We start from the raw sequence: 57,671 nt of genomic DNA on the forward strand, positions 1-57,671 counted from the left end.
GGGAACTATCTCGTATTTTTTAGTATGGTGTTAGATGGAATGGTCGGATGCTTACGTTGTAATAATTACCATTATTACCAGTAATATAAAGCCATTTCTCCCCCACTTCTCGACCAATAAATACATCCTTTTGACGTTTAGCACCGTCATATATCAATAGTAAATGGCAATGTAGGCTTTTATCTATCCCTTGCTCTAATGCCCAAGCATATCCTTGCAAGTGTTCAAAGCAGGTTTGCTTGTTAGATATCAACTCACGTAACTTAGTTATGTGTTCGTAAAAATCATCTAGCTTTACATTCGCTAGATTATCCACAAGATAACTTAAATCGACACGTACAAATAACAGTCGTGAATAGTGATTCAGCAACTGATTCACATACTTAATTAATTCATACTGATTGTCCATCTCTTGAGATCGCTGTAAGGCGATACTCGTCATCACTCTATCTCGATAGGCATGAAGCATCATTAAAAATTGACAGGCTAACTGCTTATTCCAATTTACTTTATTAGGAAGAAACTCACCTACGATTGCTTTAGTTGAACCAAGGAATGCTCTAACACTTTCGCTATAATCATATTCATCATCGTAGGCAAGACAGAATGGTAAATAGAGTTGGTTGAGATTATCCGCTACCCATTCAGGGGTAGCTGGATGGTTCATTAAGATTCTAATGAAGCTGTCTATCTTTTGAAAAATGTTGATATTTAAGAGATTGATTGAAGACATGGTTACTAACTCCTCTTGGTTATTGTCATAACTAAAAGTCAAGTTAGTAATTTTTTAAATCCAGATGGGTGAATAGGCTTTAATCATCCACTTATCAAAAAATAAATGCACTAGAAATATTTAATAACATATATATCCAACTAACAAGAGTCTGTCTAGCCCAATTAATCTAGATATCTACCCCTATAAAAACAAACATACATCGATATATTTAAAACAATGAAGTTACCTATCCAACGATGTTACTCTTAGTATTATCCAATATTTTATCTTTTATCTTATAAATATTGTTTCTTAGTAATTAAGGTTCGATATTAAAACTTTTTATAAATCTTATAGATTTCATTTCAATCTAAATTATTTTTTCTTAAAAAACTCAACAACAAAGGCTCATTATATTCATCAATCAAGTATTATCTAAAAAGTAATTAATTTATTTCAATTTAGCATTCTCCTATTTATAATTAGCTGAAAAACTCTATAATCGTTTATTTTACGAGAATCTAAATACTAAATTTTTACTAAAAAATTATGAAAATCTAACGAGTTTAATTTTATTTTTCATTAATTTTTTAATAAAATATAAGGGAATACAGTATTTATTCGATAATAAATATATTAGAATACTTGTTAATTATACAAATATATTTAATATTTACTAAATATATAATCCATCTATAAAGGTCAATAAATGATTGAATATTTAAGCTTCACTAAAAACTTAAATAAAAGGAAAACTTCATACATTTTATCTCTATTAAAGAGAATAGATTTTCGAATAGTAATCCAGTCCGATTTGGATTACTTGATGTCACAGCTACAGAAATTAAAAGTATCGGTTGATGAACTAAAGACTTTAAAAAAAATAATGGACAATTTTTTAGTTTCTGATGAAGTGATATATGGCGACAATAGTTTGCCCTACAAAATTTTTTGTTACAATATGGCTACAAGATTCTATAGCTATAAGCAGATAGCTCTTTCTAGAAATACCTTGCCGGATTTTTTTGATGACTTAGTTTTAGATATTGATACCGGCTATAACGTAATGTACATTCAACATTTTATGAGTATACCCTCCTCTGTTACAGCATATAATGCTTGGCAAATGCCTACAAACAACCAAGGTTATGCACAGGCTGCTCCATCTACATTTCAAATGCCGATACCGCCACAATATTCAGCGTCACAACCACCTATACCTCCCAACTTGGATGGCTTAGATAGTACATTTCAAACAACAAATTTTAATGAACTTGCTAACAAAGAACCTGAAAATAGGTTTGAGCCTATTTATAATGAGTTCAACACATCTCTCTTCCTCGAATCAAAGATGGGGTTCTATTCAACTACCAAGGAAAACTATATCTCCACTCGTTCCACAATGGTTGCTTTGGATTGGCTGAAAATTAATAATGAAGAGCAATTGAATTGGGCTGTTGAATACTTGAATAAGGCGAATCTAATTGTATATCCACGGCTATTTCTCCCAAAGAGCAATCAGGATATATACGATTCGATAGTCGTATGCATTACATGTATGGGTTTTTATAGCCCTATGACTTTTTCAAAAATAAATGTTGATAATTTTATTAAGAAGATGCGTCAAGCTTGGTATCAGAAACGATATCGTGATAACAAGGATGGGGAAACCGCTTTGCAATATTTGTTATCGAAAAGCTATCTTAAGAAGCTAGATAAGCTCGCTGAAGAGTACGGTGTTCCACCCTTAGAAATGTTACAGAACTTAATCACCCAAGAGTACGATAGAAAATAAGGTGTTATTTCTCTTAATGCTAATTTATTTAACCAATTTATTTGGTGTACACTGATACGTACACAGATTAAATACCAAGATATTTTTTGTCTGTTAAATCAATGACTTGAATTTAATAAATGGTGCGCTCGGCGGGACTCGAACCCACGCCACAGGCTTCGGAGACCTGTACTCTATCCAGTTGAGCTACGAACGCTTTGATTGGGATTGAAAAAAAGCAGTGGGCTATTTTAGCAAACTTTTCGTACAATAAGCAAATCATCAAAATTACTGCCAAAAACTGCTCGGCAAAGTTGATAGCACATATCAAATAAGCATAGCTTTTTCAGATAATTTTCCCTTATAATAGTATGGAAAATAAATCTGTGTAACATTTATCGCATCAATATTGCATCAACGGATACAATCGAGCAACCTAATGGCTCATATTATCCGTTTTAAAAGTATTACGATAATTTAATTCACCTGTTTGAGAGAACGTGACGAATGAAAAAAGTAGTGATGTTATCAGCGGTTACTATGCTAAGTCTTGCTGGTATCGCTGTCAGCCAAGCTGAGGATAAAGCCAGTGCCCCCGCAGCGGCATCAGCTACCGCTAGCGCTTCAAGTACCGCGACTGCCTCAAGTACTGCAACTGCTTCAGCCCCTGCATCCGCTCCCGCAAAAAAGGAAGCAGAAAAAGCACCTGAAGATCCACCTCAAGTTGCAAAATTGGTTGCATTATACCCAAATCTAATCGCACGTATTGCCCCCCAAGGTAAAGTTTGTTTTGAAGGTAAAGAATGTGATATCACTATTGCCGCTGCATTAGGCGCCGCTGATCCAAACAAACCGCGTGAAGGCAAAGTGATTTTTGAAGGTGTGTGCCATACTTGTCATACTGCAGGTCTGTTAGGTGCACCAAAGTTTGGTGACAAAGGCGCCTGGGGTCCCCGTATCGCTAAAGGTACCGCTACCCTTCACCAACATGCGCTACAAGGCTTTAACGCCATGCCAGCCAAAGGTGGTAACGCTGATTTGCTAGATGTGGAAGTGACCAACGCGGTTGATTATATGGTGTCTCAAGCCAAATAGTCATTTTTAGCCCAGATGAAGCCTATCAACTGATAGGCTTTTTTAATTGTATTATTGATATAATTTAGCTTAACCACTATAAACTTAGTTCACTCAAATCTTTAAACTGTCCAACCCATCCCCATTAAGGTCTCACCTTTAACCAGAACTTGCATTGCTATGGCAAACTTTGACACTACCATCCCTGCTCTAAAAATCACCCAGCTTACCAAAACCTACCCAAATGGTTTTGCCGCGCTCAAAGGCATTGATTTGACCGTACCCCAAGGTGGATTTTTTGCCCTACTTGGACCCAATGGTGCGGGTAAATCCACCACCATTGGTATTATCAGCTCGCTATTTAAACCCACCTCAGGCTCGGTAGAAATTTTTGGGGTAGATTTGCTTAAACAGCCTGCCAAAGCCAAGCAGTTCTTAGGCGTGGTGCCGCAAGAATTTAACTTTATGCAGTTTGAGAAAATCGAAGATATTTTGATTACCCAAGCGGGCTATTTTGGCATACCTACCAAGGAATCTCGCCCGCGTGCCGAAAAACTCCTTAAAGCATTAGGGCTTTGGGAAAAACGCGACGACAAAGCGCGTATGCTCTCTGGCGGCATGAAACGCCGTTTGATGATTGCGCGTGCTTTAATGCACCATCCCAAACTGCTGATTTTGGATGAGCCGACTGCGGGAGTGGATATTGAACTGCGCCGCTCGATGTGGGATTTTATGCAGCAAATTAACACGGAAGAAGGTACGACCATTATTTTAACCACCCATTATTTAGAAGAAGCTGAGCAGCTGTGTAAAAACATTGCTATCCTTGACCAAGGTGAAATTCGTATCAATACTGATATGAAAAGTTTGCTTACCAGCCTTGATGTAGAAAGCTTTGTGTTTGATTTGGCGCAACCTTATACCGCACCCATTGCTTTAACCAATGTGGTAAAAACCAAGCAGCCAGACCCGTTGACCCTTGAAGTCACACTCAAAAAAGGCGACAGTTTAAATGATGTCTTTGCCCAGTTAAATGCTCAAAATATTCAGGTAGCGAGTATGCGTAATAAAGCCAATCGCCTTGAAGAGCTGTTTTTGGGGATTGTTGAAAATAATTTGACTGAAAAATTGGAGAATTAACATGGATTTTCAGCGCCAGTTGGTTGCATTTAACACCTTGTTAGTCAAAGAAATCCGCCGAATTCTTCGCATTTGGCCGCAAACGCTATTACCCCCTGCCATCACCATGAGTTTGTATTTTATCATCTTTGGTAAAATGATTGGCGCGCGCGTTGGCGATATGGGCGGTGTCTCCTACATGCAGTTTATCGTGCCTGGCTTGATTATGATGTCGGTGATTACCAATAGCTACTCCAATGTGGTATCGAGTTTTTTTGCCACCAAGTTTCATGGTAATATCGAAGAGATGCTGGTCAGCCCGATTTCTAAACATACCATTTTACTAGGCTTTATCGCAGGCGGTTTGTTTCGAGGGTTGACCATTGGCGCGATTGTGACGGTGCTCGCGTTGTTTTTTACTCAGTTATCACTGGTGCATGCGTTTGTCACGATTTTTACCGTGGTGATGACCTCGGCATTGTTTTCGCTGGGCGGTATGATTAATGCAGTATTTGCCCGCTCGTTTGATGATATTTCCATCGTACCCAGTTTTGTGTTGACACCTTTGACATATTTGGGCGGTGTGTTTTATTCACTTAAAGATTTATCGGGATTTTGGCAAAACATATCGCTACTAAACCCCATTGTTTATATGGTCAATGCTTTTCGCTATGGTATTTTAGGTCATTCAGATGTCAATGTATGGTCATCTTTAGTGGCGATTGGGATTTTTACCGCGATATTTTATGGCATTGCGTATTATCTTTTAGCAGATGGCTCACGCGTTCGTTTATAACTTAGATAACTTAGTTAAATTAAAAAAATATGAAACCACTTGAAACTCACGGTATTTTGGGTCAATCCACCAGCTACCCAAAAACCTACGCCCCCGATATGCTCTACCCTATTCCCCGCGCATTAGGTCGGGCAAAGCTGGCGCTGCCTGCTGACGCCTTAAGTATTGGCATGGACTGGTGGCAGGTTTTTGAAATGTCTTGGCTTAACTTGCACGGCATATCACAGGTGGCAATGGCGCGCCTTGCCATCCCTGCCACATCGGACTATATTGTCGAATCAAAATCGCTCAAACTTTATTTTAATAGCCTAAATTTCACTGAATTTGACAATCAACAAGCTGTTAAAGCAGCGGTGGAAAAAGATTTATCGGCTTGTCTAAAAACCGATGTGACTATTGAGATTTTTGAGGTAAACATCGCAAATAGCTTACCCATCAGCGCGCCACAGGGTGACTGTATTGATAACGCATTAGATAGTAGCGATAAAAAAATCGCCATTGTCAGTGATGTCGATCCTTCAAGCTTGACCGTTGCCAACCAAGTTGCCTCAGATAGCCAGTTACAAATTTTGCATTCGCATCTGCTGCGTTCAAACTGCCCTGTCACCAATCAGCCAGATTGGGGAACACTGGAGATTCAGATAGATAGCCAACCGATTGACCGAGCAGGACTGCTTGAATATATTCTGAGCTTTCGTCAGCATAATGGCTTTCATGAACAATGCGTGGAGCAAATTTTTAGTGATTTAACCCAAGCCTTTGCGCCAAAAACGCTCATGGTACGCGCATGGTACACACGCCGTGGCGGGATTGATATCAATCCTTGTCGGGTGAGTGATATCAGTTTGTTGCCACCACCGTCACGGCTTAACCGTCAGTAATATCCGCTAATAATAATCGCCAGTCAGCTAGTCGCATTTTTATCAAAAAAAGCGTATGCTATGTTTTTTCAAAATTTTTCTGCCGCCAACTATATCTAACAGTTGGCGGCAAGCAATACCCAGAAGGATTACCGCATGCAAGCAGTCGGTCAACTCATGCTCGATATTGAAGGCACAGCGCTTAGCCTAGCAGATGAAGCACTGCTAAGCCAACCGGAAGTTGGCGGCGTGATTTTGTTTGGACGCAATGTAGAAAGCCCTGAACAAGTACGCGAACTGACCGATAGTATGCGTGCCATCAAACCCAATATTTTAATTGCCGTTGACCAAGAAGGTGGACGTGTCGCTCGCTTGCGCGCGGGTTTCTCACCGCTACCTGCAATGGGTAAACTCGGTGAAAGGTTTGAGCATGACCCGATCACTGCGCTTGATCTTGCTTATTGTGCGGGCTATTTGATGGCAAGCGAAGTCCTAGCGGTTGGGATTGATTTTAGTTTTGCGCCTGTACTTGATATCAATGGGGTGAGCCGCGTGATTGGTGATCGCGCGTTTCACGCCCATCCCATTGCAATCACCGCTTTATCTGCTGAATTCATGCGTGGGATGAAGCTTGCCGGAATGGCAACCACGGGCAAGCATTTTCCCGGTCACGGCTCAGTTGCACCGGATTCTCATGTGGATGATGCCACCGATGAGCGCAGTTATGATGAGATTCGCCAATACGATATGCAGCCATTTATTCGCAACAAGCCGCTACTGGATGCACTCATGCCCGCTCATGTGGTATTTAGCACAGTTGATAACAAACCTGCAGGGTTTTCATCGATTTGGCTACAACAGATTATTCGTGGCAAACTAGGGTTTAATGGGGTATTGTTCTCCGATGACCTGTCGATGAAAGCGGCACATGTTGCAGGTGATGCAGGTGACCGTATTGCGGCTGCCTTAACGGCAGGTTGCGATATGGGATTATTGTGTAATGACCGCCCTGCTGCCTTGGTTGCGCTTGAGCGTTTGCAAAAACAGCCGACACTGCTCAATACCACCAGCCAACATCGGTTATCTAGCATGAAAGGCAATATCAAAGGCTGGCGGGGCTCACTGACCGACTCAGCCAAAGACTGGTCACACTGGCAAAGCAGTCAACGTAAGGTGCTAGAAAATTTCTTTGCATGAATTTGCTTAAAACAAGAAAATTTGAAAAAATCAAATTCGAAAAAACAAATTCGAAAAAAAAGCAACTTTCAAAAAAAGCAACGCAGCAACGTTGCTTTTTTTATGGCTACTTTCTTGTCGCTAATTTTTATAGCTACTTTTTGATTCATCAATTGACATAGCGTAATTGGCCAATCATTTTTTGCAGATGCTCACTACTTAATTGACTCCAGATGTTATAAAAACAGCCATTGTTCAGCACTATATAAGCCAGCATTTTACCCTGTGGGTTACTGCCCTCTTGCCCAAGCGTCACATAACTGCCATCGGCATAGTTTTTACGATAGGCCCAGCCCTCATACAAGTCACGTTTAGACGTCGTACCTGCATTGGCTACGCCATAAGCACTGCGTAAAGGCCTGCCTTTATAGTTCTTCAAATCATACGCCACCGCAAAGCCACCTGAAAAATTGGCAGCGCGTGATTGCGCAGTTTTGATATTGACTGATGAATGATTAGCAATGGCTAAAATTGGGCAATATTTATAATCAGATTGTCGCCATTGCTGGTGGTAAATTGGGCTAACTTGGCTACTTTTGAGTGATGCATGCGATTGCCAAGGGGATTTTGGCAGCCTAGTAGCCGCTTGGGTCGTATTAACAACTATGCAGCCACTTATCGCAATACAGGTCATAGCAAGTTGATAAAACATCGTTGTACTTCGTATCATATTACGGGCCTCACGCGATTTTATTTTAGGTTTGTTATCAGGTAAAGTTACGCTATTGCCAATTTACCTTTACCAGCTTATTTTTTAGTACACTATATGACCCTAGTATATAAAGTAGATAATTGTTCATCATAAAAAGGTGTGGTAAAACCGTTGTTTTTGTATAACAAATTTGCAAATGAAAGAAATAAATCAGGCATAAAAAAGCCCCTAATTCATTGAATTAGGGGCTTTTTTAGAATATGGGGCGAATGATGGGACTCGAACCCACGACAACCGAGATCACAACCCGGGGCTCTACCAACTGAGCTACATCCGCCATAAGGTAGGTTTTACAGACTAGCAAAATGCGCGCCTGACAGGATTCGAACCTGTGACCACCCACTTAGAAGGCGGGTGCTCTATCCAACTGAGCTACAGGCGCATAAAAAAAGCCTGCTCGGCTCTTGATTCATCTTTTCAACTTGGGTAAGTTTAAAGAATGAATGGTCGGAGTGAAAGGATTCGAACCTTCGACCCCCTGGTCCCAAACCAGGTGCACTACCAAGCTGTGCTACACTCCGATTGCCTAACTAGGCTTTAATTGTTACTTCAACACCTTAGCAATGGTAAGCTTAAAGGCTATCATCGCTAAGTGGTGCGTATATTAAAGCAAGTTAGTTAGGCTGTCAACGACTTTTTTCAATATTTTAAAAACAGACGATGGTTATTAGCGCCTATCTTTTGAGCGTGGCGCCAAACGCGAGCATTCGATCTAGGGGTTTTTTGGCTTGTTCGATTAGCTGCGCATCAACAAAAATCTCGTGTGGTACCGCGTCAGGCGTGCCTACTTTCTCCAATGCATGGATGATTTGGTCTAAATCATTCATCGCCATCCACGGACAGTGCGCACATGAACGACAGGTTGCACCTTCGCCACGCGTCGGCGCTTCGATAAACACCTTATCTGGCGCCGCTTGCTGCATTTTGTAAAAAATCCCACGATCGGTCGCGACGATGAACATCTTGTGCGGTAGGGTTTGCGCCGCTTTAATCAGCTGACTGGTGCTACCGACGGCATCTGCCATTTGGGTCATCTCAATCGGTGATTCTGGGTGTACCAACACGGCGGCATCGGGGTACATCTCTTTCATGGTTTTTAGGCTGCGGCTACGGAACTCTTCATGCACGATGCAAGCGCCATCCCACAGCAGCATATCTGCGCCCACTTTTTGCTGAATATAACGTCCCAAATGCTGGTCAGGTGCCCAAATGATTTTTTCACCTTGGCTGTCTAGATGGTCAATGAGTTCAACCGCGATACTCGATGTCACCACCCAATCTGCCCGCGCTTTAACAGCCGCTGAGGTGTTGGCATACACCACCACAGTACGGTCAGGATGTTGGTCACAAAACGCGCTAAAGTCTTCAATCGGACAACCCAAATCTAGTGAGCAAGTGGCTTCTAGCGTTGGCATTAATACCGTTTTTGCAGGACTTAGGATTTTGGCGGTTTCACCCATGAATTTGACGCCTGCAACAATCAGCACATCAGCATCACTATCACGCCCAAACCTTGCCATCTCTAAACTATCCGACACGATACCGCCTGTGGCTTCGGCAATTGCTTGGATTTTTGGGTCGGTATAATAGTGAGCAATTAAGGTGGCATTATGCTGTTTTAACAAATCAGCAATGCGCTGTTTTTTTTCTGCAAATTCGGCATCATCAATCTCAATATCTTGGGGTATGCCAAGCTTATCGAGATGTTGTTTGACAATGTCTTTGGCAGACACTGCTATCAGTTGCTCATTATTTGCTAATAGAGGATTGGCTGGCTGGGTAGTTGCTTGTGGCGTACTTGATTGTTGCATGAAAAACTCCTTCTCATGAGATGACTTACCCATGTCTATCACAGGTAAGTAGCAATTCATTGATTCTCCTGCTATTACTATAGCAAACTTTTTTGCGCAAGATGAATCAATTGCGACTAGTAACTGATATAAGGATAATTTGGCTAAATTAAATACTGGGACCAATTAAAATATTATTAAGGCTCAATCATGACGCTTTTGCCTTTACCAAACGTTTTAACAGCGCGCGCTCGCTATAGCCGATTAAGCCAATATAGACCAGTAATAAGATATTGGATAACCAAAAATTCATTTGAAAAGCACTGACGATTATCACACTAAACAGCATCAGCGTGCCCAAAAAGAAAACGATTTTTTTGGTTTGGTAAGGTATCGGATAAAAATGCTGTCCAAGCGCGTACGATACTATCATCATGAGGAAGTAAACAAAAAGCGTCACCCACGCCGACACCATAAAGCCGTATTGTTTTAAAAATAGCATATGGAGCAAAATAGTCAGTCCCGCCCCAAGCCATGAGATGGCTGAGCCAATCCCAGTACGGTCAGTTACCTTATACCAAGTTGATAGGTTGTAATAAATCCCAAAACATAGGTTCGCAATGACGATAATCGGTACGATATTAATCGCTGTCCAATAACTGGCATCAGTGATAAATAACCGTTTGAGCCATGAAATATTGGCAATAATTCCAAGCGCCACCACCGATGCAAATAAAGCAAAGTACTCTGTCATCATCGCATAAGTATGTTTCGCATTGGCGTGGTGCATTTGTTTGAATAAAAACGGCTCAATCCCCATCCGATACGCGGTCACAAACAAAGTCATTAATACCGCCAATTTATAGCAGCCACCGTATGCCCCCGCATCGCCTTTATCAATCATATAATATTGAATGATTTTATCGAAGTTTTCATTCACCATAAATGCCAACCCTGCCAGCATGACCGGATAAGAATAGCGAATCATACGTTTGAACAAGGCTTTATCAAAATGTAAGCGTACTTTTTTGATAATCGGAAACAGCATCATAAAAGTGGCGAGACTGGCAACTAAATTGGCAAAGAACGGATACGCCACTTGCTCAGTCAAACCGAAACTTTTGGCAGCCTCAATGGGCACAAAGCGAAACAGCGCAATAACTACCACAGTTTGTATCAAAATCGACACCACGCGCACCACCGAATACTTCACAGGCTGGTTGTGATAACGTAGCCAAGCAAACGGAATGGTACAAATCGCATCAAAAAACGCAATCCAAGCAAACCAACGCAAAAATTCAGGATGATTGCCATAATCCATCAGCATTGATAACGGATTGCTAAACAGTAGCACCATGACCAAAAAACCGCCTGCCAACATGGCAATAAACCAAAACGCCGTGCTAAACACATTTTTTTCGGCGGCGCCTGTTTTATCTTCTCCTGAAAAGCGAAAATACGATGTTTCAAAACCAAAAGTGAGCACAATATTGATAAAAGCAATCCAGGCATATAGGCTGGTAAAGATAGCAAAGGCTTCTTTATCGATGTAATTGATATACAACGGATTGAGTAAAAAGGTAATGACACGGGGTAAAATCGCACCGATACCATAGATAATGGTTTCACCTAACAGTCGTTTGATATTCACAGGCTATCCAAAGTTAATGTCGCTTGATGGGTTTTAAGGTTGGCTAATAATAGGCTTTTGGCGTTGTAGTGCTAACAAAGCGTGTTGCACTTCTTGCACTTTTTTCTCGGTCAATAAATTGCTGATATTAATCCAAATCCAGTGAAAGCCATACCCGCCGTCCTGCATTTCGATTTTGGCATGTTCAATCGTCCAGTTTTGTACCAAAATGCGATACATAGCAACGGTAATACCCGTGCGATCTGAGCCATGATAACAATGCACGAGCACCTTGTCGCCACGCGCTTGGTGCCACAAAATATCATACAAAATTTCAGCAAGTTGCTGCGGCTTGATCGCCCAAGTCATCAATGGGTGATTGATAAAGGTCAGCGGTAAGTTGGCTAAATTTTCTTCGTTATCATCGCGATCAAAAAATCGTAAATTGATAAGCGTATTGATGCCGTATTGCTGGATAATACCGATATCATCGGGCGTCAGCTGCTCACTACGAAACAGCTGCTCATCGATTTGATAAAGATTGGCATGTTGACACCGTAATTTTGCCCAAGTAGCGGGACGAAAATGCTGTGCAAATGGCATGTCATTGACCTAGTAGTATGATGAATTTATGCGACATAATAGCCCAAAGTGGACAAAAACGCACCGAAATTTAGCTGTAAAAAAACCCAATCAACATTGGGTTTTTTGGTGTAATTAACAGCAAGTCTCAGCTAAAAAAGGTTTATGCTTAAACATCTAGGTAATCTAGGATACCTTTAGCGGCCTCGCGACCTTCCCAAATCGCGGTTACCACCAAGTCTGAACCCCTCACCATATCGCCACCTGCGAAGATTTTTGGATTCTTAGTTTGGTACTTATAGGTTTGTAACTCAGGTGCAATGACCCGTCCGCTATTATCCATCTCAATGCCTTGAGTGGTAAACCAATCGGCCGGGCTAGTACGGAAACCAAATGCCATAATCACCGCATCGGCTGGCAAGATTTCTTCTGAATTGGGAATAGGCTCTGGGCTACGACGACCACGGTTATCAGGTTCGCCAAGTTTAGTGGTCACTACTTTAACACCGGTTACTTTACCGTTTAAACCGATAATTTCAATCGGCTGACGGTTAAATAAAAACTGCACACCTTCTTCACGCGCGTTACGCACTTCACGGCGTGAGCCTGGCATATTCTCTTCATCACGGCGGTAGGCACAAGTCACAGAAGTTGCACCTTGACGGATACTGGTACGGTTACAGTCCATCGCGGTATCACCACCGCCAAGGACGACCACTTTTTTACCTTGTAAGTCGATGTATTCTTGTGGGTTCGTTTCCCAACCTTGGCAGCGGTTGACATTTGCGATTAAAAAATCTAACGCATCATACACGCCAGATAACTCTTCGCCGGCATAACCGCCACGCATATAGGTATAGGTACCCATGCCCATAAACACCGCGTCATACTCACTAAGTAATTCATCAATGGTGACATCTTTACCAATCTCGGTATTTAAACGAAATTCAATGCCCATGCTTTCGAAGACTTCGCGGCGACGACGCATGACATTTTTTTCCATTTTAAATTCTGGAATACCAAAGGTCAGTAGTCCGCCAATTTCAGGGCGTTTGTCAAATACCACAGGTTTGACGCCATTACGTACCAGTATGTCAGCACAGCCAAGGCCCGCAGGACCTGCGCCAATCACCGCAACTTTTTTATCCGTCCAAGTTACACCGCTCATATCTGGACGCCAGCCTAGCGCAAACGCAGTATCGGTGATGTATTTTTCCACATTACCAATGGTGACCGCCCCAAAGCCGTCATTGAGGGTACAAGCCCCTTCACAAAGACGGTCTTGGGGACATACTCGCCCACAGACTTCTGGCAACGTGTTGGTTTGGTGACATAAATCTGCCGCTTGGAAAATATGACCTTCGGTAGCCAGTTTTAACCAGTTTGGAATGTAGTTGTGAACGGGACATTTCCATTCACAGTAAGGGTTACCACATTCAAGACAACGGTGCGCTTGGTCAGTTACCTTGTCTTGCTCAAATGGATAGTAAATCTCAACAAACTCGTGAGTACGGGTATTAATGTCTTTTTTTGAAGGGTCGACACGTGCGACGTCTAAAAACTGAAAATCGTTGTGTAATCGTTTTGCCATGCCACAATGCTCCTAAGTGAGTGGTATCCAGCGATTCACTGTATACCGACCTGCTTGACAGCGAACTTTTAAAATTTAAGTTAAAGGTAGAGCGCTGGTCACGCGCTACCTTTAGCAATCCAATATCATCAAATTATGCTACACAATCGCTTATTGTGGGTCTGCCATGGTCGTTTTTAGTAGCGAAGTAATGTTCGCGGCTTTTGGTTTGACCAAATAGAACTTACGAACATAATGCTCAAAGTCGTCAAGGATGGTTTGACCCCATTGGCTACCTGTTTTTGCCACGTGAGTTTTGATAATCGACATCAAGTTGATACGGTGATTTTCTGTTTGCTCACTTGAAATACGATGCATATCGATAAGCTCATGGTTACAACGGTCAAAGAAATCGCCATCTAAGTCAAGCACGTAAGCAAAACCGCCTGTCATACCGGCACCGAAGTTTAGCCCGGTTTTACCCAAAACCGTCACCACACCGCCCGTCATGTATTCACAGCAGTGGTCGCCAGTACCTTCAACCACCGCAAAACAACCTGAATTACGAACCGCAAAACGTTCACCTGCCGTACCTGCTGCATATAGATGACCGCTTGTGGCACCATACAAACAAGTGTTACCAATGATAGCGGTTTGCTGGCTGGCAAACGTCGAGCCTTTTGGTGGGTAAATCACGATTTCACCCCCTGCCATGCCTTTACCGACGTAGTCGTTGGCATCCCCTTCAAGCTTAATGTTTAAACCGCCTGCATTCCAGACACCTAAACTTTGACCTGCAGTGCCGGTTAAGTGTAAGTTAATTGGCGCGCTTGCCATACCATTGTTGCCATGCAGCGCAGCAATCTCCCCTGAGATACGCGCACCGATAGAACGGTCACAGTTGCCAATACGATAGCTAAAGTCACCGCCTTTGGCTGATTTGATGGTATCCATCATATCCATAACCATTTGTTCAGCGAGCAAGCCTTTGTCAAATGGCTCATTGCGCTCAACTTGGCAGGTTTGTGGTTTGCCATCGCCTTTGCTATGGGTAAATAGTAACGGCGCTAAGTTTAGGTGTTGTTGCTTGTTGGTGGTGCCTGACATGACTGATAGCAAGTCGGTGCGACCCACAAGCTCTTCCATTGAGCGTACGCCCAATGCCGCCAACCATTCACGGGTTTCTTGTGCCACAAATCTAAAGAAATTAATCAGCATCTCTGCTTCACCGATGAAATGTTCATCGCGCAGTTCTGATTTTTGCGTTGCCACGCCCGTTGGGCAGTTGTTTAAGTGACAGATACGCAGGTATTTACAGCCCACGGCAATCATCGGCGTGGTACCAAAACCAAAACTTTCTGCCCCCAATATTGCTGCCTTAACTACGTCTAAACCCGTTTTTAAACCACCATCTGTTTGCACGCGTACTTTATGACGTAACCCGTTTACACGAAGCGATTGGTGCGCTTCAGATAAACCTAGCTCCCAAGGCGAGCCTGCATAGTGAATTGACGACAAAGGAGACGCTGCGGTACCACCATCATACCCTGAAATGGTAATCAAATCGGCGTACGCTTTTGCCACACCCGTTGCAATGGTACCTACACCTGGGCGCGACACCAATTTGACTGACACAAGCGCGTTTGGATTGACTTGTTTTAAGTCAAAAATTAGCTGCGCCAAGTCTTCAATCGAATAAATATCATGATGCGGCGGGGGTGAAATCAAGGTCACACCTGGCACTGAGTAACGCAAACGCGCAATTAAGCTATTTACTTTACCACCGGGTAACTGACCGCCTTCACCGGGTTTTGCCCCCTGCGCGATTTTAATCTGCATGACTTCTGCAGAACGCAAGTAAGCCGGCGTGACCCCAAAACGACCTGAGGCGACTTGTTTGATTTTTGAGTTACGAATCGTGCCATAACGTGTTGGGTCTTCACCGCCCTCACCCGAGTTTGAACGTCCGCCAATCGTGTTCATCGCGGTTGCAATCGCCTCGTGTGCTTCTGGCGACAAGGCGCCTAATGACATACCTGCTGAGTCAAAACGTTTTAGGATTTGTTCAATAGGCTCAACGTCATCAACACTGATGGATTTGCTGGTATCTAACTGCAGCAAATCACGTAACGTCGCTACAGGGCGGCTGTTGACAATCGACGCATATTCTTTGTAGTTGTCGTAGTCGCCCGTGCGTACCGCTTTATGTAGCGCTTGAATCACATCTGGGTTGAAGGCGTGGTATTCTTTGTTAAAGACGAATTTTAACAAGCCGCCTTGGTCAAGCGGTACACGTTTGGTAAAGGCATTTTTTGCCAAGATTTGTTGGTCAATCGCCAAATCTTCAAACGTGGCACCTGAGATACGGCTTTCAACCCCAGTAAAGCAAAGCTCAACCACTTCTTCTGATAAACCCACGGCTTCAAACAATTGCGCGCCGCGGTAAGAAGAGACGGTCGAAATACCCATTTTTGATAGGATTTTTAATAAGCCTTTATCCAAGCTTTTACGGAAATTGTTTTTGGCGTACAAAGGGTCACCGAGCAAGTCACCTTTATCGACCAAGTCTGCAATCACATTATAAGCCAAGTAGGGATAAACCGCGGTAGCACCAAACCCTAACAAGACCGCTAATTGGTGCGAATCACGCACCAAACCTGTTTCAATGATTAAGTTGGCATCTGCGCGTAAACCCACATTAATCAAGTGATGATGCACCGCACCTGTCACCATAATGGCATTGGCAGGTACTTTACCTTTTTCAATATTGCGGTCAGATAATACAATCAATACTTTACCTGCACGTACCGCTTGGGCAGCTTGCTCACAGATATGTTTGATGGCATCGTCTAATGCCATTGATTCATCATAATTCAAATCAATGGTCTCGATTTCAAACCCTGGTTTTGTGACGCTTCGTAGTTGCATCATTTTGCTCGATGACAACACAGGCGATGACAACACGATACGGTTAGCGTGGTCTGGGGTGGGTTCAAAAATATTCTTTTCGCTACCCAAACAAGTTTCCAATGACATCACAATCGCTTCGCGCAGAGGATCGATTGGTGGGTTGGTAACCTGAGCGAATTGTTGACGGAAGAAATCAGCCACGTGACGAACTTGTTTCGACAGTACCGCCATTGGGGTATCATCCCCCATTGAGCCAACGGCTTCTTGACCGTTTTCGGCTGAAGGACGGATGATTTCTGTGCGTTCTTCATTGGTGATATGAAACATTTTTTGCAGCGCTAACAGATGCTCGCCTGTTTCACGTTGCTCATAAGCTTTTTCTTCTAGCTGTTCATCATCCCGTAGACGTACCGCATTTTCCCGTAACCATAGGCGATATGGGTGGGCTTTTTTCAGCTGACGACCCACTGCTTTGGTATCCATGATGTTACCAGTTTCGGTATCAATCACTAGCATTTGACCTGGTCCGACGCGACCTTTAGCAATCACGTCTTCAGGCTGATAATCCCAAGTACCGATTTCTGAAGCCACGGTGATATAGCCATTTTTGGTAGTCACCCAACGTGATGGACGTAAACCATTGCGGTCAAGCATACAAACCGCATAGCGACCATCTTGGATGACTAGACCGGCTGGACCATCCCAAGCTTCCATATGCTGTGAGTAAAACTCATAAAACGCGCGTAAATCCATGTCCATCGTGTCAACATTTTGCCAAGCGGGTGGCACGAGGATAGAAAGCGCACGAAATAAATCCATGCCCCCTGACACCAGTACTTCAAGCATATTGTCTAAGCTTGATGAGTCAGAGCCCACACGGTTGACGAGTGGCTGTAATTCTTGAAGCTCTGGAATCAAATCGGTGACAAATTTTGGCGTACGAGCGACTGCCCAGTCACGGTTACCATCAATCGTGTTTAATTCACCATTGTGGGCAAGATAGCGAAAAGGCTGTGCTAATGGCCATCTTGGTAGGGTATTGGTTGAGAAACGTTGGTGGAATACCACAATGTGTGACGCCAAACGTTCGTCTTGCAAATCCAAGAAGAACGCGGGCAAATCAGCAGGCATGACCAATCCTTTGTAGATAACCACTTGTGAGGTCAATGACGTCACATAAAACAACGGGTCATCTTTCAGTTCGATTTCTGCTTTGCGGCGTGCAACGAATAATTTACGGTTAAAGGTCGCCTCGTCCATATTGATGGGGCAGTTAACTAAAATTTGTTTAAAGCCTGGGAGTGATTCACGGGCAATGTCACCGACGATACTTAAATCAACCGGCACATCACGCCAGCCAGCGACTAGCAAACCTTGTGCTTCAATCGCTTGGCTTAATGTATCTTGGCTTTGCTGTGCTAATGCTTTATCAAGGTTAACGAATACCGTGCCGACGGCAAAAATTTCGTTTAGGGTAAAGCCATTGTCTGAAGCGATTTTTTTAAAAAATACTTTGGGCGTCGCAATCAATAGACCACAACCATCGCCTGTCTTACCATCGGCTGCTACGCCACCGCGGTGGGTCATACAGCTTAAACTATGAATCGCTGTTTGCACTAAGTCATGACTAGCTTCACCATGGGTATGCGCAATCAAACCAAACCCACAGTTGTCTTTGAACACATCGGGTTGGTAAAGATTATGCTGATCTGAATACTGATTTAAAGACATAAGCGTGTTCCCTTAACAAGCTGGTAGCAAAGAAATGGGCATACTATAAATATGTGCAATGTTTGCTATTGAATCATAAAAGATTGGAATAGATAACCGTCATGTTTGTTATCTATATGTACCATAAGAAATTAAAATGATACCCTTCGTTATATTAACGAAAAAGGGGGAAAAAATCCACTGTTATTTGAGTCCCAAAACTAACCAACCCGTCTAACCTCACTAGTTAGCTTGGGACTTTTGCTTGATTAACTCGCCCATGCTATCCTTTGAGGCATCTTTGGATTTTGGCTTTTCTTCAGACGGCTTGCTGTGGGTTTGTTTGGGTTTGACATCAACATTATCATTCTTGCTATTGATAACTTTTGGTTCTGAACGGGTGGTATTTGAGTCGTTACTGTTGCTTTCAGCAATCACTTTACCTTCTTGAATAGAAAGGGTCTCTTGCGGATTGACTGACTTTTCAATGCTGGTTTTTGGCGCTACGCGTTTTGGTTCTGCTGCTGTGGAAGTCGCAGCTTGTGGTTGCCGTTCAACGTTGGCTTTTGGCGCAGGCAATAATTTTGGTGTGGCGTTTAGTTTGACTTCTCGCGCGGCTGTCTTACCGACATCACGAAGGGGCGGCGCGACTTCATACTCATCCATTTGTGGGGCATACATTTTAAATTCTTCAGGAAATGCTTTGACCCCTTTTGGTAAATTAAAATTCACTACTTTAGCCGCGCCAACCGCTTCTTGTACTGAGCCAAATACGCCATAGGTGACCACAAAGCGTTTTTGGTTATGGGCATCGACGATACGAAAATAATTAAATTTATCACGATCGTCACGGCTATTTAGGTAATCGGTGACCACTTCGTGCTCCACCACGTTCATAACTTGAACTGTCCATTTGCCGTTATTGGCCTTGATAAAGCGACTGTCCTTAAATTCTTTGGGATAGTTGCGCATATCACGAATTACCGCATCAAATTTGATCGGTCTCACTTCTTTATTGAGCTCTTCAGGTGGTTTTGCCAATAGTAGCGCGGTGGGATCTTGATTTAGATTAGCATTACTCGCCGCTTTCACCGCACTTTTGGCAGGCTTTACCGCAGAGGCAATCCACACCATGACCGTCAAGCCGCCTGCAATCGCCGCTAAAATCAGCCAAGTGGTCACTTTAAATGCCCATGAACGATACAGCGTAGATAAAGAATGCACCATAAAACAACCTTCTGTCCGAGGTAAGGTTAACGCCCGATAGGACGCTTTAACCCATCTATAAAATTTATATCAATTAGCTTTATCAGTCAAAGCCAGCACGTCTGTCAGTAACGCTGGATCGTACGCTGAAGTCAATACCGCTTGTCCCAATTTTTCTAGTAATACTAGACGAATTTTGCCGGATTTGACTTTTTTATCATGACCCATCAAATCCAGCGCTGTATTCACCTCAATGACTGGCGGATGGGTGGGTAAATCAGCACGAGCGATTAAAGAACTAGCTCTGTCAACATCATCCGCGCTGAGCCAACCTTGTTTTTGTGACAACTGCATCGCTTGAATCATGCCTACCGCGACTGCTTCACCATGCAGCCAATTGCCATAACCTTCATGCGTTTCAATCACATGACCAAAGGTATGACCAAAATTAAGCAGCGCACGCTTATTGGCTTCAAACTCATCTTGCGCCACAATATCCGCTTTATGCTGGCAAGAAATCAGTACCGCTTGGGCTAACAAATTCAAATCGAGCGCGCGTAACGATGTCATATGGGTTTCAAGCCAAGCCAAAAACCCCACATCGCCGATTAACGCGTATTTAATCACTTCTGCTAACCCTGCTGATAGTTCACGCGGTGGCAAGGTTTTTAAGGTGGTCATATCTGCCAAAACAAGACGCGGCTGCCAAAACGCGCCAATCATATTTTTTCCCAAGCGATGATTGATGCCTGTCTTGCCGCCGACGCTGGAATCCACTTGCGACAACAACGTTGTGGGAATTTGGATAAAATTCACACCGCGCATGAAACTTGCTGCTGCAAAACCCACCATATCACCAATGACGCCACCACCAAGCGCTATCAGCGTACAGTCACGGTTAAAGTGATTTTCCATCAACTGATCATAAATACTATCAATGCTTTGCTGGGTTTTATATTGCTCACCATCAGGTAAAATACAAGTCTTAACGAGTTTATCGGCAGGCAGACTTGCGATGAGTTTATCAAGATATAAGGGTGCAACTGTCTCATTGGTGACAATCAATACTTGTTTGCCACCAATATAGTCAGCAAACTCAAAGGTTTCGATGAGATTTTCCCCAATAAAAATGGGATAGTCGTGTGAACGTGTATGGACAATTAACTCACGGCGCATGGCAGTACTCATATCAATGTTATCTTTTTGGCATCTAGCAGGTTGTCATCAATTAGCTTGTCATATCTACAGTGCGACATTTAGACGGTTATATTGGCGTCTTGCAATTGCAGTAAAATGTCATGCACCATTTTTTTTGGGGAACTGTGACCCGTAACAATGGTGATATCGGCAAGCTGCTGATAAATTGGGTCACGTTTACAAAAAAGCTCGGTTAGCTTTTGCTTAGGATTGTCTATTTGTAATAACGGTCGGTTGCGATCACGACAAGTGCGTTCATATTGAATGTCAACTTCTGCCCGCAAATAGATAATTATACCACGTTTTAAAAAATGGTGATTTTCAGCGATAGTAACTGCCCCACCGCCTGTGGCTAGTACGACATCATCGAGCTGGGTTAGTTTATCAAGCACACGTGTTTCGCGTTGACGAAACCCTACTTCACCCTCTTTTTCAAAAATCCAGCTAATACTCGCGCCCGAGACGCGTTCTATTTCCTGATCACTGTCATAAAACGTAAACCCAAGTTGCTGCGCCAACAGTTTACCAATTGTGGTCTTACCCGCACCCATCGGGCCAATCAAAATAATTAACGGCTTAGGTTGATTACACTCCATAAAAAAACCACAAATCACTCTATAATATATTGAAAACATTATACTGTGATTTGTGGCAATGTGCTAGAACACTATTTTGTTATAAAACAGCTCTGTTGGGTGGTCAATTAATTAACACGGCCCGTGTCATTCACCAATTTTGGGGTCACAAAAATCAATAATTCTTGCTTGTTATTGCTTTTTGAGGTGCGCTTAAAGAAGCGATCAACATAAGGTAAATCCCCTAAGAAAGGGATTTTAGTCACATCGTTACCTAAGGTATTTTTAAACACGCCACCGAGCACAACCGTTTGACCATCATCGACGACCACATTGGTTTTAATCGAATCTTTAGAAACCGCTGTCGCACCATTGATGATAGTTGGTGAACCATTTTCAATACTCAAATCCATGCCAATACGACCTTCAGGGGTAATATTAGGGGTCACTTCAAGACTCAATGCCGCTTCGATAAAGCTCGTTGAGGTCGCCCCACTGGCAGAGGCTTCTTGATAAGGGATTTGCGTGCCTGACATGATTCTGGCGGTTTGTTTGTCGGCGGTTAGCACTTTTGGACTGGATATGACTTCACCCTTGTTATCGGCTTGCATGGCTGACAATTCTAAATCTAATAGTAAATCTGAAATGCTCAACAAGCCAAAGGCAATCGAGCCTGCGGCGTTGGTTGCCCCCAAATTGACACTGAGGTTATTAGCCGCAGTGATACCGCTATAGACTGGATAGGTAGTACCATCGGCATTCGTAGCCGTGGTATAAGTCTTAAGGCTATCAATGGTACTTAAATTACCACCCACCAGCAGGTTACGATTACTTGCCGCGCCTTGCGATAAAATACCCCATTTCACCCCAAGTTCTTTACTAAAGGTGTCTGTCGCGCTCACAATGCGGGCTTCAATCATGACTTGTTTGACGGCGATATCGATTTTACTAATCAAATCACGGATATTGCTGATGGTTTCAGCCGTATCTTTAACAATCAAAGTATTGGTTCTGCTATCGATTGTGACTGTACCTCTGTCTGTTAACAGTGAGGTACTACCGCTCGAACGATCGGATGTTGCTCTGCCTGCTTCAATTAATGTTCGTACATTTTCTGCCTTGGCATAGTTGAGTCGAATATATTCGGTACGCAGTGGGTCTAATACTTTTTTCTGTTGTTGGGCTTTTAACTCATCGGCTTCTTGTTGCGCAAGTTCTGCCGCGGGTGCCACCCAAATTACATTACCATTAACCCGTTTATCCAAATTTTTACTTTTTAGGATAATATCTAAGGCTTGATCCCAAGGCACGTTAATCAGACGCAAGGTAATATTACCACTGACACTGTCACTGGCAACAATATTGGTATTGGTATGTTGTGCCAACACTTCTAAAATCGTCCGCACGCTGACATCTTGAAACTCTAGGGATAAAGGTGTCCCGCTATAAGTACGCTCCTCAAGGGTCGGCTCGCGCAGACGTTTGGGGGGATCGATATTGATATTTAGCTGATTACCTGTTTGAAAGGCTTTATAATCATAATCGCCTGTCATGGCAACACGAATTACGCCATTGCGTCCTTGGTTGGTTGCGATAACATCACGCACCAAGCCATTACCTACGGTCATTTGTTTTTGCAGGCGACTTGGAATGGTGGCGCCTGTCAGACGAATGACTAACTCATCACCCATGCGCTGCACATCTACAGGGATGCTGTCATTCACCAAATTAATGCTAACATTACCGCCGCCGTTCGAGGTACCATTAAAATTAATCGCCGCTAGACCATCATAGTTATATTGTTGAACAACGGCGGCAGCAGGATTTAATAAAGGATTGACTTTGACTACCATGGTATTGGCGGGTGGAGCGACTTTTGGTGTCTGGGTCACGACGGCAACAGGTGGCGGCGTTTGCACGACCACAGGTGGCGGCGTGACAATCACAGGGGCAGGCACAGGTTCAGTCACGACCAAAGCAGGCGCTACTACTGCGGGCTGACTCACAACGACGGGGGTAGTCACCACCGGTGTAACGATTGCTGGATTGGTAGCTACGGTGGTTACTGCAGGGGTGCTTCCCTTCGGCTGCATGGAGACAACGAGGCGATTATTGACGACACGCGTACTATAGGTCGCTTGATTTGACAACTCAATAATCATACGTGTCATACTGTCATTGGTCAGCGTGGTGACATTGTTGACATAGCCTTTGTTATAAGTTTGCATCCGTGATGAAATTTGATTATTCACATTGGGAAAATCCAACACCAGTCGTGTGGGTGAGGCAAGTTCATAAGCCGTCGGCGTCACAGCACTATTAGCAAAGTCGATATTGAGTTCTGTTAGCACAGCACTCGGCGTGGTAACCGAGATATTTCTAATGGTATCAGCTGCAAACACGCTGCTAGATACTAACATCGCACTCATCGCTACCGCTAGCTTAGACGTTGAAGTTCGAAATGGATAGGCATTAAAATTCATTGAGTTATCCCTTTGTTTTATTGACTAACTGCGGCAACAATTGAGTTTGGTTTTTCGACATAGCCGACACGACTGTCTGGTATGATTTCAATTAAATTAATTTGGGTTGGCGTAATCTCTGCAATACGCCCATCATTTTTACCCATATAATTACCCACTTTGACACTGGCAATGCCGCCATCTGGGCGTTGAACAAGACCATATACCTCGCCAGATGATGACACCATCGTACCTTTATAGGTAAGCTCATTCAACTCAAATTGTTCAAGCGGCTCTTTGAGTCGGGTCACATCGGGTCTGACCCCTTGCATTTGCTGTACTTGATTGGCTTGCAACATTAAACTGGGCGGCATAAATGGGCTACGTAGCTGTGAAGCGCTGTAATTAAACTCTTGTACCACTTCAGGTGTCGGTGGTGGCTTTACCGGTTGCGCAGGCTGGTTACGGATGTCCTGCATTTGTTGCTCTGCCAAACCGACACGGTCGGTACAGCCAGATAAGAGGGCTAATAGCGCTAAGCAAATAGTGAGCGGTTTTTTATTTATTGCCATTATTTGCTTCCTTATTGTCAGACCCAGCGGCATTTTTTTGATTATCTTTTTGTGCCTTTTTCAATTCTTCTTCATTTAGCTCTTTTGAACGATAAGTTTTAACGTTCAAAACAAGATTGGTTTCTGGTAGCTTGTCTAGGCTAGGACTAGGGTTGGCAACTTCAAAGTCATGCAGGGTAATAATCCGAGGTAATTTAGCAAGCCCACTAATGAATGACCCAAATTGGTGATAATCTCCTAAAGCGGCAATACGAATTGGCTGCTCAATAAAGAACTCTTGGGACACTTCGGGCTCAACTTTGATATCCTGAAATTTAATATTACTGCCCACACCAACCATATTTATCCCATCCACTAGGTCAGAAATACGGGTGTCTTTGGGTAATTGATTGAGCAGTTCTTTAAAATCAGACTGCATTTTTAATACTTGCGCTTGATATTCTTTTAAATGACGTGCTTTGGATTCTTTTTGGCGATATTGATCGAGCAAGGTTTGCTGCTCGGCTTCCGCAGCGGCAATTTCCTCACGTTTGGTACTAATCGGTAAAAACCAAGTTAAAAAAGCGATAACAGCGACCATAAATAGCAAGACGGTAACCTTAACAGGCACAGGCCAGCTACCATAATTGTTTTGGTCTAGTGATTTAAAGCTCTCGGTAAAGGCTTTAACATCAAACGATTTTTTTGCGGTAATTTGAACGGGTTTTTTGACGAGTTTCGGTCTTTTTAGCGGATTGGTTAATTTCACCGTTATTTCTCCTTACTCGCACTTGCCGCAACGCCACTAGCAGCGGTGGCACTGGCGACATCGGTTTGCTTAACCATGGTTGTTACCACAAAAGTCACGTAATTGGCTTCTGGTAATGTTGCGCTAGTACTGCTAGCGCTGATGTTATCGGCAGCAGGTGCGGGTTTGGGGGCTTGATAAGCCACTGCATTGGGCTGCTGTATACTGACCACAGCCGATTTTTCTAACCACTGCGTCCCATCAAGACTGCGTATAAATGTTGAAATCACATTCGGGTTGTCGGCTTGACCGGTAAAGGTGATGGTATCAGCTTCTCGCTTCATGCTGGTTAAATACATTTGTGCGGGGATAATTCTGGCAATATCGTCCCAAATACGAACAGGAACCGGGCGACGACCTTGCAAGTCTTGAATCACTTTCATACGCGCAATGATATCATCACGCTGCTGCTCAAGGGTTTCAATTTCTTTTAACGCCTTGTCCAAATTAGCATTCTCTTGTTTGATGCGTTCATTAGCAAGCTGCTGGTTTTCTAGGGTATTTTTATAGTAACTCCATGCTGCAAAGGCACCGAGTAGCGATAAAAACAATACCGCAACTACTAAAGTCATAAACTCACGGTTTCTACGTTCACGAAGTTCTTGACGCCAAGGAAGTAAATTAATCTTTGCCATTAATCAAAACTCCGTAACGCCAAGCCACAAGCTGCTATTAAGCTTGGCGCGTCCATAATCAGTAATTCAGTGTTGATATGGTTATTAATCGTCATATTTGAAAATGCATTGGCAATACCTGTGCGAGTACCAAGTTTTTGTTCAACCATGCTTGCTAGACCCGCAATGCTGGCACTACCCCCACCCAACAAAATATAGTCTACTTGGCTATTTTGGCTTGATGAAAAATAAAACTGCAACGAGCGGGTGATTTGCTGCACAATGGCATCTAAAAATGGCATTAATACATCCGTATAGTAATCATCTGGCAATGACAAGGTGCGCTTATTAATCATCGCCTCCTCGAATGTCAAACCATAACGGCTTTGAATACTTTCAGTTAACTGGGCGCCACCAAAAAGCTGTTCACGGCTGTATACAAACTCCCCGTCCTTTGCAATATAAAACGTGGTTTGGCTATGCCCGATATCAATGAGGGCTACATGCTGAGGTTGACCTGGCAAGCTATCGACCATTAATTGAAAGGCACGTTCAACTGCGTAAGCCTCTACATCCACAATTTTAGTATCCAGTCCCGCCAAAGCACCCGCATCGACACGTTGGTCGACGTTTTCAGTGCGAGAGGCAACTAACAATACCTTACACATATCAGGCGTGGCTGAAGGACCTATCACTTCAAAATCTAAATTAACTTCTGATAAAGGATAGGGAATATATTGGTCAGCATCCAGACGGATACGAGATTCTCTTTCAAGCTCTGTAAAATCCGCTTCCATCTCGATAATTTTGCTAATAACCGAAGACCCTGATACGGCTGTCGCGATATGTTTACTAGAAAAGCTTCTACCACGGGATAATCTTGCGAGGGCGTCACTGACCGCGTCAATATCTACAATATTTTTATCCACAACTGCACCGCGGGGTAACGGTTCAATGCCGTAATTTCTTAAGTGAAATAGACCTTGCTGCCGTGTTATTTCAACCATTTTTATCGCAGTGGTGGTGATATCTACCCCAACGACTAGCTTGTTGTTTTTTGTAAATAACCTCACAAGTTTGTTCCTTGTATACTAAGTTCGGTAACGTGATTTTTACTACGCTACAATACTTTAGAAACTTTAGAGATTCAACCTTTAGTTAGGACTAATTTATTAGCTGGTTTAAAACAATATAAAAGCAAAATAGATTTTTCACAGAACTCAAATTTTTTTAGGTATAATGGGGCTTTATTTTGCTTTGAGCTAATGACTTTATGACCCAGTCGACTGCTGCTACCTTTACTTGGATGAAATTTTTACTCAATCTCTTGGTTGCAATTTTAGCGTTTCTTTTTATTTTGGTATTAGCTTTCCCCATCGGTTTTTATGGTATGGCGATGTATATATCACCTAGCCTGCCAAGCTTAGATGACCTTAAAAAAGCCAAGCTGTCAATGCCACTACAAATCTATACCGAGGACAACCAATTAATTGGTCAATACGGTAATGATATGTCTCTGCCAGTGAGTTATGAGCAAATTCCCAAAAATATGGTGAATGCTTTTTTAGCAGCCGAAGATTCGTCATTCTTTCAGCACAGTGGTATCAGTATTAAGGGCATTGGGCGCGCACTGACCGAAGCGGTGAGCGAGGATAGCCAGACAGGTGGGTCAACGATTACCCAGCAGGTTGCCAAAAATTATTTTTTATCCTCTGAACGTACCCTTAATCGTAAATTAACGGAGTTATTTTTAGCCCGTAAAATTGAAGAAAAGCTGTCCAAACAAGACATCATGACCTTATACGTTAATAAAATCTATTTGGGTCAAGGTGCGTATGGGATTAAAGCCGCCGCTAAGCAATATTATAGTAAATCATTAAATAACCTAACCATTGCTGAAATGGCAATGATTGCCGGTCTGCCAAAAGCGCCATCCAAATACAATCCTGTTGCCAACCCTGAGCGCGCGTTAGAGCGGCGCAACTGGATTTTGGGTCAGATGCTTAAAAATGGCGCGATTAGCCAAGCGCAACACGACGAAGCAGTTGCCGCCCCCATCGGACTGCGGCTATACCAAGCAAAGCTTGATAAAAACTTACCGTATTTGGCGGAAATGACCCGTGCCTCATTGGTGGAACAATATGGCGAAGCTGTCATCAATTCGGGCTGGCGTGTGAAGCTTACCATTAATAGTGAAGCACAAGAAATTGCAGAAAACGCCATTAAACGCGGTTTATTTGCGTATGATCGCCGCCACGGTTGGCGTGGCGCCCCTGCTAATACAAAAGATAAAGAAAAACCTGGCAAGCTTGCCAATTTCCCAGTTATCCATTCTTTTTATCCGGTGGAAGTCACCAAAGTCTATCCTGGCAATGGCTTTGATGCGGTCATGAAAGACGGTACTCAGATTAAAGTGCCTTGGTCAAACATGCGCTGGGCGACACTGCACTATCGTAATCCCAACTCAGCATTTATCTCCAACAACATCGTCAATCTGCATGATATTGTGTATGTCACATCAAATGCTGACAACACCAGCTGGAGCTTGGTGCAAATTCCAGCGGTTGAAGGTAGCCTAGTATCGGTCAATCCAGAAACTGGCGCGTTACTTGCGGTCGTTGGTGGCTTTGATTTTAATAAAAGTAAATTTAACCGCGCGATTCAAGGTTATCGCCAGCCAGGCTCAACTATCAAGCCATTAGTCTATACCACTGCCCTAGAAAAAGGCTTTAGCCCAGATACCATGATATCTGATGATCCATTAACCGTCGGCTCATGGAAACCCAAGAACTCAGATGGTCGCAATTTGGGGATGATTCCACTGCGTAAAGGTTTATACCTATCACGCAACCTAGTATCGATTCGGGTACTACGTTCAGCAGGCATCTCTGATACACGTGAGCTACTCAATGAGTTTGGGTTGGAAAAAGAACGCATGCCAAACACGTTGTCATTGGCACTCGGTTCTGGTGAAGCAACCCCTCTACAGATGGTGACGGGCTATTCGACCTTTGCCAACGGTGGTCACCGTATTCAACCTTATTTTATTCAGCAGATTTTTGACTACAGCGGTAAGCTGCAATACCAAGCCAACCCAAAACAAGCCTGTGCGGTATGCTTTAACAATGATTTACAGCAAACCAATGAAGACAACCTAACTACATTCCAAGAACAACGAGCTGCCCTGTTAAGTGGTCAGAGTGGCGACGCTGAAGCGGGCGATAAGGCGACTGAAAAATCGGATTTATTCAATGCAAACCCACTGGCTAAAACCAAAGAACAAGACAATTTAGACAAACAAGATAAGAAAAAACTCAGCAAAGAAGAAGCGGCATTAGAAGCCAGCACTCAGCAAATGCTAGCACGCCAAGCGTCGCTTGAAGCGCAATTATATGATGCAGGTCCCGACACTGATAAGCTAAAACCCATGCCTATTCAGTATATTCCAGCGCAGCAAGCGCCGCGTATTATATCTTCTAACGTGGCATTTCAAATGGCAAATATCTTACGTGATGTCATCCAGCGCGGTACCGCGGTTAAGGCACGGGCGTTAGGTCGCTCAGATGTAGGTGGCAAGACAGGTACTACCAATGATGCCAAAGATGCGTGGTTTGCTGGTATCCACCCTAGAATGGTGACGACAGTTTGGGTCGGTTTTGACCAACCTATTGGTATGGGTAAAAAAGAATTTGGTGGCGTGGCGGCACTACCCATTTGGATGGATTTCACCTCTAAAATGCTCAAAGGTCAACCTGTAGAATGGGTGTCAGTGAATAATCGCGCCAAATCCAAAAAACAAGAGCAGGAAACCATTGAACTTACTGACAATGGGACTAGACGCGTCGATAGCAAGGGCAATGAAATTACCAGTGATGATAGTAAACCCCCGCAAGCGGTTACCCGAAAACGCCCTGAGGAGCAAGCATCCGTGCCGATGCCCACGACGGGTAACAATATCAACTACGCGCAGTTAAATAACAATAAACCACTGAACGAATGAGTCGTTAATAAACCTTAGTTAATAAACCTTAATAGAAAAGCTCGATTAATTATCGAGCTTTTTTATGGTCTTTGATAAGTATTAAGGTGATAAGTAACAAGGTAATAAATACCAAAATTGATTAAACGATTAAAACTCAATCATCCCTTCTCGCAAACTATCAATGGTATCCACCAAATCGCCACGCCATTGGCGAATCATATCGACTGAAATATTGGTACTTGATGGACTTGCCATAACATCAATCACCGGCAATTTGCCATTTTTATTGCTTTCATCACTCTCATTTCCAAGATTTTGTGGCACAGGTTTATAGATAATTTGCTGCCATGCTTTCTCGATATCACCCAAATAATCATTAGCTAATAGTTGCTTTAACCGCATGACTTCAGGTGATACTTGGGTTTTAGCTTCCAACGCATCACTAATTGATTGCAGACTCGGATTTGGCATAGTTAAATTATAATAGCGCGCTACTTCTTGTAAAAATGCCAAATACCCACCGTACAAATGCATGAGCGCGCTCTCTATATGCGCCTCTTGTAACTGACCCTTTGGAGTCTGTTCAGCTTGCTGACAATAAATTCGGCAAAAATACATTTTTTGATTGGTTCTATCTGCTTGATAACGTGCAACACGACCTGCCATATTTTTTCCTTAGAGATTTGATACGGATATTTTGATGAAAAAAAAGGCCAGTTGCAAGCACTGACCTTTTTATGACTGATTAATGATTATTTTGCATCTTGGCTATTAAACTCTTCAGCGAATTGGTCTTCAAATGACATTGACGCAGGTTCCATGGTTTCGGCAAACAAGGTGTCTAACGCTTCTAACTGGTTTTCACCAGACTCTGTCGCGGTTGTTTTACCACCCTCTAGACGCTGTGAATGGTAAGCTAAACCAGTACCTGATGGTACCAAACGACCGACTACCACGTTTTCTTTTAGACCACGTAAGTCATCAATCTTGCCAGTAACCGCTGCTGCCGTCAATACACGCGTTGTCTCTTGGAATGACGCCGCTGAAATAAAGCTTTCAGTTGCCAATGACGCCTTGGTGATACCAAGTAATAAACGGTCAAACTTGACTGGGAATTTGTTTTCTTCGTCGAGTTTTTTGTTCGTGGCTACGATATCCGCGTATTCAGCTTGGTCGCCTTTAAAGTGATTTGAGTCGCCGCCATCGGTAATTTCAACTTTACGTAGCATCTGACGAATAATCACTTCAATATGCTTGTCGTTGATTTTTACCCCTTGTAAGCGGTAAACGTCTTGTACTTCATTGACGATGTAGTTGGCAAGCTCAGTTTCACCTTTTAAGCGTAAAATATCGTGTGGATTTTGTGGACCATCGGCAATCACCTCACCACGCTCAACACGTTCACCCTCAAACACGTTGATTTGACGCCATTTTGGAATCAACTCTTCATGCACTTCGCCATCATCATTGGTGATGATAAAGCGGTTTTTACCTTTGGTGTCTTTACCAAAGCTTACTGTACCACTCATTTCCGCCATAATCGCATGGTCTTTTGGACGACGCGCTTCAAATAAGTCAGCAACACGTGGTAGACCACCGGTAATATCTTTGGTACCTGATGATTCTTGTGGTACACGACCTAAAATCGAACCTGTTGTTACCTCATCGCCTTCACGCACACGAATGATGGTTTGCTGTGGTAAGAAGTACACCACTTCTTTACCCTCTTTGGTATCAAGGATAATCGCAGGACGTAAATCTTTACCCGAGCTTGGGCGGTCTTTGGTTGCCAAGATTTCGTATGAGCTCATACCTGTTGCTTCATCGATTTTCATGGTGGCAGTTAAGCCATCGGTAATTTCGCTAAAGCGTGCGGTACCTGATACCTCGGTAATAATTGGATGGGTATGCGGATCCCATTTACCAATGGTTTGACCTGGGGTAACTTCGGTGCCATCAGCCACTAGAATTGACGAACCATACGGTGCTTTATAGCGCTCACGCTCACGGCCCAATTCATCGGTAATACTAATTTCTGCAGAGCGAGAAACTACCACCAAATGACCGTCGGCATGGCTAACAGATTTCAAGTTTTGGAAGCGAACAGTACCGCCTTTATTAACCTGAATGCTGTTTTCCACAGCGGCGGCACTCGCGGCACCACCCACGTGGAAGGTACGCATGGTTAGCTGGGTACCTGGCTCACCGATTGATTGCGCTGCCATGACACCCACAGACTCACCAATATTGACGCGATGACCACGTGCTAAGTCACGACCATAACATTGTGAACAGACGCCATGTGGCACTTCACAAGTAATCACAGAACGTACCCAAACTTCGTCAATACCATGTTCATCAAGCACTTTTACCCAATGCTCATCAAGCAAGGTACCTAGTGGAATAGCTAGTTCGCCTGTTTTATTTGACACCACATCTTTAGCAGTGACTCGGCCCAGCACACGGTCAGCCAATTGTTCAATGATTTCACCACCCTCAATGTGTGGCTTCATCAAGATACCTTTATCAGTACCACAATCAGGCTGGGTGATAACCAAATCTTGCGCAACGTCAACCAAGCGACGGGTTAAGTAACCTGAGTTTGCGGTTTTTAGTGCCGTATCCGCTAGACCTTTACGCGCACCGTGCGTCGAGATAAAGTACTGTAAAACACTTAAACCTTCACGGAAGTTGGCTTTAATTGGGGTTTCAATAATCGAGCCATCTGGTTTTGCCATCAGACCACGCATACCTGCCAACTGACGAATCTGTGCGGCACTACCACGCGCCCCTGAATCCGACATGATATAAATCGAGTTAAACGATTTTTCTTTTTCCGTTTCGCCTTGGCTGTTGACAACGGTATCTTGTGACAAGTTATCCATCATCGCTTTGGCGATTTGGTCATTGGTACGTGACCAAATATCAATGACTTTGTTATAACGTTCACCCGCGGTCACGAAGCCTTGTTCAAACTGGCTTTCAATCTCACGAACTTCTGCATCCGCCGCTTCGATGATTTTGTTTTTGGTAGGTGGAATGAGCATATCTTCCATACCAATAGATACACCTGACAATGTTGCTTGGGCAAAGCCCAAATACATCAATTGGTCAGCAAACATGACGCTGTCTTTCACGCCCATTTTGCGGTAGCAAGAATTGATAAGGCGAGCGATATTTTTCTTGGTCATCTCTTTGTTGACTTCGTCAAAGCTCATACCTTTTGGGGTGATATTCCAAATCAAACAGCGACCCGCAACGGTGTCAACCATTTTGGTAACGGTATTGCCATTGCCTTCTTCGTCATACGTGGTTTCTTCAATACGTACTTTAATTTTGGCATTGACGCTTAAATCACCGGTACCTAGCGCACGATACACTTCTTTCACGTTTGAGAAAGTCATGTTTTCGCCTTTGGCATTGATATGCGAACGGCTGATGTAGTACAACCCCAATACAACGTCTTGTGATGGCGTGATGATTGGCTCACCATTGGCAGGTGACAAGATGTTGTTGGTTGACATCATCAAGGCACGGGCTTCAAGCTGGGCCTCCAAAGTTAACGGTACGTGTACCGCCATTTGGTCACCATCAAAGTCGGCGTTGAACGCGCTACAAACTAGGGGATGTAGCTGAATCGCTTTACCTTCAATCAGTACAGGCTCAAATGCTTGTAAGCCCAAACGATGGAGGGTCGGTGCACGGTTTAGTAGCACTGGGTGTTCACGAATCACGCTGGCAAGCATATCCCACACGGCCGGTTCTTCACGCTCAACCATTTTCTTAGCGGCTTTGATAGTGGTCGCAATACCATTTTGTAAAAGTTTGGCATAAGTAAAAGGTTTGAACAGCTCAAGCGCCATTTTTTTAGGCAAGCCACATTGGTGTAGACGCAGGTATGGACCCACGGTAATGACCGAACGACCTGAATAGTCAACACGTTTACCAAGAAGGTTTTGACGGAAACGACCTTGTTTACCTTTAATCATGTCAGCTAAAGATTTCAAAGGACGTTTGTTGCTACCTGTAATAGCTCGACCGCGGCGACCGTTGTCAAGCAGCGCATCCACTGACTCTTGTAACATACGTTTTTCGTTACGAACGATGATGTCAGGCGCATTGAGCTCTAACAAGCGTTTTAAACGGTTGTTACGGTTAATGACGCGGCGATATAAATCATTCAAGTCTGAAGTGGCAAAACGACCCCCTTCAAGCGGTACCAATGGACGCAAATCAGGTGGCAATACAGGTAATACGGTCATTACCATCCACTCAGGCTTATTGTTTGAATCACGGAATGACTCAAGCAATTTTAGGCGTTTTGACATTTTTTTAAGCTTGGTTTCTGAGCCCGTGTTAGGAATTTCTTCACGTAACTGGTCGATTTCCAAATCCACGTCAATATCACGCAGCAAGTCTTGAACGGCTTCAGCACCCATTTTTGCAGTGAATTCATCACCAAACTCTTCAAGTGCTTTGAAGTAATCTTCATCATCGAGCAACTGATATTTTTCAAGGGTAGTTAAACCTGCGTCAGTCACTACATAGCTTTCAAAATACAGTACGCGCTCGATATCACGCAAAGTCATATCAAGTAATAGACCGATACGGCTTGGTAATGATTTTAAGAACCAAATATGCGCGACTGGGCTAGCTAGCTCAATGTGACCCATACGCTCGCGGCGTACTTTGGCAGCGGTCACTTCAACGCCACATTTTTCACAGATCACGCCTTGGAATTTACGGCGTTTGTATTTACCACACAAGCATTCGTAGTCTTTAACAGGTCCAAAAATTTTGGCACAAAAAAGACCATCACGTTCTGGTTTGAAAGTACGATAGTTGATGGTTTCAGGCTTTTTAACTTCCCCATGCGACCAAGATTTGATAGTGTCAGGTGAGGCAAGAGAAATTTGAATGCTGTCGAACTCTTGGTTACCAGAGTCGGCAGGGCTTTTCATGATGTCTAATAAGTCTTTCAAACTGCTTCTCCATCGATTAAATTGAAAGTCGCTACAGATTGACTTTCAATTTAAGGTTAATTTTTATTCGTTTGTCATTAAAAAGGTAAACTATTGAGTTTGAGTATGGCGACGTTTAAAGCCGCCATACTCACAATCATGACTTAGTTTTTACTTTTGCTATGATCTTTTAACTCAATATTGATACCCAATGACTTAATCTCTTTGGTCAACACGTTAAACGATTCTGGCATACCAGCTGACATGTTCTGTTCACCATCGACGATGTTTTTGTACATGCGAGTACGACCTTCAACGTCATCGGATTTCACCGTCAACATCTCTTGCAATGTATAAGCAGCACCGTAAGCTTCAAGCGCCCACACTTCCATCTCACCGAAGCGCTGACCACCAAACTGGGCTTTACCACCCAATGGCTGCTGGGTAACCAGTGAGTAAGAACCCGTTGAACGTGCGTGCATTTTGTCGTCAACCAAGTGGTTGAGTTTGAGCATGTACATATAACCTACGGTTACCGGACGATCAAACTGTTGACCGGTACGGCCATCAAACAATACTTGCTGACCTGAGGTTGGCATACCCGCTAATTCTAGCAAGCCTTTGATTTGCTGTTCTTTAGCGCCATCAAATACTGCGGTACCCATTGGTACGCCTGCACGTAGATTTTTTGACATAGTAATGATTTCTTCATCACTGATACTGCCTAAGTCCACTTGTTCGCCGCCAATTTGGTTATAGATTTTGTCTAAGAAATCACGTAACTCAGCAACTGCCGCTTGTTGTTTGATCATCTCGTCAATTTTGATACCCAAACCACGTGCTGCACCACCTAAGTGAGTTTCTAGAATCTGACCGACGTTCATACGCGATGGTACACCGAGTGGGTTTAGTACCACATCCACTGGGTTGCCGTTTTCATCGTATGGCATGTCTTCAATCGGCATGATACGTGATACCACCCCTTTGTTACCATGACGACCTGCCATTTTGTCACCTGGCTGAATACGACGTTTTACTGCCAAGTACACTTTGACGATTTTTTGCACGCCATGCGTTAAGTCATCACCTGCCGTTAATTTACGTTTTTTCTCAGTGAATTTTTCATCGATTTCTTTTTGTTTATCGGTTAAAAAGTCACCAATTTGTGATAAACGCTCTGCGGTATCTTCTTGGGTTGGCTGAATATCAAGCAATGTCTCAAGTGACATGTCTTGCATTGAGTCTTCACTCAACACCGTACCTGATTTTAAACCCGCGCCACCACTGACAGTTTGACCGTCAAGCAATGAGATAATGCGACCGCGTGCCGCGTTTTCAAAGATACGCAATTCTTCTTTTAAGTCTTTACGATAGCTATCAAGCTGTGCTTTTTCGATAGCTTGCGCACGGCTGTCTTTTTCTACACCATCACGGGTAAAGACTTGTACGTCAATAACCGTACCTTTGGTTGAAGAAGGCACCCTTAACGAGGTATCTTTAACGTCCGCGGCTTTTTCGCCAAAAATTGCACGAAGTAGTTTTTCTTCAGGGGTGAGCTGAGTTTCACCTTTTGGTGTCACTTTACCTACTAAGATATCGCCACCTTGTACTTCAGCACCAATATAGACAATACCTGCTTCATCCAAATTAGCTAGGGCGGCTTCACCCACGTTTGGAATATCGCCAGTGATTTCTTCCGTACCCAATTTGGTATCACGCGCCACACAGGTCAATTCTTGGATATGAATGGTAGTAAAACGATCTTCTTTAACCACACGCTCAGATAACAAAATCGAGTCTTCGAAGTTGTAACCGTTCCAAGGCATGAACGCCACACGCATGTTTTGACCCAATGCCAACTCACCCAAATCGGTTGATGGACCATCTGCCAAGATATCCCCGCGCGCAATGACATCACCTTGGTTCACGATAATGCGTTGGTTAATACAGGTATTTTGGTTTGAACGGGTGTATTTGATTAAGTTGTAGATATCAATGCCCGCTTCGCCCGCTTGCATTTCATCTTCATTCACTTTTACAACGACACGACTCGCATCTACGTCCATAATGACACCGCCACGTTTGGCAGTCACACACACACCTGAGTCACGGGCAACGTGACGTTCCATACCTGTACCAACCAGTGGTTTGTCAGAACGTAAAGTGGGTACCGCTTGACGCTGCATGTTTGAACCCATCAAAGCACGGTTGGCATCGTCATGTTCCAAGAATGGAATCAAACTTGCTGCCACAGACACAACCTGACGCGGTGATACGTCCATGTGGGTCACTTTCTCTGGTGCCATACGTACAAATTCACCATAGTTACGCACAGAGACATAATCTTCTGTCAATTGACCGCTTTCATCAATCGGCGAATCCGCTTGTGCAATCACAGTACCTACTTCTTCAATCGCTGATAAATACTCGATTTCATCCGTCACTTTACCGTCGACTACTTTACGATACGGTGTTTCTAGGAAACCAAATTCATTGGTTTTAGCATAGACGGCCAGTGAGTTGATTAGACCGATGTTTGGACCCTCAGGGGTTTCAATCGGACACACACGACCATAATGGGTTTGGTGTACGTCACGGACTTCAAAGCCTGCACGCTCACGTGTTAAACCACCTGGACCTAATGCAGAAACACGACGCTTATGGGTGATTTCTGACAGTGGGTTGTTTTGGTCCATAAACTGTGACAATTGTGATGAACCAAAGAACTCTTTAATGGCGGCTGCCACAGGTTTTGAGTTGATTAAATCTTGTGGCGATAAGTTATCTGTTTCAGCTGAGCTTAAACGCTCTTTAACCGCACGTTCAACACGGACTAGACCCACGCGAAATTGATTTTCTGTCATCTCACCGACTGAACGGACACGGCGGTTACCTAAATGGTCAATATCGTCCACCACCCCACGACCATCACGAATTTCAATCAACATTTTTAATACGTCAATAATATCGTCGTTGGTCAATACACTGCGTTCACGCTGCACATCAGGGTCATTGGTCGGCTCATAGACACGGCCCAAACGACGGTTGAACTTCATGCGACCGACGTTTGATAAGTCATAGCGGTCTGCGTTAAAAAACATCGATTCAAACAGTTTTTCAGCCGTATCGAGTGTTGGTGGCTCACCTGGACGCATCACTTTGTAGATTTCAATCAACGCTTCTTCACGGCTCATCGCGGTATCCGCGCGCAGTGTATCGGCGATATATGAACCATGATCGATATCGTTAGTGAATAAAATATCAAATTCTTTAATACCGTTATTGCTGATTTTGACCAAGGTTTCGTGATCGACCAATTGGTTAGCGCGTGCAATGACTTCATCATCCACGACAATATCTTGTGCCAAAATACGTTCATACAGGTATTCATCAGGCACAGGTAATTTAGTCATACCAGCTTGTTCGATTTTACGAATCGCGCGCGCGTTGATACGTTTGCCCTGTTCGACAATTACTTCACCATCCGGTGAAACGATTTCAAACTGCGCCATTTCACCGCGTAAACGGTCAGTGACAAGATCAATTTCAAATTGCTCATCACCTTTATAGACGTGGGTTTTTTCATAAAACGCATCTAAAATTTGTTGCGTATTCATCCCAATGGCATGCAAAATCACCGTTGCCAATAATTTACGGCGGCGGTCAATACGAGCAAACACCAAGTCTTTGGCATCAAATTCAAAGTCTAACCATGAACCACGGTAAGGAATAATACGGGCGTTATATAGCACTTTACCACTTGAATGTGATTTGCCTTTGTCATGGTCAAAGAATACGCCTGGTGAACGGTGTAATTGCGATACGATGACACGCTCAGTACCATTAATCACAAAAGTACCGTTTTCGGTCATCAATGGGATTTCACCCATATAGACGCTTTGCTCACGGATATCTTTAACTGCCGCTTTAGCATCTTTGTCTTTAACATCTTTGTCTTTGATGACCAAACGGATTTTGACACGTAATGGCGCTGCATAGGTTGAACCACGTAAAATACATTCGCGCACATCAAACTCTGGTGTACCTAGATAGTATTCAACAAATTGTAGCTCGGCATTGCCAGTATGGCTTTCAATAGGGAAAATAGAATTGAAAGCGGCTTGTAAACCAATGTTTTCCCGACCTTTTGGCTTTTTATTTTCTTGCAAAAATTGCTCATACGAGTCAACTTGGATGGCCAATAAGTATGGCACATCCATGACGGTGGGCAACTTTGCAAAACTTTTACGAATGCGTTTTTTTTCAGTATACGAGTATGCCATTAAAAGTCCTTAAACATTCAAAGCGTTAATGCCTACCCATCTATCAATACTTCAGTGCACTGATACGGCTATGCACTAAGCCACAAATCACCACATTTCCTGTTAGGAAATTAAGTTTTTTGCGCATTTATTAACGATGGAATCTATTTTTAAAAGATTTGATGACCCAATTCTTACAGTCTTAAGTCACCAACTTACATCCAATTTCCTAACGGAAATCTTAAAACCTTGCTCAATCAGCGGATAAGTTAATCATCACAGGATGGATAACCTAATCGACGCTATAATATAAAATCGAATAAACAAAAACTGTAGAGACGACAAAAAGCCAAACACCTTTGGGGTATTTAGCTCAAGTTTTTTTTACGCATTACCAGACTTTCTAACTTGCATGGAACAATTCTGTCCTTGGTGCGTGTGCCATCTTATGTTCAATCAGACACGAAAGGTCAAGAGAATGATTATAATAAAAAAAAGCTATTATTGCAAGCGCAATAATAGCTTTTTGAAGTTTAGAAAACTTAAGTGCGAGAATTATTTCAATTCTACTGATGCGCCTGCTTCTTCTAATTTTTTCTTCAATTCTTCAGCTTCAGCTTTCGCTACACCTTCTTTAACTGTTTGTGGTGCGCCTTCAACTAGGTCTTTAGCTTCTTTTAAGCCCAAGCCAGTGATTTCGCGAACTGCTTTAATAACAGCTACTTTCTTGTCGCCAGCGCCAGTTAATACGACGTTGAAGTCGTCTTTTTCTTCTGCTGCAGGTGCATCACCAGCTGCTGCAGGTGCTGCTGCTAGTGCAGCGGCTGATACGCCAAATTTTTCTTCCATTGCAGAGATAAGATCTACAATTTCCATTACTGATTTTTCAGCGATTGCATCAAGAATTTCTTGGTTAGTTAATGCCATGATGTGTATTCCTAAATAAGTGAATTTTGTTTAAAAAATGCTAAGCATAGCTAAGTTTGCTTAAATAAATTAAGCGGCTTCGCCTTCGCCTTGCATTTTGTCGCGTAATGCTGCCAAAGTACGAACAAATTTGCCTGCAGCGGCTTCTTTCATCGTACCCATTAAGCGCGCAATCGCTTCGTCGTAAGTTGGTAAGCTTGCTAAACGATCGATATCTTTAGCAGCGATAAACTCGCCTTCAAAAGCTGCACCTTTAATTTCAAACTTATCGTTTGTTTTAGCAAATTCTTTGAACAAACGTGCCGCAGCACCTGGATGTTCAGTTGAGAATGCGATAAGTGTTGGACCTACAAATACGTCATTTAACACAGTGTAGTTAGTGTCTTCTAAAGCACGACGTAATAAAGTATTACGCACGATACGCATATCAACACCCGCTGCACGAGCTTCTTTACGCAGTTGGGTCATTTTACCTACTGTCACGCCACGAGCATCGGCAACAACAGCAGAAAGGGCACCTTTGGCAGATTCACTTACTTCAGCAACAATCGCTTGTTTGTCTTGAAGATTTAATGCCATGGGTTGTCTCCATATTATCAGTTACCTAGTTATGATTAACTTGGGGCACCAATAAACCTAGTTAATATAATAAGTTAAAGTACAACTTATTATCACTCCGATACGGTGGCAGTCAATGATAAATTAAACTGCCATCCCGTCTGCGTAGGCTGTGAAAAACTTTCACAATTAAACTATTTATGATTTAATGATGATTAAACCAATAGAACCTACGGTCTTAGACAGCACAACCCGTTTGTGCTGAACTAAATTTAAAATATGTTAAAAATCTACCATTAAGCGTGATAGCTTAGGCATTACGATAAGGAACTGCATCTAAGTTGATGCCAGGACCCATCGTGCTTGATAAGGTGATTTTTTTGATATAAATACCTTTTGAGGTCGCAGGTTTTGCTTTTTTCAAATCAGCGATTAATGCAGACGCATTTTGCTCGATTTGTTCAGCGCTAAAGCCTACTTGACCAATCGTGGTATGGATAATACCCGCTTTATCAACACGGTAAGTTGCCTGACCGGCTTTGGTGTTTTTAACCGCTTCAGCAACGTTAGGGGTAACTGTACCTACTTTAGGGTTTGGCATTAAACCACGTGGACCTAAAATTGTACCTAATTGACCGACAACGCGCATTGCATCAGGCGACGCAATCACAACATCAAAGTCCATGTTGCCCGCTTTGATGCTTTCTGCTAGGTCTTCAAAACCTACGATATCAGCACCCGCTTCTTTTGCGGCATCCGCTGCTGCACCTTGGGCAAATACGGCAACGCGTTTGGTTTTACCAGTACCTGCAGGTAGGTTGGTAGCACCACGAACCACTTGGTCAGATTTACGTGGGTCAACGCCTAGATTGATAGCAATATCGATTGACTCTTTGAATTTTGCAGGTGGTAATTTATTTAGGATTTCCACCGCTTCAGTCAATGTGTATTGTTTGTTCGCATCATAGCTTTCAGCGATTGCTTTTTGACGTTTAGTTAATTTAGCCATTTACACGCCCTCCACGTCAATACCCATTGAGCGAGCAGTACCCGCCAATGTGCGAACCGCAGCTTCTAAGTCAGCAGCAGTTAAGTCAGCATTTTTAGTGTTAGCAATTTCTTCTAACTGTGCACGGTCAACTTTACCTACTTTAGTTTTGTTCGGTACGCCTGAACCTTTAGCAGCACCTGCAGCTTTGCGAATTAAAAACGCTGCTGGTGGTGACTTCATAATAAAGGTGAACGATTTATCGTTGTAAACAGTGATTTCAACGGGAACAGGTAGACCTGGTTCCATGCTAGAAGTAGCTGCGTTGAACTCTTTACAGAATGCCATGATGTTCACACCTTTTTGACCCAATGCTGGACCGATAGGTGGTGATGGATTAGCTTTACCAGCTGGCACTTGTAGTTTGATGTAACCATCAATCTTTTTAGCCATGATAGACTCCTGTTATGGGTAATAGCGCTAGACTCCCATTCATCGAATGGCTATCTGGCTCCCCGGGTGATATTGTCAATCTTGCAGACAACAGAAAAAATAAAGTGCCATATTATAAGCGAATTTTTACTTAGGTAAAGCAAAAATTGCTAAATTTGGCACTTAGTTACAATTTTAGGGTCAAAAAACCCTGAAAAAGCAAACCTATCAGAAATTAGTTAATTTTTTCTACTTGCTTAAATTCTAGCTCAACCGGTGTTGGACGGTTAAAGACATTGACGGTTAACTGTAAGCGTGATTTTTCGTAATCCACTTTTTCCACCAAGCCTCTAAACTCGGTAAACGGACCATCGATGACCAACACTTCTTCACCTGGCTCAAATAAGGTTTTTGGACGTGGTTTATTTTCGTTGGTATTTAAACGATTTAAAATAGTATCGGCTTCTTTTGGGGTAATCGGCGCAGGATTTTCTGGCGTACCGCCAATAAAACCCATCACACGTGGACAGTCTTTAACTAAGTGCCATGTGTTGTCGTTCATATCCATTTCAATCAATACATAACCTGGGAAGAATTTACGCTCAGATTTGCGTTTTTTGCCATCCCGCATTTCGATAACTTCTTCGGTTGGGACAAGTACTTGACCAAACGATTCTTTGTATTCGCTGCGATTGATACGTTCAATCAATGAACGCTGCACTTGTTTTTCAAAGCCTGAAAATGCTTGTACGATATACCAACGCATGGATAATCTTCCTCTAATTCATTGCTAAACACATCGCCTACTATACCAAATATGAGCAATGCAGGTAAAATATTGATATTGCTAGATAGATAAAAACCCACAGATGTGGGTCAAATATAAGGGTTTGGCTAAATTTTTGCTATTGACCAATGACGTATTGAATCAACTGGCTAAATACGGTATCTAATAACCACACAATAAAGGCTAATATCCCAGCCACTACCGCAACTTGCCAAGTGTATTCAAGGGTTTCTTGTTTGGTCGGCCAAGTCACACGGCGTAATTCAACGCGAGAATCTTGCAACAGTGTCTTAAAAGCACTGCCTTGGTTGGTCAATGCCAGTGCCAATAATGCAGCAATGATTAGTCCAGCAATAACAGCTACGCGCGTCCATAAACTGCTAGCGGGTTGCCAATATGCGGGTAAATATTGATTAACTAAAGTTGCGCTGATTAATGCGACAAAAGCAAAAATCCACAGGGCAAAATCTTTAGGGGAGTGTCGTTTGGCAATCTCAATAGCAGCAGGTTCGTGGACAACCACTTTTTCACCAGACATCCTTTTGCCATTGAGCTCTGCTAGTTTGTTCTCTAGCATTTGTTTCATAAGGCTGCCCTGTCTATCATTAAAACGTATTTTATTATTAGAATACAGCGTACACGCTTACCTAACTAAAATGTGGCAGGCGATGAGGGACTCGAACCCCCAACATTCGGTTTTGGAGACCGACGCTCTACCAATTGAACTAATCGCCTATGTTGAGTTTGAGTATTATAGCGAGTTTTTTTTTGAATGCAACACTTTCTACAGTTTTTTGCGATTTTAATCTTAACGTAGCACCGCTAAGATTTTGCGGCGTAAAAGCGCAGCATCCGGCATAGCTTCCCCATCGATTCGTAATATCGAAATGCCTGCGCTCAACAGCGCTTTGTCTTTTTTTTCATCTTGCTGCTGACGGCGGCGAGTGTTGTGCGTCCAGTCGTCTAATTCAATTGCCAATAGTACGGTTTGCTTGTCTTGATCGACCAGCACATAGTCAACACTCATACGGCAAATACGATTAAACCAAAAGCCTTGGTCAGTATCGTCATCGTCATTGGGCATGATAATACGCGATAGCTGTACTTGCCCAAAAATAATCAGCTCAGGCACGGCTTGCTGCAAGCGATTAAAAAATATCACTTCGGTCGGCGTCATGATTGGCATCGGCTCAAACGGCCATACCGCTAATTCATCTCCGCGAACCGGCTTAATAACCTCTTCACGGCTACTACCACTACTGCGAAATGCAAACACTAACAGGATAAACAACACAAACGCTAACACTAAAAAAATTGTCACACTAACCACACACTTTTATTAACAGGATAACTACCACAAGGCAGCATTATTCCTGTATTGGGTGATTTTCACAAGCGCGTAAATAAATAATACGACACAAAATGTCGCATTATTTGGATGGTTTGGCATTAATTGGATAGTTTGGCTTTAAAAGGTCAAATAGGCTTACCAGTAAAGCACCCAGCCACTATTGACATCCACACGGCTATCGTTATTAAGCTTGTCTTTGAGCGCCAAGGCAGCGACTTTGCCTTTTTCTGGACCTACGACGATACGTACCCCTTTACTCGTTTGGGTGGTTTTGACTTTATAGCCTGCCGCTTGTAATTTTTGGGTGATTTCACTGGCTTTTTTTTGGTCGGTTGCCAATGCAACTTGTACCCCAAACGTACCTTTAACATCGGTTTCTTTTACCGTTTGACGCGCCTGCCTTAAATTGTCTTGTGCCGCTTGGAATGCTTGTTTTTTCTGGGCTTGTTGCTGAGCTTCTAATTTTTTTTGGGCGATTTCTTGTTGACGTTTTTGCTCTTTTAACTGGGCTTCTTGTTTTTTACGGGCGACTTCTTGCTGCTGCTGCAGTAGCGCCTGTTGCTTTTTTTGTTCAGCTTCTTGCTTTTTGCGAGCAATCTCATTTTGACGTTGTTGCTCTCGCGCTTGAGTTTGTTGGGTAATACGGTTGACTTGTGCCGCAGTCGGGATGGTGATAGTTTGCCCGACACGTAAGCTGCTGGTGGTATTAAGATTATTGACGCTTGCCAATACGTCGACTGGCACATTGTAGCGACGTGACAGCCCTATCAATCCCTCGCCTACCTTGACTTGATAGGTGCCAGGATTGTTAGGGATGGTTTTTGCCACGGGCTGCGGCTGTGCGACGACGGGTGCTGTCACTGTGGGCTTTGGCGTAGCTACGATTTGCGTGGTGCTTTGGGTTTTCGCAGCGCTTTGGGTCTGTGCGGTATTTTGTACGCTATTGGGTACTGCAGCTTGCTTTTGTGGTGGCGCTGCGACCGTGTCAACGGGTCGGGGCTTTACCACAGGTTGGGTAATCGCGGTCACTGAGCTGGCAATCACCGAATTGGTATTGGCGGCATTTTTGTTGGCATACAGTTGATTTTCAGCACGGCTACGCGCTAAAGCTTCGGCTTCAATCCGCTGTTGCTCGGTCATGTATTGCTGGGCTTGTTGTTCTTGCGCAGCGACCCGTTGCTCCCGTTCTTTTTGTTTTTGTGCCAGTAAATTTTTTTCGGTTGCGACATCCGCAGTGAGTGGCTCGTTGCTGATTGCAGATTGGTTATCTGTCGTGGGTTTAGCGATAACTTGTTGGCTATTGGCTGCAGGTTTGGCAGGCGCGTTCAAGACTTGGTGCATAGTGGCATATAACAACACGCTACCGCCTAACAATACCGTTGTACCCAATAATGCTTGCTTAGAAAATTTCATGCCAATTACCCTAGTTTATGTGTCTTGATAAATGATTTTTTCAACCTATAAAAATCAACGAATTTTGACTAATCATAGCAAAATTCGCGTTAGCAGTTTTCACCATTGTTGAGATATTAACTGAAAATTTTGAAAAGTAAAATCATTTGACACACAAATTCGTTATTCATTGAGTGATTGGCTGGTCAGTACACCGCTGATGGTATAAAAAGAACCACATACCAAAATTAGGTCATTGGCTTGGCTGTGGTCAATCACCGATTGGGTTGCCAAATTCAAATCCTCAAAAATAGACACAGAATTAAAATAGCGTGGTAACAGCTCAGTTAAGCGCTCTTGGCTACTGGCTCTAGGGTGAGATATAACGCCGCTATGAACACTGTTAATCGGCATCACCGTCTGGGAGAACTGCTGTAGATGGGCGAGCACCGGCTCGATGTCTTTATCAGCGAGCATGGATATCACCAAATGCAATTCGGCGGTTGGATGCTGGCGTTGGTAGGCATGCACATACGGCGTCAACTGCTTGAGCAAAAATTGCATCCCATGCTCATTGTGGGCAACGTCAAACACCCACTGGCGAGCTGACATGCGTCTGCTGTCAAAACGCCCTGCCAATTTTACCTTCGGTAACGCAGCTTGGATGTGGTCTTGGGTTATGGTTAATGGGCTGGCTAAAAGGGCAGTGATAGCCGTTGCGGTATTGTGCAAAGACAAATTGGGGATAGGCAACGATAAAGTCACCGCGCTATTGCTATATTGCCATGTCGCTGCCGCCTCAGCATGGCGGTAACCATAATCTTTGCCATACTGTAGCAAATGGGCATGGTGCTGTGCAATCAAAGGCACAATGGTTGATGGCATATCGGCTTCGCCATACACCAATGTGAGGTTATCACGCAAAATACCGGCTTTTTCTACGGCTATTTTTTCACGGGTATCGCCAAGCCATTCGACATGGTCGATACCCACATTGGTAATCACCGCAAGGTTTGGCTCGATGACATTGACGACATCGAGGCGGCCGCCTAACCCCACTTCCAATACCCAGACATCACAGTGGTTTTGGGCAAAAATCAAAAACGCGGCAAGCGTCGTCATTTCAAAAAATGACAGCGTCAACCCACAATCCACTCTCGCCTGCTCGATTTTGGCAAACGCATCAATCAGGGTTTGGTCATCGACCATTTCTCCGTTAATTCTGACACGCTCGTTAAACACCAGTAAATGCGGCGATTGATACAAAGCGGTTTTATAGCCTGCTTGTTGGCAGATCTCGGCAATAGTGGCGGTGGTTGAGCCTTTGCCATTGGTGCCTGCCACAGTAAACACGAAAGCATCGGTTTGCTTTATACCCAATGCTTGAAATACCGGTATCACCCGCTCAAGCCCCATATCAATCGCGGACACATGGATGCCTTGCATATAGTCTAGCCACTCGGTTAACGAGCTTGAAACGCTAGGCGGCAATGGGGATGGTGAGAGTGTGGCGGGTAAGCTTGAATGTTGCATGGATAAAACCGTGATAATAATGAATTAGTGAGCCTGACGAAAATAGGTCATTTTTTTAAGTAAGCGATGAATTGTTTCTTTCATTTGTAAACGATGGACGACCTGATCGACCACACCATGCTCTACCAAAAACTCAGCGCGCTGGAAGGGCTCGCCCAGCACCTCGCGAACGGTTTGTTCAATCACCCGTTTGCCGGCAAAACCAATCATGGCTTTGGGCTCTGCCAAATGGATATCGCCTAACATCGCAAGTGATGCCGTCACACCGCCATACACAGGATTGGTCAGTACCACAATATAAGGAATATTGGAGTGTTTGAGTTTCTCAATCGCTGCGGCAGTACGCGCCATCTGCATGAGTGATAACAAGCCCTCTTGCATACGGGCGCCACCCGATGCGGCAAAACACACCAGCGGGATTTGTTCTTTGAGCGCCGTCTCGGCAGCGAGCACGAATCGATCGCCTACCACAGAGCCCATGGAGCCACCCATAAAAGCAAAATCAAACGCACAAGCCACTACGGGTAGCCGCTGAAGTTTGCCTTTCATGACGATAAGCGCTTCGGTTTCGCCCGTCTTGGCTTGCGCTTCGCTCATCCGTGTTGGGTAAGGTTTGCTATCGACAAAGTGTAATGGATTGCCTGCTTGGTACTGCTGCCCTAGCTCGTCATCAACTTGGTCAAAAAACCAGTTCAGACGTGTGCGTGCGGTCATGCTAAGATGTTCATCACACGATGGGCAGACATAATTATTAAAAATCAGCGCTGTATTGGTGATGATTGAGTTACAGTTGGGACATTGAGTCGATGGTTCGGTCTCAACCGCCGTCAGTATTTGCTTGGCACGGGGTTTGATGGTGGGTAATGGGCGTTTTAACCAAGTTTCTTCCAGTGTCTGTCCCATCGTTTGAGGCTTCATATCAGTGCTCATAATAAATCCCTATTAACAGTGCAATTTAAGAGTGCCATTGAATAGTAGTTGTTTGAGTGTACAGGTATAAACTCATTTTATAATGCGTATGCTAACTGATTTTAGCAATAAATGAAATGATTAACCTCAAATACCTCAAACCATTCTATCACTCAAGACTGTCAATCGCTTCTCTTAGCTCATCCATTTTATCTAAGATGGCTTTTTTGGCATGGGCGATTTTTTGTTGATCGTTGCCCACATCCGCAAAGTTTTTCACCAGTTCACTACCGACAATCACGCCATCCGCATATTGTCCGACTGCTTTTGCCGATGCGCCATCACGAATACCAAAACCGACACACACAGGCAAAGCAGTTTGTGCTTTAATCGTTTGCACGTGTTCGCCCACATCTTGGGCATCCAATGCTTTTGAGCCTGTCACGCCTTTGACCGATACATAATAGATAAAACCACCGCCATGTTTTAGCACTTGCTCACGGCGTTCTGGCAAGGTGGTTGGCGCAAGTAAAAAGATTTCGTTCATCGCGGAATTAGCGAGTTTTTGGGTAAAATCGCCCGCTTCTTGTGGCGGTAAATCGACCATTAAAACACCGTCAATCCCGGCATCTTGACAAAGGCTGATAAACTTGTCATAACCGATGATTTCAATCGGATTTAGATAGCCCATGACTAACACTGGCGTGGTGGTGTTGGTTTTACGAAACGCTTTTACCATCTCAATCGCTTGGCGGGTACTGGTGCCACCTGCCAATGCTCGCTCGCCTGCTAGCGCAATGGTCTCACCGTCTGCCATGGGGTCGGAAAATGGCAAGCCAACTTCGATGATGTCTGCGCCGTGGTCAACGAGTTCATGCAGTAAGCTGACGGTAACACTTGGGTTTGGGTCGCCTGCCATCACATAAGGAATTAAAGCTTTTTTGTTTTGCGCTCGCAATGTGTTAAAGGTGGTTTCAATTCGGGTCATAGGTTTTCCTAATATTAGCGTAAATTTATTGGGAAGTTTAAATAGCTTCCCATTTCATTAAAATCTCAGCTTTCGGCTTATAGAATATTTTCAAAGGATTGTCTTTTGAGATTTGCTGTTTATTGTTTATCTGTTTATAAGTGCCACTATTGATTCTCACTTTATATTGATATTTGCACTTTTGTATATGACTATCGCAAGAGTTTGGATTTTCTTTATCATCAAAAAACAAATAATACTGTTTCGTCCCACGATAGTCTTTGATTTGGGTTGTGTATTCATCAGCCATCGCTGTTTTGGTGGGCTCAAAAACAGCATAAAAGCTTTGTTTAAATTCAAATGAACCAAGAAATAATATAATTGCCAAAAATATGATGACTAGAATGCCACTTCTAATATCGGCTAAAACACTATCATTCCCTTGTCGCATTTTTTGAAATATAAAATAGGTAGCTACTATTATTGAAAGAAAAACCATACTAGAACTAAGTTGGTATAAAATCTCCCAAATGCCTTCGTGAGAATTGGCATAAATACCGATGAGAAAGTAAAAAGCAAAAGCCATGTACAAATAATAAATTATTTTGTAGCTATTAGTTGGCAATTGCATTTCAGTATTATTTATCATCATCCACATTAATTCGTTAAACTTTATCTCTCACAACCCTAAATTTAAAACATAGTGAATTTAAGCCATTCCAATTAGGCAGATTATCAATCAAATCTCAATCCCATCCCGTTTCATGACCGTGTGCAAATCCTTATCCCCACGACCCGACAGATTGACAATAATCGACTGGTCTTTTGACATGGTTTTGGCAAGTTTCAACGCATATGCAATGGCATGCGAGCTTTCTAGTGCAGGAATAATGCCTTCTTTTTGGGTACATTCACGAAATCCCACCATCGCTTCTTCATCGGTACAAGGTACATACTGCACACGGTCGATATCTTTTAAGAAACTATGTTCAGGACCCACGCCAGGATAATCAAGCCCTGCTGAAATCGAATGGGTACCCAAAATCTGCCCATCATCATCCGCCATCAAATACGTGCGGTTGCCATGTAATACGCCCACTCGACCGACGGTAAGTGGTGCAGCATGGTTGCCTGTCTCGACTCCATCGCCGCCGGCTTCGATACCATACATTTTGACGTCTTTATCATTTAAAAAGTCATAAAACAATCCGATGGCATTACTACCGCCACCGACACAAGCGACTAACGCATCGGGCAGTTTGCCTGTTTTTTGGTAGTGTTGTAGTTTGGCTTCTTTGCCGATAATGGCTTGAAAGTCACGCACCAGCATGGGGTATGGGTGCGGACCTGCGACAGTGCCAATGACATAATAAGTGCTATCGACATTGGTGACCCAGTCACGCATGGCTTCGTTCATGGCGTCTTTGAGCGTGCGAGTACCCGAGGTGACAGGTACCACTGTCGCGCCAAGCAAACGCATACGATACACGTTCATGGCTTGGCGTTCGACATCATCTGCGCCCATATACACCACGCACTCTAAGCCCAGACGCGCCGCGATGGTGGCAGTTGCTACGCCATGTTGCCCTGCGCCTGTCTCGGCAATGATGCGTTTTTTGCCGACCATTTTGGCAAGCAAGGCTTGACCGATGGTGTTATTGACTTTGTGAGCGCCTGTGTGGTTTAAGTCTTCACGTTTAAGATAAATCTGCGCGCCACCGATATCATCACTTAGGCGCTTGGCATGATAAAGTGGCGTTGGTCTGCCAACATAATTGACCAAGTCGTCTTGAAAAGCTTTCCAAAATTCGGGGTCAGCTTTGGCAGTGTTATAGATATGCTCAAGTTGTTCCAGTGCCGCCATCAGGGTTTCAGAGACAAAGCGTCCCCCATGAATGCCAAAATGTCCGCTGGCATCTGGGTATTGATTGAAGTCTTTTACTTCAGTTGGGTTTTGAATGTTCATTGTTGTTCCTTTAATTTAATATTGCAATCTATAACTAAGATTAATGTTTAAGATTCGAGTTTCGGTTTGGATTCGTTACATAGTTGTAAACCACTAATTTCTTCAAAACAACGACCATTATCCCAACGTACATCAACACAATCTATATCATTAACAGAGAAAGGTGGTTCAACTATAGTTCCAACGCCCTCACCTCTGCCCCAACTATCAAAATCATTTTGTTTCCAAGTCTGAGGGTTTTTAATGACTTTATCGCCAACTTTAAACATTACAAATCCTTCATGACTTTTAAACCTGCAAAGGTCTGTGCGGTTGGCATGACTTCGATACGGTTGATATTGACGTGTTTGGGCTGTTCAATCAGCCATGCCACCATATTGGCGATATCTTGTGGGGTGACATATTGCACGCTGTCATAAACTTGGCCGGCTTTGGCATCATCGCCATGAAAACGAATATTGCTAAACTCTGTGCCGCCACATAGTCCTGGCTCGATATTACTGACACGGATATTTTTGCCGACCAAATCGGCACGCAAGTTTAGGCTAAACTGGGTCACAAAAGCTTTGGTCGCGCCATACACATTACCACCAAAATACGGATAATTGCCTGCGGTTGAGCTTAAATTAATAATGTAGCCGTCGTTGTTGGCGACCATGAGAGGTAAAATTTCATGGGTTAAATGAATCAAGCCAAGAATATTGGTATTGACCATTTGTTGCCAATCGGCAAAGTCTGTTTTATCCGCGGGTTCAAGTCCGAGTGCCAATCCTGCGTTATTGACCAGTACGTCGATGTTGGTAAGCAAATCATTTGGCAAAGTTTGTAGCGCGGTTTTGGTGGCGGGCAAGTCCGATACGTCAAAGTTTAGCGGGATAAAGTTATCGCCCAGTTGGCTCTTTAGTTCATCCAATTTTTCTTGGCGTCTACCAGTGCCGATGACGGTATGACCTTTTGAGATGAGTAACTCGGCAATCGCTTTGCCAAACCCTGCGGTTACGCCTGTGACCAAGATATTCATTGTATCCCCTATCATTTTTTATGTTCTATTATACTAGTACGTTAGTATATAGAATTTTATTAATTTTGCAATGTTAATGTTTGACTTACTTAAAATGTTACCAACGACTATCGTTCTCACAGACATCACCATCTTTATCACCATCCATTTTAGTATCAGGGCAATTTTGTGAAAACCATTCAGCTTCTTCACGTGAATTCATTTGGCTACAATGTTGCCTACCATCACATTTGAAATTTGTATTATTAACCGATTTTTGTTGCTCTATATTAGAAAGTGTTTGCTTAGATACTTGCGAATTAGTATATTCTGAACGATTTGACAAATTCTGATAGCCGTAATAGATAAGGCAAGCAATGGCTAAAAGACCAAATAGAGAACTAAATAAACCTTTTGGCTTATTATTTGGTAATTTTGATTGTCTATGGCTATGGGATTTTTTTGGGAAAGACATATTACTATCTTTACGTTGAGAAATATTGTCATCTCGCTCTAATTCTAAGTAAAGGTTTCCTTTTTGAGCATTTGTCGAAACATTATCATTTAGTTGATCTTTATATCTTGCTCTAGTCACCTGTAACCCTTTTGGCGTATTTTCAACTTGAAAAACGACATCATCACCAACTTTTGGACGAAGTGAATTAGGCGGAAAAGCCGAAATATGCACAAATACATCTTTGTCCAAATCATCAGATTTTACAAAGCCAAAACCTTTGTCATCGTGCCAGCGTACAATTTTACCAATACTCATTTAATTCCTCACTTTAGCTAAAAAACCTGTCATTTTCTCCAAACTTTTCACCCCTTTTGCTGACTCAATGCCGCCACTCACATCCACGCCATACACGCCTGTTTGTGTAATTGCGTCACCCACATTGTCTGCGGTCAATCCCCCCGCCAGAATAATCGGTAATGGCGAGTGTTTGGGGATTTTATCCCAATCAAAACTATCGCCCGTTCCGCCAAATTTATCGGGATGATAGGCGTCAAGTAGCACGCTACACGCGCCAAAGTCTTTAAGTTCTTGGATTTGTGCGACAATCGTCTCCGTGGTGTCATCATGGCTGATGCGTAATGCCTTTATCCAGCGTTTATTGATTCTATCTGCCATCAGCTTGCATTCTCGCGGCGATTCATTCCCGTGAAACTGCACGATATCAAATGGCACGTGATGCGATAGATAAACTAATTCTTGCTCAGGCATATTGACCACCAATGCCACCACCGTGGTAAACGCAGGCACAGCTTTAGCAAGCTCATAGGCTTGCTCGGCGGTCACCGCTCGGGGACTTGGCTCATAAAATACAAAACCCACCGCATCCACGCCAAGATTGACCGCATTTGTAATATCTTCGAGTTGGGTAAAGCCACAAAATTTGACCGCTGTATTTTTCATTGAGTTGTGTTTGTCTTAAGAATGATAAAAGCTAGTATAACGAAAAAAGGCACCCAAACGGATGCCTTTTCTCAGTCTTTTATTAGGCTATAACGAATGTCACATTCGCTTAAATTAAAGCCGCCTAGATTAAGCCTGTTTTTTTTCTGATTGTTCTGACTTTTCCGCTTTGTCTGCATCGTCAGCTTTCTTGGCGTTTGCAAGTTCTTCCATTTTTTCCTGAGCAGTCTCTTTAAGCGTGGCTGCTTTTTCTTGAACTGTTTCTTTTAAGGTTTCAGCTGTTTGCATGACACTATCAATCACGGTGCTTTTGTCATCCGTGCTATCTTTCGCATGGTCTTTGGATTGCGCTTTAGCGTGTTTTTTGCTATCTGCTGCTGATTTGGCGGTGTTGATACCCAGCATGCTGTAACAAGGACAATGACCCGTCGCACCCGATACTAAGGGTATTAAGCCAAGCATTTTCATCTTTTTGCTTTTCGCTGATTTTAGTAAAGCTAGACCTGCCACAACACGCACGACTCGTTCTTTGTTGCCCACATTGGTTTTCATTTATGATTCTTCCTTATTTTATGATAATTGATTTAAGGGAATTTTAAGGTAGCGAACGCCATTGTCTTCTGGTTTTGGCAATTCACCTGCATTGATGTTAACTTGTACCGATGGCAAAATCAAACGTGGCATTGCAAGTGTTTTGTCACGTTGGTTACGCATTCGTACAAATTCTGCCTTAGGCGTCCCTTGTTTGACATGAATGTTGCATAATTTTTGCTCACCGACACACACCGTTGCGATATGCTCACGCCCGCCCTTGGGTGGGTAATCATGGCAAAGATACAGCAAAGTATCATCGGGCAAGGCTAATAAACGCTGAATCGAGTCATACAAATCCTCGGCACTACCATGGGGAAAGTCACAGCGTGCAGAGCCGACATCAGGGGCAAAGATAGTATCACCGACGAATACCGCAATTTTTTCTTTGCCCGCGCTTTTATCCGTCACTTTATATGCCATATCGGCTGGGGTATGACCCGGTACATGCATGGCTGTAATGCTCAAATCACCCAGTTTTAGCTCGCTGCCTTCCTCGGTCAAAATATCGAATTGACTGGCGTCGGTGGCTAGGTCGTCAAAGTTAAAAATGGTTTTAAAGGTTTTCTGCACCTTATCGATATATTTACCGATCACTACTTTACCGCCTAACTGCGCTTTGATATAAGGCGCGGACGATAAATGATCGGCATGGGTGTGAGTTTCGATGATATAGTCCAAGCTCAACGCTTGTGATTTGACAAACCCAATGACGTTATCGGCATTGTCATAGCTAATTTTGCCGGCTGCGGGGTCAAAATCCAATACTGGGTCGATGATGGCACAGTGTTTGCTAGCTTCATCAACTAAGACGTGGGTAAAAGTTTCAGTGTCTTTGTCTAAAAAAGAATGAATGTTCATAAGTTTTCCTGTTATCTAAAAACGCTTTTGGCATATCTTTATGGCAATTTCAACTGAAAAAACACTTTATACTTTTGTATAATAGCCGCATTGCAAGGCGTTGCTCAATTCATTATATTATTTTATAATATGTTTTTCAATATATTGTATTGGCGTAAACGTTTATTGATTTTAAAATTATGTGATAAGTTTGATGGTAGCACCAGTTAGTATCAGCCATCAAAACACTATGGGGAAAAGTCATGTCTGAAATTGCCGAACCGCAGTCCGATGCGCCTGTGTCGATGGATGCAACCATGCTCGATCAAATGCACGCTGCCGCAGGAGAAGCCAGCCAGTTGTTAAAATCGTTATCTCATCCTGACCGGTTGATGCTGCTGTGTCAATTGACGCAAGGTGAGCATTGTGTGAGCCAGCTTGAAGAGAAAGTGGGACTGGGTCAACCAAGTCTGTCGCAGCAATTGGGGATTTTGCGTAAAGATGGTTTGGTCAACACCCGCCGCGAAGGCAAACAAATCTATTATTCAGTCGCCAGTGACGATGCCTTAGCCATCCTCAATGTACTGTATGATCGCTTTTGTCAGACAAAATAATTAAATCTAAAGCTGACCAGTCTGCTAGTTTATTGGAAGGTAATTTATCGGACGCTAATTTATCAGATAACCACTTTATCGGGATAACCACCTTGCCATTACCTGCAGCCTACTTGCGACGATTACCCCACTGGGTAACGCACTATAACAAGGCAAATCTTAGTCAAGATTTGTTGGCGGGTGTTATCGTGGGTATTTTGGTGATTCCGCAAAGTTTGGGCTATGCCATGCTGTCAGGGTTGCCCCCTGTGTATGGGTTATATTCAGCGATTGTGCCGGTACTGGTATATGCGTGGATTGGCGCAAGCTCGGTCAATGCCGTCGGTCCTGTGGCGATTACGGCGATTATGACCGCGCAAGCGCTGCAGCCCTATAACGAGTTGCCGCCGATGCATTATGCCATTATGGCGTCGTTTTTGGCGCTGATAACAGGGGCACTATTGTGGCTAGCAAGCGTGTTTCGGCTTGGCTGGATTACCCAGTTTATTAGCCGTGGCGTGACGGCAGGGTTTATTAGTGGCGCGGCAATTTTGATTTTGGTCGGGCAAATCAAATATGTGACGGGTATCGCGATCAGTGGCAATTCACTGCTAGAGAATGTTGAAACCTTTTTGTTTCATCGCCGTGAGTTGCACGTGCCCACCTTGATGGTCGGTGTTGCGGCATTCACCGTCCTAATTATCAACCGCTATTATCTTAAAACTTGGCTCAAGCCTTTATTGGCTGCCAAAGTCATTGAGGTCATCACGCGTATGTTACCCCTTGCGGTGCTGGCAATCGGTATTATCGCCAGTCAAGTTGGCAACTTTGCCGATATGGGTATTCGCACGGTGGCGGATGTACCCAGTGGTTTGCCGCATTTTGTGCTGCCGTTTTATCAGATTTCGCCCGTTGAACTCATTAATTTATTACCTGCAGCCGGATTGATGGCGCTAATTGCATTTGTCTCTAGCAACTCGGTTGCCAGCTCATTTGCCCGACAACGCAATGAACCTTACGATGCTAATCTAGAACTCAAAGGGTTGGGCTTTGCCAATATCGCAGGTGCGTTTTTTCAGTCGTTTACCATTGTCGGTGGCTTCTCACGCACCGCGGTAAATGTCGATGCGGGCGCGCAAAGTCCCCTTGCCAGTATGTTATCGGTACTGGTGATGGCATTGGTGCTGCTGTTTTTTAGCCAGACTTTAGAGCCACTGCCCTATGCCATATTGGGCGCTATTATCATGTCAGTGATTATCAGTATGATTGATGTGCAAACACTCAAGCAAGCGCTGCGCTATGACAAACTCGATGCGCTAGCATTTGGCGTGGCACTCACAGGTGTGTTATTGTTTGGGCTAAATGTTGGCTTGGTGGCGGGGCTGTTAGCCTCCTTTGCAGGCTTGATTTGGCAAACCAGCCACCCGCATATCGCGATTGTGGGTCAAATTGGTGATACCGGGCATTTTCGTAATGTTGCACGCCATGCAGTGACCCAGTTTGAGGATTTGTTAATCATTCGCATTGATGAAAGCCTGTTTTATGGCAATGCCCAGTCCGTACTACAGTTTATTGAGCAAGCGATTGCCAGTCATTCACAGACTAAAAATCTGGTACTGATGTTATCGGCAGTCAATCATATCGATTTGACAGCACAAGATATGCTCATCAATCTAAACCAAAATTTGGCGGCTCAAGCTATCACCCTACATTTTTCGGAAGTCAAAGGGCCTGTGATGGATGTGATTGAAAAAACCGATGTGATTCAAAAATTAACCGGCAAGGTATTTTTAAGTACGCAACAAGCCGTTAAACAATTAACCTAATAAATATACTTGTCGCAGTCAGTAAAAACATGAATAATCAACCCTAACTTTATAAGGAAACACAACATGCCAAAAAATACTGTTTTTTATGGTCAAATTGAGCCACAGCAAGTTGACAAAATCGGCGCGCAGGGCTTTAAAACTATCATCAACAACCGCCCCGATGGCGAAGAACCCAACCAACCGCTGCAAACGGATATCGCTACTAAAGCACAGCAAGCAGGGCTCGCCTATCATTATCTACCGGTCGTTGCTGGTCAATTAACCCGTGAGCAAGTTGAGCAGTTTGCCGAGATTTTTAATCAAGCAGAAAAACCCGTGTTTATGTTCTGCCGTTCGGGCAACCGCTCAAACGTGTTATTCCAGTCTGCCAAACAGCTTGATTTGCTAGACGACTAATCCTTTTAGTGAAAGCCATGACAGCAAAAATCACCCTGTGGATAGACGCTGACGCAATTCCCAATATTGCCAAGCAAATCATCATCAAAACCGCGGAGC

At 43.5% G+C, this 57,671-nt stretch carries 48 protein-coding genes and 5 tRNA genes (1 of these 53 running past the window's edge); 11 read left to right on the top strand and 42 right to left on the bottom strand.

The window, feature by feature from the left end:
* Positions 1–19 precede the first annotated feature (19 nt).
* Positions 20–733, bottom strand: coding sequence for a YagK/YfjJ domain-containing protein (locus RT064_RS06895; protein WP_313062594.1), 714 nt, complete (start codon positions 731–733; stop codon positions 20–22).
* Positions 734–1,541: 808 nt separating this feature from the next.
* Here RT064_RS06895 and RT064_RS06900 point away from each other — a divergent pair.
* On the top strand, positions 1,542–2,510 hold the full coding sequence (locus tag RT064_RS06900; RefSeq protein WP_313062595.1) for a hypothetical protein: 969 nt from the start codon (positions 1,542–1,544) through the stop codon (positions 2,508–2,510).
* Between the two features lie 120 nt (positions 2,511–2,630).
* Here the strand turns inward: RT064_RS06900 and RT064_RS06905 are convergent.
* Positions 2,631–2,706: transfer RNA gene (locus tag RT064_RS06905), tRNA-Arg, on the bottom strand.
* Positions 2,707–2,996: 290 nt separating this feature from the next.
* Between RT064_RS06905 and RT064_RS06910 the strand changes: the two genes are divergently transcribed.
* From RT064_RS06910 to nagZ, 5 genes are all read left to right on the top strand, one after another.
* Positions 2,997–3,584, top strand: coding sequence for a c-type cytochrome (locus RT064_RS06910; RefSeq protein WP_313062596.1), 588 nt, complete (start codon positions 2,997–2,999; stop codon positions 3,582–3,584).
* A 159-nt stretch (positions 3,585–3,743) separates the two neighbouring features.
* On the top strand, positions 3,744–4,703 hold the full coding sequence (locus RT064_RS06915) for an ABC transporter ATP-binding protein (protein ID WP_313062597.1): 960 nt from the start codon (positions 3,744–3,746) through the stop codon (positions 4,701–4,703).
* 1 nt (position 4,704) lies between these two features.
* On the top strand, positions 4,705–5,478 hold the full coding sequence (locus RT064_RS06920; RefSeq protein WP_312535864.1) for an ABC transporter permease: 774 nt from the start codon (positions 4,705–4,707) through the stop codon (positions 5,476–5,478).
* Between the two features lie 29 nt (positions 5,479–5,507).
* Complete coding sequence (gene queF, locus RT064_RS06925; protein WP_313062598.1) at positions 5,508–6,359, top strand: NADPH-dependent 7-cyano-7-deazaguanine reductase QueF; 852 nt, start codon at positions 5,508–5,510, stop codon at positions 6,357–6,359.
* 135 nt (positions 6,360–6,494) lie between these two features.
* The gene (gene nagZ / locus RT064_RS06930; protein ID WP_313062599.1) at positions 6,495–7,535 is read left to right on the top strand and encodes a beta-N-acetylhexosaminidase; all 1,041 of its coding nucleotides are present in this window, start codon (positions 6,495–6,497) and stop codon (positions 7,533–7,535) included.
* Between the two features lie 148 nt (positions 7,536–7,683).
* Here nagZ and RT064_RS06935 read toward each other — a convergent pair whose 3' ends face one another.
* From RT064_RS06935 to RT064_RS07015, 17 genes are all read right to left on the bottom strand, one after another.
* Positions 7,684–8,244, bottom strand: coding sequence for a hypothetical protein (locus RT064_RS06935; protein WP_313062600.1), 561 nt, complete (start codon positions 8,242–8,244; stop codon positions 7,684–7,686).
* Positions 8,245–8,487: 243 nt separating this feature from the next.
* Positions 8,488–8,563: transfer RNA gene (locus RT064_RS06940), tRNA-His, on the bottom strand.
* Positions 8,564–8,594: 31 nt separating this feature from the next.
* Positions 8,595–8,668, bottom strand: a tRNA-Arg gene (locus tag RT064_RS06945).
* A gap of 62 nt (positions 8,669–8,730) precedes the next feature.
* Positions 8,731–8,807: transfer RNA gene (locus RT064_RS06950), tRNA-Pro, on the bottom strand.
* A 153-nt stretch (positions 8,808–8,960) separates the two neighbouring features.
* Positions 8,961–10,097, bottom strand: a complete 1,137-nt coding sequence (gene nadA, locus RT064_RS06955; protein WP_313062601.1) for a quinolinate synthase NadA — start codon at positions 10,095–10,097, stop codon at positions 8,961–8,963.
* A gap of 187 nt (positions 10,098–10,284) precedes the next feature.
* On the bottom strand, positions 10,285–11,727 hold the full coding sequence (locus tag RT064_RS06960; protein WP_313062602.1) for a lipopolysaccharide biosynthesis protein: 1,443 nt from the start codon (positions 11,725–11,727) through the stop codon (positions 10,285–10,287).
* Between the two features lie 33 nt (positions 11,728–11,760).
* Positions 11,761–12,309: a tyrosine-protein phosphatase gene (locus tag RT064_RS06965; protein ID WP_128680624.1), complete on the bottom strand. Its 549-nt coding sequence runs from the start codon at positions 12,307–12,309 to the stop codon at positions 11,761–11,763.
* Positions 12,310–12,457: 148 nt separating this feature from the next.
* On the bottom strand, positions 12,458–13,879 hold the full coding sequence (locus RT064_RS06970; protein ID WP_095356380.1) for an FAD-dependent oxidoreductase: 1,422 nt from the start codon (positions 13,877–13,879) through the stop codon (positions 12,458–12,460).
* A gap of 150 nt (positions 13,880–14,029) precedes the next feature.
* Positions 14,030–18,499, bottom strand: coding sequence for a glutamate synthase large subunit (gene gltB, locus RT064_RS06975; protein WP_313062603.1), 4,470 nt, complete (start codon positions 18,497–18,499; stop codon positions 14,030–14,032).
* Between the two features lie 222 nt (positions 18,500–18,721).
* On the bottom strand, positions 18,722–19,705 hold the full coding sequence (locus RT064_RS06980; RefSeq protein WP_313062604.1) for a hypothetical protein: 984 nt from the start codon (positions 19,703–19,705) through the stop codon (positions 18,722–18,724).
* A gap of 69 nt (positions 19,706–19,774) precedes the next feature.
* The gene (aroB, locus tag RT064_RS06985; protein WP_313062605.1) at positions 19,775–20,872 is read right to left on the bottom strand and encodes a 3-dehydroquinate synthase; all 1,098 of its coding nucleotides are present in this window, start codon (positions 20,870–20,872) and stop codon (positions 19,775–19,777) included.
* A gap of 68 nt (positions 20,873–20,940) precedes the next feature.
* Entirely contained in the window at positions 20,941–21,477 is a 537-nt protein-coding gene (locus tag RT064_RS06990; protein WP_313062606.1) for a shikimate kinase, read from the bottom strand.
* A gap of 107 nt (positions 21,478–21,584) precedes the next feature.
* Positions 21,585–23,939 carry a type IV pilus secretin PilQ gene (gene pilQ / locus RT064_RS06995; RefSeq protein WP_313062607.1) on the bottom strand — a complete coding sequence of 785 codons (2,355 nt, stop codon included), beginning with the start codon at positions 23,937–23,939 and terminating at the stop codon, positions 21,585–21,587.
* 17 nt (positions 23,940–23,956) lie between these two features.
* On the bottom strand, positions 23,957–24,490 hold the full coding sequence (locus RT064_RS07000; protein ID WP_313062608.1) for a pilus assembly protein PilP: 534 nt from the start codon (positions 24,488–24,490) through the stop codon (positions 23,957–23,959).
* The gene (locus RT064_RS07005) at positions 24,477–25,238 is read right to left on the bottom strand and encodes a type IV pilus inner membrane component PilO (RefSeq protein WP_409519540.1); all 762 of its coding nucleotides are present in this window, start codon (positions 25,236–25,238) and stop codon (positions 24,477–24,479) included. The genes RT064_RS07000 and RT064_RS07005 overlap by 14 nt, the downstream gene beginning before the upstream one ends.
* Before the next feature lie 2 nt (positions 25,239–25,240).
* A complete protein-coding gene (locus RT064_RS07010; RefSeq protein WP_313062609.1) occupies positions 25,241–25,912 on the bottom strand; it encodes a PilN domain-containing protein in 672 nt (223 codons plus the stop codon).
* Positions 25,912–26,964 (bottom strand): pilus assembly protein PilM, encoded by a 1,053-nt coding sequence (locus tag RT064_RS07015; protein ID WP_313062610.1) that lies wholly within the window; start codon positions 26,962–26,964, stop codon positions 25,912–25,914. Before RT064_RS07015 ends, RT064_RS07010 begins: the two co-directional genes overlap by 1 nt.
* A gap of 200 nt (positions 26,965–27,164) precedes the next feature.
* Here RT064_RS07015 and RT064_RS07020 point away from each other — a divergent pair, with 200 nt between their 5' ends.
* A complete protein-coding gene (locus RT064_RS07020) occupies positions 27,165–29,891 on the top strand; it encodes a penicillin-binding protein 1A (protein WP_313062611.1) in 2,727 nt (908 codons plus the stop codon).
* A gap of 129 nt (positions 29,892–30,020) precedes the next feature.
* On the opposite strand, the gene RT064_RS07025 is transcribed toward RT064_RS07020, so the two are convergent.
* The 23 genes from RT064_RS07025 to RT064_RS07135 form a co-directional block, all read right to left on the bottom strand.
* A complete protein-coding gene (locus tag RT064_RS07025; RefSeq protein ID WP_313062612.1) occupies positions 30,021–30,539 on the bottom strand; it encodes a DUF6586 family protein in 519 nt (172 codons plus the stop codon).
* A gap of 86 nt (positions 30,540–30,625) precedes the next feature.
* Positions 30,626–34,855 (bottom strand): DNA-directed RNA polymerase subunit beta', encoded by a 4,230-nt coding sequence (gene rpoC / locus RT064_RS07030; RefSeq protein WP_313062613.1) that lies wholly within the window; start codon positions 34,853–34,855, stop codon positions 30,626–30,628.
* Positions 34,856–34,998: 143 nt separating this feature from the next.
* Positions 34,999–39,117 carry a DNA-directed RNA polymerase subunit beta gene (gene rpoB / locus RT064_RS07035; RefSeq protein ID WP_313062614.1) on the bottom strand — a complete coding sequence of 1,373 codons (4,119 nt, stop codon included), beginning with the start codon at positions 39,115–39,117 and terminating at the stop codon, positions 34,999–35,001.
* 534 nt (positions 39,118–39,651) lie between these two features.
* Positions 39,652–40,023 (bottom strand): 50S ribosomal protein L7/L12, encoded by a 372-nt coding sequence (gene rplL / locus RT064_RS07040; protein ID WP_036597696.1) that lies wholly within the window; start codon positions 40,021–40,023, stop codon positions 39,652–39,654.
* 69 nt (positions 40,024–40,092) lie between these two features.
* Entirely contained in the window at positions 40,093–40,602 is a 510-nt protein-coding gene (rplJ, locus tag RT064_RS07045; RefSeq protein WP_007116396.1) for a 50S ribosomal protein L10, read from the bottom strand.
* 289 nt (positions 40,603–40,891) lie between these two features.
* Positions 40,892–41,590: a 50S ribosomal protein L1 gene (rplA, locus tag RT064_RS07050; RefSeq protein ID WP_060996316.1), complete on the bottom strand. Its 699-nt coding sequence runs from the start codon at positions 41,588–41,590 to the stop codon at positions 40,892–40,894.
* Positions 41,591–42,022: a 50S ribosomal protein L11 gene (gene rplK, locus RT064_RS07055; RefSeq protein WP_036597691.1), complete on the bottom strand. Its 432-nt coding sequence runs from the start codon at positions 42,020–42,022 to the stop codon at positions 41,591–41,593.
* A 214-nt stretch (positions 42,023–42,236) separates the two neighbouring features.
* Entirely contained in the window at positions 42,237–42,767 is a 531-nt protein-coding gene (nusG, locus tag RT064_RS07060) for a transcription termination/antitermination protein NusG (protein WP_007116399.1), read from the bottom strand.
* 139 nt (positions 42,768–42,906) lie between these two features.
* Positions 42,907–43,374, bottom strand: a complete 468-nt coding sequence (secE, locus tag RT064_RS07065) for a preprotein translocase subunit SecE (RefSeq protein ID WP_138018876.1) — start codon at positions 43,372–43,374, stop codon at positions 42,907–42,909.
* A gap of 73 nt (positions 43,375–43,447) precedes the next feature.
* Positions 43,448–43,523 (bottom strand) — tRNA-Trp (locus RT064_RS07070).
* Between the two features lie 73 nt (positions 43,524–43,596).
* Entirely contained in the window at positions 43,597–44,109 is a 513-nt protein-coding gene (locus tag RT064_RS07075) for a DUF2726 domain-containing protein (RefSeq protein WP_313062615.1), read from the bottom strand.
* A 165-nt stretch (positions 44,110–44,274) separates the two neighbouring features.
* A complete protein-coding gene (locus RT064_RS07080) occupies positions 44,275–45,552 on the bottom strand; it encodes an SPOR and LysM peptidoglycan-binding domain-containing protein (RefSeq protein WP_313062616.1) in 1,278 nt (425 codons plus the stop codon).
* A 162-nt stretch (positions 45,553–45,714) separates the two neighbouring features.
* Positions 45,715–47,064, bottom strand: coding sequence for a bifunctional folylpolyglutamate synthase/dihydrofolate synthase (locus tag RT064_RS07085; RefSeq protein WP_313062617.1), 1,350 nt, complete (start codon positions 47,062–47,064; stop codon positions 45,715–45,717).
* 24 nt (positions 47,065–47,088) lie between these two features.
* Positions 47,089–47,994, bottom strand: coding sequence for an acetyl-CoA carboxylase, carboxyltransferase subunit beta (gene accD / locus RT064_RS07090; protein WP_313062618.1), 906 nt, complete (start codon positions 47,992–47,994; stop codon positions 47,089–47,091).
* Between the two features lie 148 nt (positions 47,995–48,142).
* A complete protein-coding gene (gene trpA, locus RT064_RS07095; RefSeq protein ID WP_313062619.1) occupies positions 48,143–48,961 on the bottom strand; it encodes a tryptophan synthase subunit alpha in 819 nt (272 codons plus the stop codon).
* A gap of 37 nt (positions 48,962–48,998) precedes the next feature.
* A complete protein-coding gene (locus RT064_RS07100; protein WP_313062620.1) occupies positions 48,999–49,592 on the bottom strand; it encodes a hypothetical protein in 594 nt (197 codons plus the stop codon).
* An 87-nt stretch (positions 49,593–49,679) separates the two neighbouring features.
* Positions 49,680–50,906, bottom strand: coding sequence for a tryptophan synthase subunit beta (gene trpB, locus RT064_RS07105; RefSeq protein WP_036601146.1), 1,227 nt, complete (start codon positions 50,904–50,906; stop codon positions 49,680–49,682).
* Positions 50,907–50,953: 47 nt separating this feature from the next.
* Positions 50,954–51,175 carry a hypothetical protein gene (locus RT064_RS07110; RefSeq protein ID WP_313062621.1) on the bottom strand — a complete coding sequence of 74 codons (222 nt, stop codon included), beginning with the start codon at positions 51,173–51,175 and terminating at the stop codon, positions 50,954–50,956.
* A complete protein-coding gene (locus RT064_RS07115; protein WP_313062622.1) occupies positions 51,175–51,927 on the bottom strand; it encodes an SDR family NAD(P)-dependent oxidoreductase in 753 nt (250 codons plus the stop codon). Before RT064_RS07115 ends, RT064_RS07110 begins: the two co-directional genes overlap by 1 nt.
* Positions 51,928–52,024: 97 nt before the next feature.
* Positions 52,025–52,678: a cold shock domain-containing protein gene (locus RT064_RS07120; RefSeq protein ID WP_313062623.1), complete on the bottom strand. Its 654-nt coding sequence runs from the start codon at positions 52,676–52,678 to the stop codon at positions 52,025–52,027.
* Entirely contained in the window at positions 52,679–53,323 is a 645-nt protein-coding gene (locus RT064_RS07125) for a phosphoribosylanthranilate isomerase (protein WP_313062624.1), read from the bottom strand.
* Positions 53,324–53,452: 129 nt separating this feature from the next.
* Positions 53,453–53,875 carry a YgaP family membrane protein gene (locus RT064_RS07130; protein ID WP_313062625.1) on the bottom strand — a complete coding sequence of 141 codons (423 nt, stop codon included), beginning with the start codon at positions 53,873–53,875 and terminating at the stop codon, positions 53,453–53,455.
* An 18-nt stretch (positions 53,876–53,893) separates the two neighbouring features.
* Positions 53,894–54,775: an MBL fold metallo-hydrolase gene (locus RT064_RS07135; RefSeq protein ID WP_313062626.1), complete on the bottom strand. Its 882-nt coding sequence runs from the start codon at positions 54,773–54,775 to the stop codon at positions 53,894–53,896.
* A 284-nt stretch (positions 54,776–55,059) separates the two neighbouring features.
* On the opposite strand from RT064_RS07135, the gene RT064_RS07140 reads away from it, so the two are divergent.
* From RT064_RS07140 to RT064_RS07155, 4 genes are all read left to right on the top strand, one after another.
* On the top strand, positions 55,060–55,368 hold the full coding sequence (locus tag RT064_RS07140) for a metalloregulator ArsR/SmtB family transcription factor (RefSeq protein ID WP_409519542.1): 309 nt from the start codon (positions 55,060–55,062) through the stop codon (positions 55,366–55,368).
* Entirely contained in the window at positions 55,353–57,173 is a 1,821-nt protein-coding gene (locus tag RT064_RS07145) for a SulP family inorganic anion transporter (RefSeq protein ID WP_313062627.1), read from the top strand. Before RT064_RS07140 ends, RT064_RS07145 begins: the two co-directional genes overlap by 16 nt.
* Before the next feature lie 66 nt (positions 57,174–57,239).
* On the top strand, positions 57,240–57,572 hold the full coding sequence (locus RT064_RS07150) for a protein tyrosine phosphatase family protein (protein WP_313062628.1): 333 nt from the start codon (positions 57,240–57,242) through the stop codon (positions 57,570–57,572).
* A 29-nt stretch (positions 57,573–57,601) separates the two neighbouring features.
* On the top strand, positions 57,602–57,671 hold the 5' end (the start) of the coding sequence (locus RT064_RS07155) for a YaiI/YqxD family protein (RefSeq protein ID WP_313062653.1). 380 nt of this gene lie beyond the right edge of the window; the window shows 70 of its 450 coding nt (coding positions 1–70); its start codon is at positions 57,602–57,604; its stop codon lies off the right edge, out of view.

The organism is Moraxella sp. CTOTU49097, from assembly GCF_032064105.1.
GTDB classification, from domain to species: domain Bacteria; phylum Pseudomonadota; class Gammaproteobacteria; order Pseudomonadales; family Moraxellaceae; genus Faucicola; species Faucicola osloensis_B.

What these genes read in the sequence shown, in the direction of transcription:
- RT064_RS06970 (WP_095356380.1), bottom strand. Translation starts at nt 13,879, where the DNA reads ATGGCAAAACGATTACACAACGATTTTCAGTTTTTAGACGTCGCACGT.
- nadA (WP_313062601.1), bottom strand. Translation starts at nt 10,097, where the DNA reads ATGCAACAATCAAGTACGCCACAAGCAACTACCCAGCCAGCCAATCCT.
- RT064_RS06980 (WP_313062604.1), bottom strand. Translation starts at nt 19,705, where the DNA reads ATGGTGCATTCTTTATCTACGCTGTATCGTTCATGGGCATTTAAAGTG.
- RT064_RS07085 (WP_313062617.1), bottom strand. Translation starts at nt 47,064, where the DNA reads ATGCAACATTCAAGCTTACCCGCCACACTCTCACCATCCCCATTGCCG.
- gltB (WP_313062603.1), bottom strand. Translation starts at nt 18,499, where the DNA reads ATGTCTTTAAATCAGTATTCAGATCAGCATAATCTTTACCAACCCGAT.
- RT064_RS06910 (WP_313062596.1), top strand. Translation starts at nt 2,997, where the DNA reads ATGAAAAAAGTAGTGATGTTATCAGCGGTTACTATGCTAAGTCTTGCT.
- RT064_RS07120 (WP_313062623.1), bottom strand. Translation starts at nt 52,678, where the DNA reads ATGAGTATTGGTAAAATTGTACGCTGGCACGATGACAAAGGTTTTGGC.
- trpA (WP_313062619.1), bottom strand. Translation starts at nt 48,961, where the DNA reads ATGACCCGAATTGAAACCACCTTTAACACATTGCGAGCGCAAAACAAA.
- aroB (WP_313062605.1), bottom strand. Translation starts at nt 20,872, where the DNA reads ATGAGTACTGCCATGCGCCGTGAGTTAATTGTCCATACACGTTCACAC.
- RT064_RS07025 (WP_313062612.1), bottom strand. Translation starts at nt 30,539, where the DNA reads ATGGCAGGTCGTGTTGCACGTTATCAAGCAGATAGAACCAATCAAAAA.
- RT064_RS06915 (WP_313062597.1), top strand. Translation starts at nt 3,744, where the DNA reads ATGGCAAACTTTGACACTACCATCCCTGCTCTAAAAATCACCCAGCTT.
- RT064_RS06935 (WP_313062600.1), bottom strand. Translation starts at nt 8,244, where the DNA reads ATGATACGAAGTACAACGATGTTTTATCAACTTGCTATGACCTGTATT.
- rplL (WP_036597696.1), bottom strand. Translation starts at nt 40,023, where the DNA reads ATGGCATTAACTAACCAAGAAATTCTTGATGCAATCGCTGAAAAATCA.
- RT064_RS06920 (WP_312535864.1), top strand. Translation starts at nt 4,705, where the DNA reads ATGGATTTTCAGCGCCAGTTGGTTGCATTTAACACCTTGTTAGTCAAA.
- rpoB (WP_313062614.1), bottom strand. Translation starts at nt 39,117, where the DNA reads ATGGCATACTCGTATACTGAAAAAAAACGCATTCGTAAAAGTTTTGCA.
- rplA (WP_060996316.1), bottom strand. Translation starts at nt 41,590, where the DNA reads ATGGCTAAATTAACTAAACGTCAAAAAGCAATCGCTGAAAGCTATGAT.
- RT064_RS07130 (WP_313062625.1), bottom strand. Translation starts at nt 53,875, where the DNA reads ATGAAAACCAATGTGGGCAACAAAGAACGAGTCGTGCGTGTTGTGGCA.
- RT064_RS07100 (WP_313062620.1), bottom strand. Translation starts at nt 49,592, where the DNA reads ATGATGATAAATAATACTGAAATGCAATTGCCAACTAATAGCTACAAA.
- RT064_RS07020 (WP_313062611.1), top strand. Translation starts at nt 27,165, where the DNA reads ATGACCCAGTCGACTGCTGCTACCTTTACTTGGATGAAATTTTTACTC.
- RT064_RS07125 (WP_313062624.1), bottom strand. Translation starts at nt 53,323, where the DNA reads ATGAAAAATACAGCGGTCAAATTTTGTGGCTTTACCCAACTCGAAGAT.
- rplK (WP_036597691.1), bottom strand. Translation starts at nt 42,022, where the DNA reads ATGGCTAAAAAGATTGATGGTTACATCAAACTACAAGTGCCAGCTGGT.
- secE (WP_138018876.1), bottom strand. Translation starts at nt 43,374, where the DNA reads ATGAAACAAATGCTAGAGAACAAACTAGCAGAGCTCAATGGCAAAAGG.
- rplJ (WP_007116396.1), bottom strand. Translation starts at nt 40,602, where the DNA reads ATGGCATTAAATCTTCAAGACAAACAAGCGATTGTTGCTGAAGTAAGT.
- RT064_RS06895 (WP_313062594.1), bottom strand. Translation starts at nt 733, where the DNA reads ATGTCTTCAATCAATCTCTTAAATATCAACATTTTTCAAAAGATAGAC.
- RT064_RS07110 (WP_313062621.1), bottom strand. Translation starts at nt 51,175, where the DNA reads ATGTTTAAAGTTGGCGATAAAGTCATTAAAAACCCTCAGACTTGGAAA.
- pilQ (WP_313062607.1), bottom strand. Translation starts at nt 23,939, where the DNA reads ATGAATTTTAATGCCTATCCATTTCGAACTTCAACGTCTAAGCTAGCG.
- RT064_RS06990 (WP_313062606.1), bottom strand. Translation starts at nt 21,477, where the DNA reads ATGGAGTGTAATCAACCTAAGCCGTTAATTATTTTGATTGGCCCGATG.
- RT064_RS07080 (WP_313062616.1), bottom strand. Translation starts at nt 45,552, where the DNA reads ATGAAATTTTCTAAGCAAGCATTATTGGGTACAACGGTATTGTTAGGC.
- RT064_RS07010 (WP_313062609.1), bottom strand. Translation starts at nt 25,912, where the DNA reads ATGGCAAAGATTAATTTACTTCCTTGGCGTCAAGAACTTCGTGAACGT.
- RT064_RS07140 (WP_409519542.1), top strand. Translation starts at nt 55,060, where the DNA reads ATGGATGCAACCATGCTCGATCAAATGCACGCTGCCGCAGGAGAAGCC.
- RT064_RS06900 (WP_313062595.1), top strand. Translation starts at nt 1,542, where the DNA reads ATGTCACAGCTACAGAAATTAAAAGTATCGGTTGATGAACTAAAGACT.
- RT064_RS06965 (WP_128680624.1), bottom strand. Translation starts at nt 12,309, where the DNA reads ATGCCATTTGCACAGCATTTTCGTCCCGCTACTTGGGCAAAATTACGG.
- RT064_RS07150 (WP_313062628.1), top strand. Translation starts at nt 57,240, where the DNA reads ATGCCAAAAAATACTGTTTTTTATGGTCAAATTGAGCCACAGCAAGTT.
- trpB (WP_036601146.1), bottom strand. Translation starts at nt 50,906, where the DNA reads ATGAACATTCAAAACCCAACTGAAGTAAAAGACTTCAATCAATACCCA.
- queF (WP_313062598.1), top strand. Translation starts at nt 5,508, where the DNA reads ATGAAACCACTTGAAACTCACGGTATTTTGGGTCAATCCACCAGCTAC.
- RT064_RS07115 (WP_313062622.1), bottom strand. Translation starts at nt 51,927, where the DNA reads ATGAATATCTTGGTCACAGGCGTAACCGCAGGGTTTGGCAAAGCGATT.
- accD (WP_313062618.1), bottom strand. Translation starts at nt 47,994, where the DNA reads ATGAGCACTGATATGAAGCCTCAAACGATGGGACAGACACTGGAAGAA.
- nagZ (WP_313062599.1), top strand. Translation starts at nt 6,495, where the DNA reads ATGCAAGCAGTCGGTCAACTCATGCTCGATATTGAAGGCACAGCGCTT.
- nusG (WP_007116399.1), bottom strand. Translation starts at nt 42,767, where the DNA reads ATGCGTTGGTATATCGTACAAGCATTTTCAGGCTTTGAAAAACAAGTG.
- RT064_RS07135 (WP_313062626.1), bottom strand. Translation starts at nt 54,775, where the DNA reads ATGAACATTCATTCTTTTTTAGACAAAGACACTGAAACTTTTACCCAC.
- RT064_RS07000 (WP_313062608.1), bottom strand. Translation starts at nt 24,490, where the DNA reads ATGGCAATAAATAAAAAACCGCTCACTATTTGCTTAGCGCTATTAGCC.